This is a genomic window from Murinocardiopsis flavida, assembly GCF_003014485.1.
GTDB lineage: Bacteria > Actinomycetota > Actinomycetes > Streptosporangiales > Streptosporangiaceae > Murinocardiopsis > Murinocardiopsis flavida.
In genome coordinates this window covers 1-57,671 of the sequence record NZ_PYGA01000034.1, presented here as the reverse complement: position 1 = coordinate 57,671, position 57,671 = coordinate 1, and the positions used below count along the sequence as shown (strand labels likewise).

The 57,671-nt window shown below is 71.7% G+C and carries 47 protein-coding genes and 1 tRNA gene (1 of these 48 running past the window's edge); 40 read left to right on the top strand and 8 right to left on the bottom strand.

What is annotated here, in order from left to right; genetic code table 11:
- The 4 genes from hisF to CLV63_RS30535 form a co-directional block, all read left to right on the top strand.
- Positions 1-322: the 3' end of an imidazole glycerol phosphate synthase subunit HisF gene (hisF, locus tag CLV63_RS30550; protein ID WP_106586718.1), read on the top strand. Its footprint begins 449 nt before the window's first position; 322 of the gene's 771 nt are visible here — the last part of the coding sequence; its start codon lies beyond the left edge, outside the window; the stop codon is at positions 320-322.
- Between the two features lie 292 nt (positions 323-614).
- Positions 615-1,175, top strand: coding sequence for a peptidoglycan-binding domain-containing protein (locus CLV63_RS30545; protein ID WP_170134382.1), 561 nt, complete (start codon positions 615-617; stop codon positions 1,173-1,175).
- Positions 1,176-1,449: 274 nt separating this feature from the next.
- Entirely contained in the window at positions 1,450-3,444 is a 1,995-nt protein-coding gene (locus CLV63_RS30540; protein ID WP_106586716.1) for an ABC transporter ATP-binding protein, read from the top strand.
- The gene (locus tag CLV63_RS30535) at positions 3,441-5,273 is read left to right on the top strand and encodes an ABC transporter ATP-binding protein (protein ID WP_106586715.1); all 1,833 of its coding nucleotides are present in this window, start codon (positions 3,441-3,443) and stop codon (positions 5,271-5,273) included. Before CLV63_RS30540 ends, CLV63_RS30535 begins: the two co-directional genes overlap by 4 nt.
- A gap of 15 nt (positions 5,274-5,288) precedes the next feature.
- Here CLV63_RS30535 and CLV63_RS30530 read toward each other — a convergent pair whose 3' ends face one another.
- Positions 5,289-6,272, bottom strand: a complete 984-nt coding sequence (locus CLV63_RS30530; protein WP_106586714.1) for a sugar isomerase — start codon at positions 6,270-6,272, stop codon at positions 5,289-5,291.
- A 109-nt stretch (positions 6,273-6,381) separates the two neighbouring features.
- Here CLV63_RS30530 and hisI point away from each other — a divergent pair, with 109 nt between their 5' ends.
- The 12 genes from hisI to CLV63_RS30470 all read left to right on the top strand — a co-directional run bounded on the left by hisI (position 6,382) and on the right by CLV63_RS30470 (position 17,143).
- Positions 6,382-6,795, top strand: coding sequence for a phosphoribosyl-AMP cyclohydrolase (hisI, locus tag CLV63_RS30525; RefSeq protein ID WP_106586713.1), 414 nt, complete (start codon positions 6,382-6,384; stop codon positions 6,793-6,795).
- Positions 6,792-7,493, top strand: a complete 702-nt coding sequence (locus tag CLV63_RS30520) for a Trp biosynthesis-associated membrane protein (RefSeq protein ID WP_106586712.1) — start codon at positions 6,792-6,794, stop codon at positions 7,491-7,493. The genes hisI and CLV63_RS30520 overlap by 4 nt, the downstream gene beginning before the upstream one ends.
- Entirely contained in the window at positions 7,490-7,852 is a 363-nt protein-coding gene (locus CLV63_RS30515) for a hypothetical protein (protein WP_106586711.1), read from the top strand. Before CLV63_RS30520 ends, CLV63_RS30515 begins: the two co-directional genes overlap by 4 nt.
- A 94-nt stretch (positions 7,853-7,946) precedes the next feature.
- The gene (locus CLV63_RS30510; protein WP_106586710.1) at positions 7,947-8,384 is read left to right on the top strand and encodes a DUF2752 domain-containing protein; all 438 of its coding nucleotides are present in this window, start codon (positions 7,947-7,949) and stop codon (positions 8,382-8,384) included.
- A gap of 153 nt (positions 8,385-8,537) precedes the next feature.
- Positions 8,538-9,344 carry an indole-3-glycerol phosphate synthase TrpC gene (trpC, locus tag CLV63_RS30505; RefSeq protein WP_106586709.1) on the top strand — a complete coding sequence of 269 codons (807 nt, stop codon included), beginning with the start codon at positions 8,538-8,540 and terminating at the stop codon, positions 9,342-9,344.
- A gap of 190 nt (positions 9,345-9,534) precedes the next feature.
- A complete protein-coding gene (trpB, locus tag CLV63_RS30500; RefSeq protein WP_245929209.1) occupies positions 9,535-10,764 on the top strand; it encodes a tryptophan synthase subunit beta in 1,230 nt (409 codons plus the stop codon).
- Positions 10,765-10,831: 67 nt separating this feature from the next.
- On the top strand, positions 10,832-11,644 hold the full coding sequence (trpA, locus tag CLV63_RS30495) for a tryptophan synthase subunit alpha (protein WP_106586708.1): 813 nt from the start codon (positions 10,832-10,834) through the stop codon (positions 11,642-11,644).
- A 269-nt stretch (positions 11,645-11,913) separates the two neighbouring features.
- Complete coding sequence (locus tag CLV63_RS30490; RefSeq protein WP_106586707.1) at positions 11,914-12,456, top strand: MauE/DoxX family redox-associated membrane protein; 543 nt, start codon at positions 11,914-11,916, stop codon at positions 12,454-12,456.
- 175 nt (positions 12,457-12,631) lie between these two features.
- Positions 12,632-13,624, top strand: a complete 993-nt coding sequence (locus CLV63_RS30485; RefSeq protein ID WP_106586706.1) for a DsbA family protein — start codon at positions 12,632-12,634, stop codon at positions 13,622-13,624.
- 7 nt (positions 13,625-13,631) lie between these two features.
- Positions 13,632-14,687 carry a prolipoprotein diacylglyceryl transferase gene (lgt, locus tag CLV63_RS30480; protein WP_106586705.1) on the top strand — a complete coding sequence of 352 codons (1,056 nt, stop codon included), beginning with the start codon at positions 13,632-13,634 and terminating at the stop codon, positions 14,685-14,687.
- A 131-nt stretch (positions 14,688-14,818) separates the two neighbouring features.
- Positions 14,819-16,045: a hypothetical protein gene (locus tag CLV63_RS30475; RefSeq protein WP_106586704.1), complete on the top strand. Its 1,227-nt coding sequence runs from the start codon at positions 14,819-14,821 to the stop codon at positions 16,043-16,045.
- A gap of 201 nt (positions 16,046-16,246) precedes the next feature.
- Complete coding sequence (locus tag CLV63_RS30470; RefSeq protein WP_146165712.1) at positions 16,247-17,143, top strand: hypothetical protein; 897 nt, start codon at positions 16,247-16,249, stop codon at positions 17,141-17,143.
- A gap of 24 nt (positions 17,144-17,167) precedes the next feature.
- Here the strand turns inward: CLV63_RS30470 and CLV63_RS30465 are convergent, their stop codons facing one another.
- The gene (locus CLV63_RS30465; protein WP_106586702.1) at positions 17,168-18,793 is read right to left on the bottom strand and encodes a bis-aminopropyl spermidine synthase family protein; all 1,626 of its coding nucleotides are present in this window, start codon (positions 18,791-18,793) and stop codon (positions 17,168-17,170) included.
- 526 nt (positions 18,794-19,319) lie between these two features.
- Between CLV63_RS30465 and gltB the strand changes: the two genes are divergently transcribed.
- The 7 genes from gltB (at position 19,320) to pyk (ending at position 29,550) form a co-directional block, all read left to right on the top strand.
- On the top strand, positions 19,320-23,909 hold the full coding sequence (gene gltB, locus CLV63_RS30460) for a glutamate synthase large subunit (protein WP_106586701.1): 4,590 nt from the start codon (positions 19,320-19,322) through the stop codon (positions 23,907-23,909).
- Between the two features lie 35 nt (positions 23,910-23,944).
- Positions 23,945-25,399, top strand: a complete 1,455-nt coding sequence (locus CLV63_RS30455; RefSeq protein WP_106586700.1) for a glutamate synthase subunit beta — start codon at positions 23,945-23,947, stop codon at positions 25,397-25,399.
- Between the two features lie 106 nt (positions 25,400-25,505).
- A complete protein-coding gene (locus CLV63_RS30450; protein ID WP_106586699.1) occupies positions 25,506-25,766 on the top strand; it encodes a hypothetical protein in 261 nt (86 codons plus the stop codon).
- Positions 25,767-25,872: 106 nt separating this feature from the next.
- Positions 25,873-26,265, top strand: coding sequence for a DUF2784 domain-containing protein (locus tag CLV63_RS30445; protein WP_106586698.1), 393 nt, complete (start codon positions 25,873-25,875; stop codon positions 26,263-26,265).
- A 132-nt stretch (positions 26,266-26,397) separates the two neighbouring features.
- Entirely contained in the window at positions 26,398-27,300 is a 903-nt protein-coding gene (locus tag CLV63_RS30440) for a prenyltransferase (protein ID WP_106586697.1), read from the top strand.
- A 214-nt stretch (positions 27,301-27,514) separates the two neighbouring features.
- A complete protein-coding gene (locus tag CLV63_RS30435; RefSeq protein WP_245929207.1) occupies positions 27,515-28,060 on the top strand; it encodes a type 1 glutamine amidotransferase domain-containing protein in 546 nt (181 codons plus the stop codon).
- Between the two features lie 59 nt (positions 28,061-28,119).
- Complete coding sequence (gene pyk, locus CLV63_RS30430; RefSeq protein WP_106586727.1) at positions 28,120-29,550, top strand: pyruvate kinase; 1,431 nt, start codon at positions 28,120-28,122, stop codon at positions 29,548-29,550.
- A 248-nt stretch (positions 29,551-29,798) separates the two neighbouring features.
- Here pyk and CLV63_RS30425 read toward each other — a convergent pair whose 3' ends face one another.
- A complete protein-coding gene (locus CLV63_RS30425) occupies positions 29,799-30,746 on the bottom strand; it encodes a DUF1266 domain-containing protein (protein WP_106586695.1) in 948 nt (315 codons plus the stop codon).
- A gap of 317 nt (positions 30,747-31,063) precedes the next feature.
- Positions 31,064-31,137 (bottom strand) — tRNA-Leu (locus tag CLV63_RS30420).
- A gap of 164 nt (positions 31,138-31,301) precedes the next feature.
- On the opposite strand from CLV63_RS30420, the gene CLV63_RS30415 reads away from it, so the two are divergent.
- The 5 genes from CLV63_RS30415 to CLV63_RS30395 all read left to right on the top strand — a co-directional run bounded on the left by CLV63_RS30415 (position 31,302) and on the right by CLV63_RS30395 (position 36,445).
- On the top strand, positions 31,302-31,877 hold the full coding sequence (locus CLV63_RS30415) for an ANTAR domain-containing response regulator (RefSeq protein ID WP_106586726.1): 576 nt from the start codon (positions 31,302-31,304) through the stop codon (positions 31,875-31,877).
- A 439-nt stretch (positions 31,878-32,316) separates the two neighbouring features.
- Complete coding sequence (locus CLV63_RS30410) at positions 32,317-33,669, top strand: branched-chain amino acid ABC transporter permease (RefSeq protein ID WP_211301554.1); 1,353 nt, start codon at positions 32,317-32,319, stop codon at positions 33,667-33,669.
- Between the two features lie 10 nt (positions 33,670-33,679).
- Entirely contained in the window at positions 33,680-34,663 is a 984-nt protein-coding gene (locus CLV63_RS30405; RefSeq protein WP_106586693.1) for a branched-chain amino acid ABC transporter permease, read from the top strand.
- Positions 34,653-35,534 carry an ABC transporter ATP-binding protein gene (locus tag CLV63_RS30400; RefSeq protein ID WP_106586692.1) on the top strand — a complete coding sequence of 294 codons (882 nt, stop codon included), beginning with the start codon at positions 34,653-34,655 and terminating at the stop codon, positions 35,532-35,534. Before CLV63_RS30405 ends, CLV63_RS30400 begins: the two co-directional genes overlap by 11 nt.
- A gap of 92 nt (positions 35,535-35,626) precedes the next feature.
- A complete protein-coding gene (locus tag CLV63_RS30395) occupies positions 35,627-36,445 on the top strand; it encodes an ABC transporter ATP-binding protein (protein WP_106586725.1) in 819 nt (272 codons plus the stop codon).
- A gap of 124 nt (positions 36,446-36,569) precedes the next feature.
- Here the strand turns inward: CLV63_RS30395 and CLV63_RS30390 are convergent, their stop codons facing one another.
- The 3 genes from CLV63_RS30390 to CLV63_RS30380 form a co-directional block, all read right to left on the bottom strand.
- A complete protein-coding gene (locus CLV63_RS30390; protein ID WP_106586691.1) occupies positions 36,570-37,808 on the bottom strand; it encodes an ABC transporter substrate-binding protein in 1,239 nt (412 codons plus the stop codon).
- 404 nt (positions 37,809-38,212) lie between these two features.
- Positions 38,213-39,028 carry a DUF554 domain-containing protein gene (locus CLV63_RS30385; protein ID WP_106586690.1) on the bottom strand — a complete coding sequence of 272 codons (816 nt, stop codon included), beginning with the start codon at positions 39,026-39,028 and terminating at the stop codon, positions 38,213-38,215.
- A 175-nt stretch (positions 39,029-39,203) separates the two neighbouring features.
- Positions 39,204-39,629 carry a PaaI family thioesterase gene (locus CLV63_RS30380; RefSeq protein ID WP_106586689.1) on the bottom strand — a complete coding sequence of 142 codons (426 nt, stop codon included), beginning with the start codon at positions 39,627-39,629 and terminating at the stop codon, positions 39,204-39,206.
- 272 nt (positions 39,630-39,901) lie between these two features.
- On the opposite strand from CLV63_RS30380, the gene polA reads away from it, so the two are divergent.
- From polA to CLV63_RS30320, 12 genes are all read left to right on the top strand, one after another.
- The gene (gene polA / locus CLV63_RS30375) at positions 39,902-42,658 is read left to right on the top strand and encodes a DNA polymerase I (protein ID WP_394339821.1); all 2,757 of its coding nucleotides are present in this window, start codon (positions 39,902-39,904) and stop codon (positions 42,656-42,658) included.
- Between the two features lie 58 nt (positions 42,659-42,716).
- Positions 42,717-43,148, top strand: a complete 432-nt coding sequence (gene arfB, locus CLV63_RS30370) for an alternative ribosome rescue aminoacyl-tRNA hydrolase ArfB (protein ID WP_106586687.1) — start codon at positions 42,717-42,719, stop codon at positions 43,146-43,148.
- A 412-nt stretch (positions 43,149-43,560) separates the two neighbouring features.
- Complete coding sequence (gene rpsA, locus CLV63_RS30365) at positions 43,561-45,102, top strand: 30S ribosomal protein S1 (protein ID WP_106586686.1); 1,542 nt, start codon at positions 43,561-43,563, stop codon at positions 45,100-45,102.
- Positions 45,103-45,232: 130 nt separating this feature from the next.
- Positions 45,233-45,739 carry a GNAT family N-acetyltransferase gene (locus CLV63_RS30360; protein WP_106586685.1) on the top strand — a complete coding sequence of 169 codons (507 nt, stop codon included), beginning with the start codon at positions 45,233-45,235 and terminating at the stop codon, positions 45,737-45,739.
- A 28-nt stretch (positions 45,740-45,767) separates the two neighbouring features.
- Complete coding sequence (gene coaE / locus CLV63_RS30355) at positions 45,768-46,400, top strand: dephospho-CoA kinase (protein WP_211301553.1); 633 nt, start codon at positions 45,768-45,770, stop codon at positions 46,398-46,400.
- 96 nt (positions 46,401-46,496) lie between these two features.
- Positions 46,497-48,596 (top strand): excinuclease ABC subunit UvrB, encoded by a 2,100-nt coding sequence (uvrB, locus tag CLV63_RS30350; protein WP_106586684.1) that lies wholly within the window; start codon positions 46,497-46,499, stop codon positions 48,594-48,596.
- A 466-nt stretch (positions 48,597-49,062) separates the two neighbouring features.
- A complete protein-coding gene (locus CLV63_RS30345) occupies positions 49,063-50,058 on the top strand; it encodes a GNAT family N-acetyltransferase (protein WP_106586683.1) in 996 nt (331 codons plus the stop codon).
- Between the two features lie 97 nt (positions 50,059-50,155).
- Positions 50,156-51,958 carry a gamma-glutamyltransferase gene (gene ggt, locus CLV63_RS30340; protein WP_106586682.1) on the top strand — a complete coding sequence of 601 codons (1,803 nt, stop codon included), beginning with the start codon at positions 50,156-50,158 and terminating at the stop codon, positions 51,956-51,958.
- A 248-nt stretch (positions 51,959-52,206) separates the two neighbouring features.
- On the top strand, positions 52,207-52,908 hold the full coding sequence (locus tag CLV63_RS30335; protein WP_146165711.1) for a hypothetical protein: 702 nt from the start codon (positions 52,207-52,209) through the stop codon (positions 52,906-52,908).
- Between the two features lie 449 nt (positions 52,909-53,357).
- Complete coding sequence (locus CLV63_RS30330; protein WP_106586680.1) at positions 53,358-55,001, top strand: CTP synthase; 1,644 nt, start codon at positions 53,358-53,360, stop codon at positions 54,999-55,001.
- Entirely contained in the window at positions 54,998-55,612 is a 615-nt protein-coding gene (locus tag CLV63_RS30325) for an NUDIX domain-containing protein (protein WP_106586679.1), read from the top strand. Before CLV63_RS30330 ends, CLV63_RS30325 begins: the two co-directional genes overlap by 4 nt.
- 126 nt (positions 55,613-55,738) lie before the next feature.
- The gene (locus CLV63_RS30320; RefSeq protein ID WP_106586678.1) at positions 55,739-56,293 is read left to right on the top strand and encodes a Uma2 family endonuclease; all 555 of its coding nucleotides are present in this window, start codon (positions 55,739-55,741) and stop codon (positions 56,291-56,293) included.
- Positions 56,294-56,405: 112 nt separating this feature from the next.
- Here the strand turns inward: CLV63_RS30320 and pip are convergent, their stop codons facing one another.
- On the bottom strand, positions 56,406-57,365 hold the full coding sequence (pip, locus tag CLV63_RS30315; protein WP_106586677.1) for a prolyl aminopeptidase: 960 nt from the start codon (positions 57,363-57,365) through the stop codon (positions 56,406-56,408).
- Positions 57,366-57,671 lie beyond the last annotated feature (306 nt).

The window sequence follows — 57,671 nt, the reverse complement described above, 5'->3', positions numbered from 1 at the left end:
CGGGGGGCGGCGCGGCACCGGCATCGACGCGGTGGAGTGGGTGACCCGCGCCGCCGAACTCGGCGCCGGCGAGATCCTGCTGAACTCCATGGACGCCGACGGCACCAAGGCCGGGTTCGACCTCGACCTGATCCGGGCGGCGCGCGCCGCCGTGGACGTCCCCCTCATCGCCAGCGGGGGAGCGGGCGAGGTGGGGCACTTCGCGCCCGCCATCAACGCCGGCGCCGACGCGGTCCTCGCCGCATCGGTGTTCCACTTCGGCGAATTCGGTATTTCCGACGTGAAATCGGAATTGCGCGCACAGGGCCATCCCGTCCGCTGAAAACCGATTTTGCCCCGCCCTTTGCCGTCATTTTGCGCGTGGCGGCACAGGGCGCGGCGCGGCGCTTCCGGCGGCCTTTCAGCTCCCATGGCAACCTAAGAACGTGCAGGTGACGCGCTTGCGGGCGGCCGGTTGCCACGCGCATAGCAGATTGGCCGAATTAGGTCAGCCAGCCGATAATTACCGCCATCCCCAGAACCTCTGTTTCCGCTTCGGCGTCTCCCCAGATAGAGCGCATCCCGCGAACCGACGGGATGGCGATAATCCACAAGGGAGCAAGACAATGCCGTTCATGCGCAAAACCGCGACCGCGATCGCCGCCGGAGCCGTCGTCTTCACGGCGGGCCTCGCGGGAGCACCCATGGCGCTCGCCGACGGTCCCGACACCTCACCGCAGGTGCGCGCCGAGATCGAGGCGCTGCCGTGGCCCTCGTACAGCCAGGGCGACACCAGCCCCGACATCGCCTCGGCCAAGTACCTGCTCAAGGCGGAGGGCTACTACAAGGGCGACGTCGAAACCGACCCGGAGTCCTTCGACGCCGAACTGGTGCAGGCCGTGGCGGCCTTCGACAAGGCCAACGACCTGCCGGCCGACTCCAGCCTCGACAGCGAGACGTGGAACACCCTGCGCGGCGCCGTGTTCGGCGAATACGGGCCGGGCACCAGCGGGGCCGTCGTCTGCGGCATCCAGTACCTGCTGATCCACGACTACGGCAAGAAGCTCGACCTCGACTGCCAGTACGGCCCCGCCACCACCAAGGCCGTCAAGGAGGTCCAGGGGCAGTTCGACATCGACGCCGACGGCATCACCGGGCCTATCACCTACCGCGCGCTCGTCGCCGGCGGCGCCTGACCGCGGCACGGCAAGGAGGGCCAGGGAGGGCCGGGCGCGCGGGAGCAGCCCGGCCCTCCCGCATGCCGTGCCCCGGGAGAGGCCCGTGCCCCGGGAGAGGCGCGCGCCGGAACCGGCCGGTTCCGGCGCGCGCCGGGCGGAATAGTGCGGGCCGGCCCGGCGCTGAACAAATCGTTACGCACCTGTCGGTACCCCGCGTTAGGTTGGCATTCGCGGCCGCGGGCGCACGCGATCCCGCCGCCGACCCCCCTGATCACAAGGAGCCCCGATACGTATGCCCAAGGCAGCCGGCGACGCCCCCGAAGACCCCCGCATCTTCCGGCGCGGTATCGGCGTGCTGTGGCTGGCGCTGCGCACCGAGTGGCGCATGTCGCTGCTCGCCGTCGCGGGCGCCACCGTGTTCGGCGCGGTGGCCGTCCTCACCTCCAACGTCATCGGCTACCTCACCGACCACGTGATCCTCCCGGCGTTTCGCGCGGACGAGACCACCGCCGCCGCCATGTGGCTCGTCTTCGCCCTGGTCATGGGCACCGGCCTCCTCAAGGCGGTCGGGCTGGGCGCGCGCCGCTACTTCGCCGGGCTCGTCCAGTTCCGCATGCAGGCCCGGTACCGCAGGGCCGTCGCACGCAAATACCTCCAGCTCCCGCTGTCGTGGCACCACCGCCACCCCACCGGGCAGCTCCTCTCCAACGCCAACGCCGACGTCGAGGCGTCCTGGGCGCCCCTCGCCCCGCTGCCCATGGCCATCGGCAGCGCGTTCATGCTGGTCTTCGCGGCCGTCGCCATGCTGGTCACCGACACCGTGGTCGCGCTCGTCGGGTTCGTCGTGTTCCCCCTGCTCGCCGTCGTCAACGTCATGTTCCAGCGCCTGGTCTCGCCCGTCGCCACCCGCGCCCAGGCCCTGCGCGCCCAGGTCAGCGAGGTCGCCCACGAGTCGTTCGACGGCGCGCTGGTCGTCAAGTCGCTGGGCCGCGAGGACACCGAGACCGAGCGGTTCACCGTCGCCGCGCACCGGCTGCGCGACGCCCAGATCCAGGTGGGGCGGCTGCGCGGGCTGTTCGACCCCCTCATGGAGACCCTGCCCAACCTCGGCATCCTCGCCGTCCTGCTCGTCGGGGCATGGCGGCTGTCCACCGGCGCCATCGAGGCCGGCGAACTCGTCCAGATCGCGTACCTGTTCACCCTGCTCGCCATGCCCATCCGCTCCTTCGGCTGGCTGCTCGGCGACCTCCCCCGCACCGTCGTGGGCTGGAACCGGGTCCAGGCGGTGCTCCGCTCCGACGGGGTCATGGACTACGGCACCGGGACCCTCGACGGCAGCGGCGGCGTCCGGCTGAGCGCGAGCGGGGTGTCGTTCTCCTACGCCGACAGCCACCGCGAGGACGACCCTGCCGACTCCGCCGACCCCGCCGACCCCGGCGCCGCGGCGGTCGCCGACGCCGGATCAGGGCGCGACCTCGCCGACCGCGACGACTCCGCCGAACTGCGCCGCAACGTCGTCCTGCGCGACATCGGGTTCGACCTGGAGCCGGGGCGCACCGTGGCCCTCGTCGGCCCCACGGGCTCCGGCAAGTCCACCCTGACCACCCTGCTCATGCGCTTGGTCGACCCCGAGACCGGCACCGTCCGCTACGACGGCACCGACCTCCGCGAACTCGGCCACGCCGCCATCGCGAACGCCGCGGCGCTGGTCCCGCAGGGCACCTTCGTATTCGAGGACACCGTCCGCGACAACGTAGCCCTCGGCGCCGACATCGGCGACGACCAGGTCTGGGCCGCGCTGCGGCTGGCCCGCGCCGACTCCTTCATCGCGGCCCTGCCCGACGCACTCGACACCCGGCTGGGGGAGCGCGGCACCACCCTGTCGGGCGGCCAGCGCCAGCGCCTCGCCCTCGCGCGCGCCATCGTGCGCCGGCCGCGGCTGCTCATCCTCGACGACGCCACCTCAGCGGTCGACCCCCAGGTCGAGGCGCAGATCCTGGCCGGCCTGCGCGAGACCGACCTCGCGGCGACCGTCGTCGTCGTCGCCTACCGCCGGGCCACCATCGAACTCGCCGACGAAGTGCTCTACCTGGAGAACGGGGTCATCAGCGACCGCGGCACCCACCTCGAACTGCTGGCGCGCTCCCCCGGCTACGAACGGCTGGTCACCGCATACGAGAAGGCGGCGGAGGAACGCGCGGCCCGCGGCGACCGCCTGCCGGGCGACGACCTCGACCCCGCCGACGACACCGGCATCGACGACACGATCCAGGAGGCCCGGCGATGACCGCCCCCGCGCCCGCCCGCGACACCGCGAAGGTCCGCCGCACATCCGAGGACGCCGCACCGGCGCTGCACCGCACCGACGACTCCGCCATCACCACCATCAAACGCGGCTTCGCGCTCTCCCCGGAGTTCGCCAAGGGCCTGTGGCTGACCCTGCTGCTCGCCGTCGCCGCCACCGGCGGCAAGATCGTCGTCCCCATGGCGGTGCAGCAGATCATCGACAACGGCATCACCACCGGCGGCCGCCCCGACATGGGCTTCATCGGCTCGGCGGTCGCACTGTGCGCGGTCCTGCTCGCCGTCACCACACTGTGCTCGTTCCTGATGAACGTCCGCCTGTACCGCGCCACCGAGTCCGGCCTGGCCACCCTGCGCCGCAAGGCGTTCCGGCACGTCCACGACCTGTCGGTGCTCACGCAGAACAGCGAGCGCAAGGGCGCCCTGGTGTCCCGCGTCACCGCCGACGTCGACCAGATCTCCACGTTCATGCAGTGGGGCGGCCTGCTGCTCATCGTCGCCGGCGGGCAGCTCGCCCTCTCCACCGTGCTGATGGCCGTGTACTCCTGGCAGCTCACCATCGTCGTGTGGCTGTGCTTCATCCCGCTGCTGTTCGGCGTCCGCTGGTTGCAGAAGCTCCTCTCCCGCGCCTACCTCAAGGTGCGCGAGAACACCGGCGACATGCTCGGCGCCATCGGCGAGACCGTGATGGGCGCCGCCGTCATCCGCGCCCACGCCACCGAGGAGCGCACCGCGCGCCGCATCGACACCACCGTGCTGGCCACCCGCGCCGCGCAGGTCAAGGCGCAGCGGCTGTCCATCGCCGTCTCACCGGTCTCCGAGGTCGTCGCCGCGCTCGCCACCGCGGCCGTCATCATCATCGGCGTGCTGCTGGGCGTCGCCGGCGAGATCACCCCGGGCCGGCTCGTCGCCTTCCTGTTCCTCGTCACACTGTTCATCGGGCCCATGATGATGGCGACCGAGATCTTCAACGAGGCGCAGAACGCCATCGCCGGCTGGCGCCGCGTCCTCAGCGTCCTCGACACCGTGCCCGACATCGCCGACCCCGGCGAGGCAGGCCGCGACCTGCCCCGCGGCCCCGTCTCGGTGCGCTTCGACGGTGTCGGCTACGCCTACCCCGGCGGGCCGCCCGTCCTCAGCGGTATCTCCGAGGAGATCGCGCCCGGCAGCAACGTCGCCGTGGTCGGCGAGACCGGCTCCGGCAAGACCACCTTCGTCAAGCTGCTCACCCGCCTCATGGACCCCACCGAGGGGCGCGTCCTGCTCGACGGCGTCGACCTCCGCGAGGTCGCGTTCTCCTCACTGCGCACCCGCGTCGTCATGGTGCCCCAGGAGGGCTTCCTGTTCGACAGCTCCCTCGGCGACAACATCCGCTTCGCCCGCCCCGAGGCGTCCGACCCCGAACTGTGGCAGGCGGTCACCGAACTCGGCCTGGGCGACTGGCTGAACGGCCTCGCGCACGGCCTCGACACCCCCGTCGGCCAGCGGGGCGAGTCGCTGTCGGCGGGCGAGCGGCAGCTCGTCGCGCTGGTGCGCGCCTACGTCGCAGACCCCGACCTGCTCGTCCTCGACGAAGCCACCTCGGCCGTCGACCCCGCGACAGAGGTCCGCATCCAGCGGGCGCTCGACCACCTCACCCGCGGCCGCACCTCGGTCACCATCGCGCACCGGCTCTCCACCGCCGAGGCGGCCGACGAAGTGCTGGTGTTCGACGACGGCAGGGTGGCCCAGCGCGGCACCCACGCCGCCCTCGTCGCGGTCCCGGGGGTCTACGCCGACCTGCACTCCTCCTGGGTGCGCAGCTCGGCGTGACCCGCGCCGCGGCCCTCAGCCGCCCCCGGCCGCCCACCACCGCGCCGCCAGCAACTCGGCGATCAGCGGCTCGGTGAGCAGGGCGACGTCGGGGTCGCCGTCGCCCAGGTAGCGGATGACCGCCGCGGCGCCCTCGACCTCGCCGCCGACCGCGACGAACCTGCCCTGCAACTCCGTGAGCTGCGCCGCGAACCGGTCGTCGTAGTGCGAACCGGTGAACAGCAGCGCGTTGTAGTCCTCGATGGCGGCGAGGTAGCGGTCGGTGTGCGCCCACTCGCCGGTCTCCACGGCGTACGCGGCCCGCACCGGGCCCTGGCGGACCGCGAGCGCCGCCTGGCGCGCCGACGCCAGCCGCTCGGCCGGCGCCACGGCGTGCACACTGCCCGACCCCAGCAGCTCGGCGGTCTCGGGCAGCCACACCGGGCACCGCTCCAGCAGGTCGGCGCAGGCGTTGGCGGCCCGGCGCAGGGTCGCCACCAGGTTGGGGCCCGTGGCGGTCCGCGGCGCGCCGAGCCAGTCGGCGAGCAGCAGCAGCAGCGCCAGGGCGTGCTGGTAGCCGCGGCAGGCCAGGCCGCTGTGCTCCGGCCCGGCGCGCAGCGGCACGAGGACGTCGGCGTAGCGCGCCGCCGGCGCGTCGGGGTCCTCGGCGAGCACGATGATGGCCGACCGCTCCACGTAGTGGTCCAGCGCCGTGCACAGCTCCCGCTGCCCCGCGCCCACCGCGACGGCGACGACCAGGGTGTCGGGCCCGGCCGGGACCGAGTCGGCGGCCGAGGCGTACTCGGCGACCGCCCCGATGCCGGCCAGCCGCAGCCGCGACGCCGCGGCCTCGCACGCGTAGCGCGCCGCCGCCGTGCCCAGCAGCAGCACCGCGGCGGGCTCGTCGTCGACGAGCGCCGGCAGCGCGGCGTAGGGGTCGCGGCGGGCGAGCCCGTCGGCGAGCCGGGTCAGCGCTTCGGGTTTCGCGGCCAGCTCATCGGCGAGGTGTTGCGCGGTCAAAGGACTCGAAACTCCTGGAGGACGGGTCGGGGCACCGCTCGGGGGAGGGTGCTGCGGGTCACGGGCGCCCCGGCGCGCCGGGCCGGGGCACCCGCCATAGGCTTGGAACATGAGCGTACGTCCCCCTGGCGGCGGCAGCCCCGCCAGGCAGCCCGGGCCGCCCGGGTCACCACTCGACCCGTCGGTCGCGGCCCGCCTCTCCCGCACCGCCGACGGCCTGCTCCCCGCCATCGTCCAGCAGCACGGCACCGGCGAGGTGCTCATGCTGGCCTGGATGGACGACACCGCGCTGCACCGCACCCTCACCACCGGGTCCGCCACCTACTGGTCGCGCAGCCGCGGCGAGTACTGGGTCAAGGGCGCCACCTCCGGCAACGTCCAGCGGGTCGTGTCGGTCGCACTCGACTGCGACGGCGACACACTGCTCCTCAAGGTCGACCAGACCGGCGCCGCCTGCCACACCGGCGACCGCACCTGCTTCGACGCCGGGCCCATCCCCCTCACACCCGGGGCCGGGCCGTGAGCCCCGGTAGGGAGTACGCCGCCGCTGCCGCCGCCACCCTGGCCGGCGCCGCGGCGCTCCTCGCCGCGACCAACCAGACCTGGGCCACCGGAGCCGTCGAGGACCCCGGCCCGCTGGAGCCCGCACCCGTCGCGCTGACCGCCGCGGCCGTCAGCCCCACCGCCGCGGCCCTGGGCTGGGCGTCCCTCGCGGCGCTCGCCGCGATGTTCGCCACCAAGGGGATCCCGCGGCGCGCCGTCGGCCTGCTCCTCGCGGTGTTCGGCGGCGCCGCGGCGGCCGACGTGTGGCGCGGCACCCGCCCCGGCGCGCTCGCCGAAGCGGCGGCGGCGCAGGCCACCGCCGACGGCCGGCTGACCATGGCGGCCGGCGTGTCCGGGTGGGTGTGGGCCGCCCTCGCCGGAGGGCTGCTGCTCGCGGCGGCGGGCGTGCTCACACTGCTGCGGGGGGGATCCTGGCCCGGCATGGGCAGCAGGTACGATCGGCCTGGCACGCGGTCGGCCGCCCGCAGCGACGACCCCGTCGACCTCTGGCGCGCGCTCGACAGCGGCGCCGACCCCACCCTGGCAGCCGGGGCCGAGAGCCCCGCGCACCCCGAGCAGGCACCCGCCGGCCCCGCCCCGGCCCGTTCCGCGCGTAGCGGGCGACCGCAGGACCAGCCGCAGGACCAGTCCGACGCCGATTCCAAGGAGACCCGATGACCGACGCACACCACGACGACCACGAAGACCACGGCCACACCTTCGCCGCCTGGTTCCTGACCGTCTCCTGGTGCGTCGTGTGGACGATCGCGGGCACCATCATCATCCTCGGCGAGAGCGGCGCCCTGGCCTGGACCGACGGCGACGTCGTGCTGTGGACCTCGCTCGGCCTGGGCGTCAGCGTCGTGCTCGCCGTCGTCGCCGGCGGTCTGAAGGCCGCCGGACTTGGCCGCAAGACCCTGCGCCCGACCCCGCCGACCCGCGAGGAGTGGCTGGCGGCCCGCAGCGCCGCCGAGCCCGCCCCGGCGCCCGCCGGCCCCGCCGCCGCCCCGGCGCCCGCCGTCGCGGCGGCGGAGTAACCCCGCCCCGAACCGCCCGCACCGCACCGCCCGCCCCTCGCCCGGGCGAGGGGCCGGGGGCGCGACGGCAGGGCGACGGCATAGCCTGGAGCCCATGGACCCCGAACCTTCGGCCGCCGCGCCGCGGCGGCGGCTGCCGGCGGTCGCCGGGCCGCTGGCCGTCGGCGCCATCGGGCTCGCGGCGGCGGCACTCGTCCACGTCGTCGACCCCAACGAGGCCGGGAACTATCCCACGTGCCCCTGGCTGATGGTCACCGGTACGTACTGCCCCGGGTGCGGCACCATGCGGGCCGTCAGCGCGCTCACCAACGGCGACCTGGCGGGCGCGTTCGCCATGAACCCGCTGACCATGGTGCTGCTGCCGATCCTCGCCGTGGGGTGGGCCCGGTGGCTCTACGCGTCGCTGCGGCCGGGCCCCGACCCGTTCGACAGCGTGCGCCCCGTCTGGCTGTGGCTGCTCCTCGGGGTCGTCCTGGCCTTCTGGCTCGTGCGCAACCTGCCCTTCGGCGCGTTCCTCGCACCCGGAAGCTGATCGGGCCGGTTCGGGAGTCGGTGACACCCCGGCGCACCCGGGTCGATACGATCAGGACACGGACGCGCGCCCGGTCGCAGCCCGGTCGCGGCGGCTTCCCGCCGCCCGAATCCGAACACCTTCGCTTTTCTCGCATGGAGGGGGCAGTTCCTCGTGAGCGTGCTCGACGAGATCCTCGACGGAGTACGCGCAGATCTCTCCGATCGCCAGGCCGCGACACCGCTGGAGCAACTCAAGTCCGCGGCAGCCGCCGTCGCATGGCCCAAGGACGTCGCGGCCGCGCTGCGCGCCCCGGGTGTCCAGGTCATCGCCGAGGTCAAGCGCTCCAGCCCGTCCAAGGGCGCGCTCGCCGCCATCGCCGACCCCGCGTCGCTCGCCGTCGACTACGCGGCGGGCGGCGCCTGCCTCATCAGCGTCCTGACCGAGCAGCGCCGGTTCGGCGGGAGCCTCGCCGACCTCGCCGCCGTGCGCGCCGCCGTGGCGACCCCGCTGCTGCGCAAGGACTTCGTCGTCAGCGCCTACCAGCTGTGGGAGGCGCGCGTCCACGGCGCCGACGCCGTCCTGCTGATCGTCGCGGCGCTCGAACAGCCCGCGCTGATCTCGCTGGTGGAGCGCGCCGAGTCGCTGGGGCTCACCCCCATCGTCGAGGTGCACACCGAGGAGGAGGTCGAGCGGGCCCTCGACGCCGGGGCGGCCGTCATCGGCGTCAACGCCCGCGACCTCGGCACGCTCGACGTCGACCGCGGCACCTTCGCCCGCCTCGCCCCGCTCATCCCCGAGGACCGGGTGCGCATCGCCGAATCCGGTGTCCGCGGGCCGCACGACCTGCTGGCCTACGCCGGTGCCGGGGCCGACGCCGTCCTGGTGGGGGAGAGCCTGGTGGTCGGGCGCAACCCGCGCGACGCGGTGGCCGACCTGGTGACCGCCGGCGCCCACCCGGCGCTGCGCGACCGGCGCTGAGGGAGGCGCGGATGCCCGGGCACCGATGGTCGTAGGGGGACTCCGCGCACGCGTGCGCCGCGCTCCCCCCGTACTCCTCGTGCCCGTCCCCGTGCGCCCGTGCCCGGTGCGCGGCACCACCCGTACCAGACATCCGACCACCGACCCCGGCCGCGCCCGAGTTCCCGGGCCGGCCGCTAGGAGTCCCATCGTGACCTCGACACCAGTCGATCCCACGCGGATCGGCGCCGACGGCCGCTTCGGCCGGTTCGGCGGCCGGTTCAGCCCCGAAGCCCTGGTCGCGGCGCTCGACGAAGTGGGGGCGGCCTGGGCCGCCGCCAAGGAGGACCCCGCGTTCCAGACGGAGCTGCGGGACCTGCTCACCGACTACACCGGGCGGCCGAGCCCGCTCACCGACGCCCGCAACTTCGCCGCCGAGTGCGGGGGCGCCCGGATCCTGCTCAAGCGCGAGGACCTGAACCACACCGGCTCGCACAAGATCAACAACGTGCTGGGCCAGGCGCTGCTCACCCGCCGCATGGGCAAGACCCGCGTCATCGCCGAGACCGGCGCCGGCCAGCACGGTGTCGCGACGGCGACCGCGTGCGCGCTGATGGGCCTCGAATGCGTCATCTACATGGGCGAGGAGGACACCCGGCGGCAGGCGCTCAACGTCGCCCGCATGGAGCTGCTCGGCGCCAGGGTCGTCCCCGTCACCATCGGCAGCCGCACCCTCAAGGACGCGGTGAACGAGGCGTTCCGCGACTGGGTCGCCAACGTCGACAGCACCCACTACCTGTTCGGCACCGCGGCGGGGCCGCACCCCTTCCCCGGCCTGGTGCGCGACCTGCACTTCATCATCGGGGAGGAGGCGCGCGCCCAGACGCTGGAGCGCGTCGGCCGCCTGCCCGACGCGGTCGCCGCGTGCGTCGGCGGCGGCTCCAACGCCATCGGCGCGTTCTCCGCGTTCATCCCCGACGAGAGCGTCCGGCTGTACGGCTTCGAGGCCGGCGGCGACGGGGTCGACTCCGGCCGGCACGCCGCGTCGATCACCGGCGGATCACCCGGCGTCTTCCAGGGCATGCGCACCTTCGTGCTCCAGGACGAGTACGGCCAGACCGTGCCCAGCCACTCCATCTCCGCCGGGCTCGACTACCCCGCTGTGGGACCCGAGCACGCCTGGCTCGCCGAGACCGGGCGGGCCACCTACACGCCCATCACCGACGCCGCGGCGATGGAGGCGTTCCGCCTGCTGTGCCGCACCGAAGGCATCATCCCGGCGATCGAGAGCGCGCACGCACTGGCGGGCGCGCGGCTGATCGGCGCCGAACTGGGCCCCGACGCGGTGATCCTGGTGAGCCTGTCCGGGCGCGGCGACAAGGACGTCGACACCGCCGCGGCGTACTTCGGCCTCACCGGCGCCCCTCAGGAGCAGGAATGAGCACCGCGGGCCGGGCGCGGCGCGCGGCGGTACGGGGAGCAGAGCGGACGAGGAGTGGTGAGGGCGTATGAGCACCCTGGTGACAAAGCTGGATCAGGCCGCCGGCGAGGGCAGGGCCGCGCTGATCGGCTACCTGCCGGCCGGGTTCCCCGACGTCGACTCCTCCATCGAGGTGATCCGCGCGATGGTCGCGGGCGGCTGCGACATCGTCGAGGTCGGCCTGCCCTACTCCGACCCCGCGATGGACGGCCCCACCATCCAGCGGGCCGCCGACATGGCGCTCGACGCCGGCACCACCCCGGCCGACGTCATGCGCGTGGTCGCCGCCACGGCGCAGACCGGCGCGGCGGCGCTCGTGATGTCGTACTACAACCCCATCGACCGCTACGGCGTGCGCCGGTTCGCCGACGACCTCGCCGCTGCGGGCGGCGCCGGGATCATCACTCCCGACCTGCTGCCCGAGGAGGCGGGGGAGTGGATCGAGGCGAGCGACGCCGCGGGTCTCGACCGCATCTTCCTCGTCGCGCCCTCCTCCACCGACGAGCGCCTGGCCCTGACCACCCGCGCGAGCCGCGGGTTCGTCTACGCCGCGTCGCTGATGGGCGTCACCGGCGCCCGAACCGAGGTCGCCGCCACAGCGGAGAAGCTCGTCACCCGCACGCGCGCCCACACCGCCGACAGCGGGCTGCGCGTCTGCGTCGGGCTCGGCATCTCCAACGGCGCGCAGGCCGCCGAGGTCGCCGGCTACGCCGACGGGGTGATCGTGGGGGCCGGGTTCTGCCAGCGGGTGCTCGACGCGCCCGACCTGGAGACCGGGCTGGGCGCGGTGCGCGCCTTCGCCGAGGAGCTCGCCCAGGGGGTCCGCTCCGCGCGCGGGTGAGTCCGCCGGAGCGGTCCGCCGGATCACCCCGGGCTCCGGGCACGCTCCGAGCGGGCCAGCGCCCAGCCGGGCACGGTAAGAATCGGGTGTGAGAGCCCCGCGGCCGACCGCAGGCCGGCCGCGGGGTCCCGGGCGGGAACGCTACAGTTCAGCGGACGGCGGCGGGCCGTCGGCACCCGCGTGCGCCGAACTCCGCGTCGCCGTACCGCAACTCCCAGTAGTCTTGCGTTGTCGCAGCCGCCACACAGCCGCAGGGAAGCGCCTCCTCCATGGACACCGTCGACCAGCCGAGCCAGCCGAGCCAGGACGCACCCGCCACCGCCTCGCGGTGGCAGGCCGTCCAGCCGTGGGCGACCCTGCTGTCCCGCCTCGTGCTCGTCGGGGTCATGGGCTACGCGGGCCTCAGCAAGATCAGCGCCCCGTCGCTGTCGGTGCAGTCGGTCGCCGCCTACGAGCTGTTCGGCGACGGCCTGAACCAGCTCATCGGGTACACCCTGCCGTTCTTCGAGATCGCCCTCGCCGTGCTGCTGCTGGTCGGACTCGCCACCCGCTACGTCGGCGCGGTCGTCGGCCTGGTGATGCTCGTGTTCATCGCGGGCATCGCCTCGGCCTGGGCGCGCGGGCTCACGATCGACTGCGGGTGCTTCGGCACCGGCGGGCAGGTCGCGGCGGGCGACACCGAGTACGGCGTCGACATCGCACGCGACGCCGCCTTCGTACTCCTGGCGGGTATCGTCATGATCTGGCCCAGGTCGCCCTTCGCGCTCGACCGCGTGCTCGGCCTGTACCCCGAACCGAAAGCGGGCGCGTGACCCCGCCCTCCGCGCGCGGGCGCACCGGCACGGCGCACCGCGCCGCCGGAACACCGCCGCGCCGGGGCTCCGCCGGCGGCGGAGCGGCGGCACCGACCCGTCGACCCCGTCAACGACAGCCATGACAAACGACAGCCAATGACAACGGACATCCACGAGGAATGGTGATCGGCCGATGAGTAAGGCGGCGCGGCGAGCGTCCCGGGAGCGGCTCAAGCAGGAGCGGCTGCGCCAGCAGCAGCGTGAGAAGCGCAACAGGCTCCTCGCCATCCTCGGTGCGGCGGTCGTGGTGGTCGCGCTCATCGTGGGCGGCGGCTACCTCTACATGACCACGGCCGGCAAGCAGGCCGAAGGGTACACCGGCGCCCTCGCGCCGCAGACCCGCCAGGACGACGGCAGCGTCGTCATGGCCAAGGAGGGCGCCAAGGCCCCCGTTGTCGAGGTCTACGCCGACTACCAGTGCCCGGCGTGCATGCAGTTCGAGGCCACCAACTCCGACACCCTGAAGAAGCTCGCCGCCGACGGCGACGCCATCGTGCACCTCCGCCCGGTGAGCATCTTCGCCAAGCAGGCGGCCCCGCTGAACGCCAACTCGCTGCGCGCCGGCGCCGCGGCCCGCGCGGCGGCCGACTACGGCAAGTTCGTCGAGTACAACGACATCCTGTTCGAGAACCAGCCGGCCGAAGGCAGCGAAGGCTTCCCCGCCGACGACCTCAAGGCGTGGGGCGAAGAGGCCGGCATCAAGGACCCCGGCTTCGCCAAGCGGGTCGACGCCGAGAGCAAGGTCGTCGACACCTACACGGACCTGTACGGCAAGGCCGTCGCGAAGGCGGGCGAGGAGCAGGTGGCCGCCATGACTCCCGCGAAGATCATCGCCGCGGGCGGCGGCAGCGCCGCCGACTTCGACGGCACCTACGTCCAGGAGGTGTTCGACGCCACGGACGGGGTGAACGCCCGCTACGGCCCCGACAGCGGCGACAACGCGTTCACCGGCACCCCGGCGGTCTACATCAACGGCGCGCTCCAGGGCCAGGACGTCTTCCGGGTCGACGCGCTGACCGAGGCCGTGAAGTCCGCGAAGCCCGGCGAGGTCGACACCAAGCCCGCCGAGCCCCAGCCGAGCGGTTCGCCGTCGGCGTCCCCATCCGAATCCCCCGTCGAAAAGTAGCCTTTCCATGATGAATCCGCTCACCACCGCCATCGGCGCCGACACCGGCGCCGCCGCGGGGCGCGCCCTCGCGGCGATCCCCAGCCCCGAGACCAACTCGGTGTCCCTCGGGCCGCTCACCCTGCACTTCTACGCGCTGTGCATCCTCGCGGGCGTCATCGCCGCGGTGTTCTGGAGCGAGCGCCGGTGGCACGCCATGGGCGGGGAGAAGGGCACCATCATGGATCTCGCGGTCCCCGCGGTGATCCTCGGCCTCATCGGCGGGCGCCTCTACCACGTCATCAGCGACTACCAGCTGTACTTCGCCGAGGGCCGCGACCCCTGGCAGGCGTTCGCCATCTGGAACGGCGGGCTCGGCATCTGGGGCGCCGTCCCGCTGGGCGCGCTGGGCGTGTGGTGGGTGGCGCGCAAGCGCGGCCTGTCGATGTCGCAGCTGTCCTTCGCCATCGCGCCCACCATCCCGCTCGCCCAGGCGTTCGGCCGGTGGGGCAACTACTTCAACCAGGAGCTCTTCGGCGCCCCCACCGACCTGCCGTGGGCGTTGGAGATCACACCGTTCGACGCGATGGGCCGGCCGCGCGCCGGCTACATCGAGGGCGAATCCCTGTATCACCCGACGTTCCTGTACGAATCGCTGTGGTGCCTGGCGCTCGCCGTACTGCTCGTCTGGGCCGGGCGGCGCTTCGATATGCGCGGCGGGCGGCTTTTCGCCCTGTACGTGATGGGTTACTGTGTGGGACGGTTCTGGATCGAGTACCTCCGGGTCGACCCCGCGAACGACTTCTTCGGTCTCCGGCTGAACAACTACACCGCCGTCCTGGTGTTCCTCGGCGCCCTCGCCTACTTCCTGTGGGCCGGGCGGCGGCTGGACTCCTTCTCCACCCGCGTGGTCCCGGTGGGCCACGACGCAGGGACCCAGATGATCGAGGACGACACCCCGGGCAGCAGCGGCGGGGCCGCCGCGGAGGCACCCGCGTCCGGCGGCACCGACCCCGGCGGCACGGTCCCGCCCGACGGTCCCGCCGACCAGGCCGCCGAGGACGGCCCGGCGCGCCAGGACTAGGGGGCGCCTTCCCGCGAGGAGCCACGAACCGGTGAGTGTGCTGCGGGTGCTGTTCGAGCCCGGAACGGTCCGCAGCACACGACCCGGGGCAGAACCGTCCCGTGCCTGTCCACCCGACGATTGAGTACCAGGTGAGGAAATCCGATTCCGCAGGACGCGCCGGCGCGCGCCGCTCCCGGCGATCCCGCTCCGGCGATCCTGAGCAGCGGAGCCGACCTGGCCGCAGGGCCGGGGGCGAGCCGCGCCGCGGGCGCGGCCAGCGCGCCGCCGAGCCCTACCCCGGCGAGCGCGCCGAGGACTCCTACGACGACACCTACGGCGACGACCGCTACCCGGACGACCGGTACGACGGCTCCCGTCACGACACCACCCACCCCGATTACGATCCCGATTACGACGCCCCCGGCGACCACGGCGGCCCGGCCGACGACTGGGACGACCCCGACGGCGCCGACCCGCGCGAGACCCGGAGCGAGGCGCGCGGCGGCAGCCGCCGCGCGCGCAAGGCCGTGCAGTCCGACCCGCTGTCGCGGTTCTCGGCGTCGGCGCTGAAGCGCGTCAGCGTCCTCGGCGACCGGCCGAACCAGATCGTGTACTCGCTCGCCGGCCAGAGCCGCGGCCGCTCCGGCACGGTCGTGCTGGCGGGGCTGCTCGGCCTCACCGGCCTGGCGATGGTCGTCCTGCTGGCGGTCCTCGTCTACCTGCTGCTGTCCGGTTCGACGGCGGGTTCGAGCGCCAACAACGCCGCGCCCATCATCGACCCGCCCGACGGCCACTCCACGCTCCAGCCCGAGCTCTACCACGAGCAGCCCGACCAGGAGATCTTCGCGCCCATCGCCGAGCGTCCGAAGGACGCCAAGCCCATGACCGAGAAGCAGGTCTTCGGCGACACCGGGTCGCTCGAACTCGACAGCACCAAGCTGTCGCTGGGCGAATCCCAGGTCACCGAGAAGTGCACCTCGGCCGTCTGGGGCAAGGAACTCGCCGAGTCGCTCGCCGACGGCGGGTGCAACTCGGCGGCGCAGGGCGTCTACCACGACTCCGACAAGGAGTTCGTCGCGCAGTTCGTGCTGTTCGACGTCGCCGACTCCGACGCGTCGGCCGCGGTCGCCGAGCAGCTCACGCCCAAGGGCACGCCCGGGTTCCTGCTGCCGCTCGACTCCGACCTCAAGGGCCTGCACGAGGGCTACAGCCAGGCCACCACCCAGGTGATGGGCCACTACGTCGCCGTGTTCTGGGTGGCGCGCGCCGACGGCGGCGAACCCAAGAACGACGACTCGATGGCGACCCTCAACGTGGTGACCATGGACGCAGCGGTGTCGGTGTACGAGCAGGTGCACGCGGCCGAAGGCGACTGAAACCGGCGCCCCGCACGGGCGCCGAGTACTGGCGCCCGGCACGGGCGACCGGGATCGGGCCCGGTGCCGGGCCCGATCCCGGTGCGGGGGTCCGCCGCGTCGGTGCGTCCACTAATCTGTTTCCGCCCGCTCCCTCTGTCCCCCGAGGCGGGCGGCAGGGGTGCGCCTCCGCCGCCCCGCATGATCCACCGAGAGGTTCTGGTGTCGCCAACTGAGTCGTCCGCGTCCGGTACCGCCGGACGGCGGCGCAAATCCGCGGACGCCGATTCCGCCGAAGCCATCGAAGGCCTGGTCGCGCCTGCCCCGGGCAGCCGGCGCCGGCGCAGGTCCAAGGGCGGTGGCCGCGCGGCCAAGCCCGGCGGCCGGCTGCTGCCCTGGCTGCTGGGCGCGCTCGGCCTGGCCGTGGTCGCGCTGGGCGTGGTCGTGGTCATGGAGTACACCGGGGGCGGTGAGGCGGCCGAGAACGGCCGCGCGACCGATTACACGGTCTACCCCAACGAGGGCAACACCGAACTGCTGGCCTCCACGAAGGTCGACAGCCGCGCCCTCAGCGCGCCCGAGGTGTTCGAGCGCAACAACGCGAAGATCGAGAGCCAGGACATCACGTTCACGCTCGGCGCCCGGTCCCTCACCAAGGACTGCGGCGACGCGGTCTGGGGCGGCTCGGTCGCCAAGGCCCTGTCCGACGCGGGGTGCAGCCAGGCGGCGAGCGGCGCCTACACCTCCGACGGCTACGAGGGCGTCGCCACCATCTTCAACCTGCGCAGCACCAAGGCCGCCACGGCCGTCGCCGACGAACTGACCCCGCCCGACGACCCCAAGGCGAAGGCGCCCGGGTTCCTGGTGGCGCCGGACAAGGACGGCAAGACCGTGGCCATGGGCACCGGCTACAGCGCGGCCGAGGCCGACATCAACGGCCACTACCTCCTCGTCACCTGGGTGCAGCAGACCGGCGCCAAGGACCCCGCGAAGAAGGTGGACCTCAGCTCGCCGCTCATCGCGCTGGGCAACTTCGACGACCCGCTGTACCGCCGCGCGGTCGAGATGGAGCGGATCCAGCAGAACACCCAGGAGCAGCAGCCCGGCGCCGCCCAGTAGCGCGCGGCGCGCGCCGTGGCGGGCTCACAGCCCGGCGGCCAGCTCAGCGGCCGCTGCGGTGAACTCCGCCACGCGGCGCGCGGGGAGGTCCAGCAGGGTGTACCCGGCCAGCCCGGGGAGCGCGGCGGCGACCGCGGTGCGGGCCCGCTTCTTGTTGATCGGGCGGCCCAGGTCGGCGGCCGTGCGGACCAGCCCTTCGCGCAGGACGGCCGCCAGCGCGCCGTGCGCGCGGTCGTGGCAGTAGCGGAGGAGGCGCGCCTCGGGGGCCGCGTCGGCGCCGAGCGGGTCGCGGCGGGCCACCACCACGGCGTGGCGGTCGTCGGGGACCCCGCGCAGGAACCGCACGCCGATGTCGGGCCCGAGGAGGCCGCGGAGCGCGTTCTGGCCCGCTTCGTCGCGGACCTCGGGCGCAGTGGTGCCGACCAGCACGTGGGTCTCCGCCGCCGCCGACGCGAGCAGCACCCGGCCGAGGAGCGCCGACCAGCCGCCCGTGAGGTCGACCGCCGTGCACCCGCGGCCGTGGTCGGGCACCGGCGCCCCCAGCAGGGATGCGAGGCCGATGCGGCGGATCCCCTCGTCGGGTCCGGCGCCGTGCGCCGGGTCGGCGACGACGGTGTCGGCGCCGGCGCGCGCCACGACCCGGTGCAGGGCGTCGGTCTCCGCCGCCGCAGCGGCGGCCTCCTTCGCGTTGGCGCCCCTGCTGTAGATGCGGGCGGCCTCCTGCGCCGCGCGGCCGCCGTCGGGGGTGCGCGCGGTGGGGCGCAGGACGTACAGGTCGCTGGCCGCGCCGATGGCCTCGGCGCCGAGGTAGCGGTTGAAGTCGGGCCAGACGGCCTCCGACACCAGGTTCAGCCGGGACAGCCGCGCCTGCGCCTTGGCGGTGAGGCCCGGTGTGGTCTCGCTCGCGCCGTAGGCGAGGAGGACCCGCCCCGCGGTGGGCGCCGCCAGGCCCTCGACGGCGCGGGCCGTGAAGAGCGCCACCCCGTCGGGCGTGTAGGGCGGGTCGGTGAAGGCGAGGTCGGCGCCGCCGCGCACCGACGGGGGCAGGCCCAGGCGCAGATCGGCGAAGTGGCAGCGCACGGGCAGGCCGAGGCGCCGCGCCGCCGTGTCGATGTAGTCGAGCATGCGCTCGTCGATGTCGACGACGACCGCCTCGGTCTCGGCGTTGACGAGCGTGGCGGCGAGGGAGGTCAGGTCGTGGTCGCCCACGCACAGCAGCCGCCGGCCGGCGAGCGCGAACCGGGTGTCGAGGAAGAGGGCGCGGCGCAGGGCGGTCATGGGGGTCGCCGCGACGTGGTCGAGGTCGACCCGCGGCCGCGGCGCCTCGGCGACCAGCCGTTCGAGCTCCGCGAGGACGCCGGGGTGCGCGTCGAGCAGGTGCCCCACCGGGTCGGCCGGCTCGGGCCGGGCGAACGCGGTGTAGGGCCCGGGGTCGGTGAGGCCGACCCGCTCGCCGTCGCGCTTCAGTTCGGTGCCCAGCGCGGTCAGCACGGCGTAGACCGTGCGGTGGGCGACGGCGGTGGAGCGGACCAGGGCGCGCGGCGTCCACCACCGGCCGTCCGAGAGGGCGGCGAGGACGCGGTGCGGCCGGGTGGCGTCGACGCCGTGCTCGTGGAGGAGGCGGTGCAGGTCCGGGGGTAGTTCGCTCATCGCTTGCATCGTAGGCCCCGCGGTGCGCGCGCCCGGCCGCTTTCGGGCGGGGGCGCCGCCCGGTGGACCCCGGGGTGCGCGAGGGCCGGGGCCGCGGGATATCCTGCACCGTGCCGGTTTCGCCGTGATTTCGCCGGTTTTGCGAATAATCACGGCGTTTGCAGGCGGTAGTGGCGGGGAAGCATGCCTGAAACGTGAGGGTAACCCCCGTCATGTTCACGCAGTGGTTCCGTCGTATCCTGGCACCCGGCAGGGTAGGAATCCCTTCGCCGCACTGTGGCGGCGGTTGGTCTAGACCTCCGACGCACGTCGGGGAGAACGACCGCTACAGTGGTAACCGACCCGCGATCCACCGCGGTAACCTGGGCAAACACCGTATTCACGAGGATGTGCGCGCACACGGCGAAGCCGTCGGCGCATACGGTGCCCGCACCGCCCGGTGGTCACGGGCAGCACCGCAGCAGGGCCAATGTCGTCCCGAATGCGCTTTTTCGCGAAAGCCAGACGAAAGACGACAGGAGGGTAGATGCCCGCTGGCCAGGTGCAGCGTTCGTCGGTCCGAACGAACGCCCAGTCCACTCCTGAGGGCCTGTACAACAGCTCCTTCGAGCACGACGCCTGCGGTGTCGGACTCGTAGCCGACCTCTCCGGCCGCCGCAGCCACGAGACCGTCGAAAAGGCGCTCACCGTGCTGCGCAACCTCGACCACCGGGGCGCCTCCGGCGCCGACCCCGACGACGGCGACGGCGCGGGGATCCTCACCCAGCTCCCCGACGCGCTCTACCGCGAGGTCTGCGGCTTCGCCCTGCCCGAACCCGGCGCCTACGCCGCCGGAATCGGCTTCCTCCCCACGGACGCCGCCGAACGCACCGCCGCCATGGCCGCCGTCGAGGCGATCGTCGCCGACGAGGGCCTCACCCTGCTCGGCTGGCGCGACCTCCCCTTCGAGCCCCGCTACTGCGGCCCGGCCGCCCGCGAGGTCATGCCGTTCTTCGGCCAGCTGTTCCTCGCCGCGCGCGCCGACGGCACTGATGACACCGGCGGCACTGACAGCACCGGCGGCCACCTCACCGGCATCGCGCTGGAGCGCCGCACCTACTGCGTGCGCAAGCGCGTCGAGCACGAGGTCGGCGTCTACTTCCCCAGCCTGTCGCCCCGCACCATCACCTACAAGGGGATGCTCACCACCCCCCAGCTCGAACCGTTCTTCCCCGACCTGTCCGACCGCCGCTACACCACCGGCCTCGCGCTGGTCCACTCCCGGTTCTCCACCAACACCTTCCCGTCGTGGCCGCTCGCCCACCCGTTCCGCTACATCGCGCACAACGGCGAGATCAACACCGTCAAGGGCAACCGCAACATGATGCGGGCCCGCGAGGCCACGATGAGCAGCGACCTGTTCACCGGCGACATGGCGCGGCTGTTCCCCATCATCGACCCCGACGACTCCGACACCGCGTCCTTCGACGACGCACTGGAACTGCTGCACCTGGCCGGGCGCTCGCTGCCCCACTCGGTGCTGATGATGATCCCGGAACCCTGGGAGAACCACACCGAGATGGACCCGGCGGTGCGCGCCTTCTACGAGTTCCACTCGATGCTCATGGAGCCCTGGGACGGGCCCGCGTCGGTCACGTTCACCGACGGCACCCTCGTCGGCGCCGTACTCGACCGCAACGGCCTGCGCCCCGGCCGCTACTGGGTGACGGAGGACGGCTTCGTCGTCCTCGCCAGCGAGGCCGGCGTCCTCGACTTCGACCCGGCCACCGTCGTGCGCAAGGGCCGCCTGCAACCGGGCCGCATCTTCGTCGTCGACACCGAGCAGGGCCGCATCATCGAGGACGAGGAGATCAAGGCGGGGCTCGCCGCCGAGCACCCCTACGCCGAATGGCTGGAGCGCGGCGTCGTGCCGCTCGCCGACCTCGCCCCCGCCGAGGCCGCCCCGGTCACCGAGCTCGTCCGCGCCCAGCAGGTCTTCGGCTACACCGAAGAGGAGCTGCGGATCATCCTCACCCCCATGGCCCGCACCGGCGCCGAACCGATCGGCTCCATGGGCACCGACACCCCCGTCGCGGCCCTGTCCACCCGCTCCCGGCTGCTGTTCGACTACTTCTCCCAAGGGTTCGCCCAGGTCACCAACCCGCCACTGGACGCGATCCGCGAGGAGCTCGTCACCAGCCTGCGCACGGCGCTGGGCGCCGAGGAGAACGTCCTCTCGCCCGACCCCGAGGACTGCCGCCGCATCGTCCTGCCGACACCCGTCCTCGACGACGCCGGCCTCGCCGCCGTCGTCGCCGCGGGCGGACCGGACGGCGACCCGGCGTTCCGCACCCACGTCGCCAACGGCACCTACCCGGTCGGCGGCGGCGGCGCGGCGCTGTCGCAGCGGCTCGCGGAGATCTGCGACGAGGTGTCGGCCGCCATCGCCGGCGGCGCGCACATCATCGTGCTCAGCGACCGCGGCGCCGGACCCGACCGCGCCCCCATCCCGTCGCTGCTGCTCACCGGCGCCGTCCACCACCACCTGGTGCGGGAGAAGACCCGCACCGAGGTGGGCCTGGTCGTGCAGGCCGGCGACGTCCGCGAATGCCACCACGTGGCGCTGCTCGTCGGCTACGGCGCCTCGGCGGTCAACCCCTACCTGGCCCTGGCCACCGTGCGCGACCTCGTCACCCGGGCCGTCATCAGCGACGTCGACGCCGAGACCGCCGTCGCCAACACCGTCAAGGCGTTCGGCAAGGGCGTCCTGAAGATCATGTCGAAGATGGGCGTGTCCACGGTCGGCTCATACATGGGCGCGCAGATCTTCGAGGCGCTCGGCCTCGGCGCCGACGTCGTCGACCGCTGCTTCACCGGGACCACCTCGCGCCTGGGCGGCATCGGCTTCGACGTCATCGCCGACGAGGTCGGCATGCGCCACGGGGTGTCCTACGCCGCCAACCCCGCCGACCACCGGCGCCTCGCCGTCGGCGGCGAGTACCAGTGGCGGCGCGAGGGCGAACCCCACCTGTTCAACCCCGAGACCGTGTTCAAACTCCAGCACTCCACGAAGACCCGCAGCTACGAGATCTTCAAGGAGTACACGAACGGCATCGACGACCAGGCGCGGCACCTCATGACGCTGCGCGGGCTGCTGAAGCTCAAGGAGGGCGTCCGCGAACCCGTCCCCATCGACGAGGTCGAACCGGTCGCCTCCATCGTCACCCGGTTCTCCACCGGCGCCATGTCCTACGGCTCCATCTCCGCCGAGGCGCACGAGACCCTCGCCATCGCCATGAACCGGCTCGGCGGCAAGTCCAACACCGGCGAAGGCGGCGAGGACGCCGGGCGGTTCACCCCCGACGCAAACGGCGACCTGCGGCGCAGCGCCATCAAGCAGGTGGCCTCCGGCCGGTTCGGGGTGACCTCGCACTACCTCAGCAACGCCGACGACATCCAGATCAAGATGGCGCAGGGCGCCAAGCCCGGCGAGGGCGGGCAGCTCCCCGGCCACAAGGTGTACCCGTGGATCGGCGACACCCGGCACTCCACGCCCGGTGTCGGGCTCATCTCCCCGCCGCCGCACCACGACATCTACTCCATCGAGGACCTCGCCCAGCTCATCCACGACCTGAAGAACGCCAACCCGGGCGCGCGCGTCCACGTCAAACTCGTCTCCGAGGCCGGTGTCGGCACCGTCGCGGCGGGCGTGTCCAAGGCGCACGCCGACGTGGTGCTCATCTCCGGCCACGACGGCGGCACCGGCGCGTCCCCGCTCACCTCCCTCAAGCACGCCGGCACGCCGTGGGAGCTCGGCCTCGCCGAAACCCAGCAGACCCTGCTGAAGAACGGGCTGCGCGACCGCATCGTCGTGCAGGCCGACGGCCAGCTCAAGACCGGGCGCGACGTCATCGTCGCCGCGCTCCTCGGCGCCGAGGAGTTCGGCTTCGCCACCGCACCGCTCGTGGTGTCGGGCTGCGTCATGATGCGCGTCTGCCACCTCGACACCTGCCCCGTGGGCGTCGCCACCCAGAACCCGGAGCTGCGCGCCCGCTACGCCGGCCAGGCCGAGCACGTCGTGAACTTCTTCGAGTTCATCGCCGAGGAGGTCAGGGAGTACCTCGCTGCACTCGGCTTCCGCAGCCTCGACGACGCCATCGGCGCCGTCGAACTCCTCGACACCGCGGGCGCGCGCGACCACTGGAAGGCGCAAGGGCTGGACCTCGGCCCCATCCTGCACGCCGAGCAGCCCTGGGGCAGCGACCACCGCCACCGGGTGCGGGCCCAGGACCACGGCCTGGAGAAGGCGCTCGACAACACCCTGATCCAGCTCTCCGAAGGCGCGCTGGAGTTCGGCGAGCCCCTGACACTGGACCTGCCCGTGCGCAACGTCAACCGCACCGTGGGCACCATGCTCGGCCACGAGGTCACCCGGCGCCACGGCGCCGACGGCCTGCCCCACGACACCATCGACATCACCTTCACCGGGTCCGCCGGGCAGTCCTTCGGGGCGTTCGTCCCCAAGGGCGTCACCCTGCGCCTCGTCGGCGACGCCAACGACTACGTCGGCAAGGGCCTGTCCGGCGGGCGCATCAGCGTCCGGCCGCCCGAGAACGCGCCCTTCGCCGCCGAAGAGCAGATCATCGCCGGCAACGTCATCGCCTACGGCGCCACCTCCGGCGAGGTGTTCCTGCGCGGCGTCGTCGGCGAGCGGTTCTGCGTGCGCAACTCCGGCGCCCTGGCCGTCGTCGAAGGCGTCGGCGACCACGGCTGCGAGTACATGACCGGCGGGCGCGCCGTGATCCTCGGCCGCACCGGGCGCAACTTCGCGGCCGGGATGTCGGGCGGCGTCGCCTACGTCCTCGACCTCGACGAAGGCCGCGTCAACACCGAGATGGTCGACCTCGACCCGCTCGACGAGGACGACAGCGCGTTCCTCACCGACGTCCTCGCCCGGCACCACGCCCACACCGGCTCCGCCGTCGCCGCCCGCCTCATGGCAGACCCCGGCCTGGCACTCGGGCGGTTCACCAAGGTCATGCCGCGCGACTACAAGCGGGTGCTGAACGCGCGCGCCGAAGCCGAACGCGACGGCCGCGACATCGACCAGGCCATCATGGCCGCCGCCCAGTCCTAGCCGCAGAGCCGGCATCGGAAAGGAGGGACATCCCTATGGCTGACCCGAAGGGTTTTCTGAAGATCACCGAGCGCGAGACGCCGCGGCACCGCCCGGTGGACGTCCGCATCCAGGACTGGCGCGAGGTCTACGCCGACTTCGACCGCGCCACCGTCGCCAAGCAGGCGTCGCGCTGCATGGACTGCGGAATCCCGTTCTGCCACAACGGCTGCCCGCTCGGCAACCTCATCCCCGAGTGGAACGACCTCGTCTACCGGCACGACTGGGGCGAGGCGATCGAACGCCTGCACGCCACCAACAACTTCCCGGAGTTCACCGGGCGGCTGTGCCCGGCGCCCTGCGAGTCGGCGTGCGTCCTCGGCATCAACCAGCCTGCGGTGACCATCAAGAACGTCGAGGTCTCCATCATCGACCGCGCGTGGGAGGAGGGCTGGGTGCGGCCCATGCCGCCCGCCGCGCGCACCGGGCGCAGCGTCGCCGTGGTCGGGTCCGGGCCCGCCGGGCTGGCTGCCGCCCAGCAGCTCACCCGCGCCGGGCACGACGTCACCGTCTACGAGCGGGACGACCGCATCGGCGGGCTGCTCCGCTACGGCATCCCCGAGTTCAAGATGGAGAAGCGGCACATCGAGCGCCGCATCGCCCAGATGCGGGCCGAGGGCACCGACTTCCGCACCGGGGTGAACGTCGGCGCCGACATCACCGTCGACGACCTGCGCGCCGGGCACGACGCCGTGGTCCTCGCGGGCGGCGCCACCGCGTGGCGCGACCTCCCCGCCAAGGGGCGCGAACTCGACGGCATCCACCAGGCCATGGAGTACCTGCCGCTGTCCAACCGGGTGCAGGAGGGCGACACCGAGAGCCCCGCCATCAGCGCCGAAGGCAAGCACGTCGTCGTCATCGGCGGCGGCGACACCGGAGCCGACTGCGTGGGCACAGCGCACCGCCAGGGCGCCGCATCGGTCACCCAGTTGGAGATCATGCCCAAGCCGCCGGTGGAGCGGCCCGAAGGCCAGCCATGGCCGACCTACCCCATGGTGTACAAGGTGACCAGCGCCCACGAGGAGGGCGGCAAGCGCCTCTACTCGGTGAACACCCTGGAGTTCGTCGGCGGCGACGACGGCAGGGTCACCGCCCTCCGGCTGGTCGACGTCCGGCGCACCGCCAACGGCTTCGAACCCGTGGCCGGCACCGAACGGGAGATCCCGGCCGAACTGGTCACCCTCGCCATGGGCTTCGTCGGCCCGCAGAAGGAGGGCCTGCTCACCGACCTCGGCGTCGACCTCGACGGGCGCGGCAACGTCGTCCGCGACAACGACTACGCCACCACCGTCGACGGCGTGTTCTGCGCCGGCGACATGGGCCGCGGCCAGTCGCTGATCGTGTGGGCCATCGCCGAAGGCCGCAGCGCCGCCGCCGCGGTGGACCGCCACCTCACCGAGCGGACCGACCTGCCGGTGGCGATCCCGCCGACCGAGCGCCCACTGGTGTAGCCGCCGGGTGCCGCGCCGGCCCGCGGGCCGGCGCGGCACCCGCACCCGCGTTTCCGGAGAGGAATCACTCCCCGCCCACCGGCTCTGCGGCCGTATCGTTGCGGCCATGGCACAGAGCAGCGCGCCCGGCGGCGCGGCGTCCCACACCGTCGAACTCACCGTCGACGAGCTCATCGTGCTCGACCACTGGCTGCACGCACTCGACGCGCGCGCCGACTTCGAGGAGCTGGCCCCCACCCGCGCCGAACGCACGGTGCTGTGGTCGCTGCTCGCCCAGACCGAGCGGCAGAACCCCGCCGTGTTCGCCGCCGACTACGACCGCGCCGTCGCCGCGGCGCGCGCCCGGCTCGACCCGGGCGCGGTGTAGGCCGGGCGGCGGGCAGGTGACGGGGGAGTGGCCGGTGCGGATACTCAGTCCGAATAGAGCACCGATACGGATGGTCTACGCGCGCGCGGACATCTAGCGTCGAAGTATGGGCTACCAGATCATCGGCGACACCGCCATGCTTCTCCACTTCGGCTTCCTCGCCTACGTGATGTTCGGCGGGTTCCTCGGCTGGAAATGGCCCAAGGCGTTCTGGCCGCACCTGATCATCGCGGCGTACGGGCTCGGCATCGTGCTGATCGACTGGCCGTGCCTGCTGACGGAGATCGAGGAATGGGCCAGGGTCAGCAACGGCGGCGCACCCATGCCGAACGGGTTCATCGACCACTACCTCACGGGGGTCATCTACCCCCGCGAGCACCTGCTGACATCGCGGATCGTGATCGGCGCCGTCGTCGCCGTGTCGTGGGCCGGCACGGCGTGGCGCGCTGCGCACCGCGGCGGCGCGGCCCCGGTCGCCGCGCCCGTTAAAAAACCGTGAGTATTCACCGGTATGCGGTGCGTTCCCGCGGCGCTTTCGGCCCGGTGCCCAGGGCCGATCCCGGTGCGCCGCGATTCGTCCCGACTTGTCCGGGGCTTTTCGCGGGCCGCTGACCGGCGTACTTTCGAGAACATGACCATGATGGAACTGGGAACCCTGACCACGGCCGAACACTTCATCATGCGCAACGCGCGCCTGCTCGACCGGCACCGCTACGCCTACCACTTCCTCGGCGGCCCGGCCGAACCGATCCGCCAGGTCCTCGACGCCTACCGCAACCCCGACGGCGGCTACGGCAACGCGTTGGACCCCGACCTGCGCGGGCACCGCAGCCAGCCGGTCGCCGTCGAAGCCGCCCTGCGCATCCTGGACGAACTCGGCCCCATCCCCCGGCCCATCGCACTCGACGCCTGCCGCTACCTCACCGGCGTCACCCTCGACGACGGCGGGGTGCCCCCGGTGACCCGCAGCGTCCGCGTCAGCGACGCCGCGCCGTGGTGGCGCGAACGCACCGACTTCGGCGCCCGGCTCGCCCCCACGGCCGCCATCGCGGGGCTGCTGCACAAGCACCACGTCTGCCACCCGTGGCGCGACCGCGCCACCGCGTTCTGCTGGAAGCGCATCGGCTCCCTGCACTGGACCGACCCCGTCGAGGCGTTCGCCGTCTGCACCTTCCTCGCCCACGCCGCCGACCGCGAGCGCGCCGCCGCCGAACTGGCGCGGCTGCGGCCCATGATCCGCGCCGTCACCCAGCTCACCCCCGACACCGAGGGCAGGGCGCACACGCCCCTCGACATCGTGACCAGCCCCGACGGCACCGCCGGCGCACTGTTCAGCAGCGCCGAGATCGACCGCGACCTCGACGCCCTCCAGGCCCGCCAGGAATCCGACGGCGGGTGGGGGCACCCGGGCGAGTCCTGGTGCGCCACCGCCGACAGCGACTGGCGCGGCCTCGTCACCGTCCAGCGGCTCGTCACCCTGCGCGCGTTCGGCTGCCTCACCGAGGGCACGGCGATCTACCCGCGCACGGCCTGAGACGCCGGGCCGGATCAATCCGGCCGAATCCGCCGGGCCGAATCCGCCCGGCCCGCCCGGGGACGGCGGCGGGCGGATCCCCGTGCGTAACACCGCCCACTCCCGGGCAGGGGGAGCGCTGGGCCGTCCCATAGGCGGCCGGACCGCGCACGGCGACACGCACGACCAAAGGGGGACCCAGCACGCCATGGCCTTCGAACGCACACTCTCCGGCATGACCATCGCCTTCCTCACCGCACCCGAAGGCGTCGAGCAGATCGAGCTCACCGACCCCTGGGAGTACCTCGAGGCCCGCGGGGCGACGCCCCGGCTGGTCTCCACCGGCAGCGGCACCGTCCAAGGGTTCGACCACCTCGACCGGGCCGACACCTTCACCGTCGACACGACGGTCGACCAGGCCGCGGCGGCCGACTTCGGCGCCCTGGTCCTGCCCGGCGGGGTCGCCAACCCCGACTACCTGCGCACCCAGGCCGGCGCCGTGGCGTTCGTCCGCGCGTTCTTCGACGCCGGGCTGCCCGTCGCCGCCATCTGCCACGCGCCGTGGACCCTGATCGAGGCCGGTGTGGTGGCGAACCGCACGCTGACCTCCTACCCGAGCCTGCGCACCGACATCGTCAACGCGGGCGGCACCTGGGTGGACGAGGCGGTCTGCGTCGACGACAAGGGTCCCAACACCCTCGTCACCAGCCGCAACCCCAACGATTTGCCCCAGTTCGATGCGGCGGCGGTCACTGCGTTCGCCAATTCGCCAGCTCAATGACGCCCATCGGCTACTTGGTTTAGACCAGTGCACTGTGAGGACGCTCTAAAGTGGTCACTGTGACACGACGAGCAAAAATCGTCGCGACCCTCGGTCCGGCAACATCGAGCCTGGAGTCCATCCGCGCGCTCGTGGCCGCCGGACTCGACGTGGCGCGACTCAACCTCAGCCACGGTTCGTACGAGGACCACCGCGCCAGCTACGACAACGTCCGCACCGCATCGGCGGAGAGCGGGCGCAGCGTCGGCATCCTCGCCGACCTCCAGGGCCCCAAGATCCGGCTCGGCCGCTTCGCCGACGGTCCGCACGAACTCCACCCCGGTGACGAGTTCACCATCACCGTCGACGACATCCAGGGCGACCGGCACCGGGTGTCCACCACCTACAAGGGGCTGCCCGGCGACGTCCGGCCCGGCGACCGCGTCCTCATCGACGACGGCCGGGTGGTGCTCGAATGCGTCAAGACCACGAGCACCGACGTCCACACGCGCTGCATCATCGGCGGGAAGGTGTCCAACAACAAGGGCCTCAACCTGCCGGGGGTGTCGGTCAGCGTGCCGGCCCTCACCGAGAAGGACGAGGAGGACCTCCGCTGGGCGCTGCGCCAGGGCGTCGACATGGTCGCGCTGTCCTTCGTGCGCAGCCCCTCTGACGCGGAGGAGGTGCACCGCATCATGGACGAGATCGGCGTGCGGCTGCCCCTCATCGCCAAGATCGAGAAGCCGCAGGCCGTCGAGCGGCTCCAGGACATCATCGAGGTGTTCGACGGTGTCATGGTCGCCCGCGGCGACCTCGGCGTCGAACTCCCCCTGGAGAACGTCCCGATGGTGCAGAAGCGCGCCATCGAGCGGTGCCGCAACAAGGCGAAGCCGGTCATCGTCGCCACGCAGATGCTGGAATCAATGATCAGCTCGCCCCGGCCCACCCGCGCCGAGGCGTCCGACGTCGCCAACGCCGTCCTCGACGGCGCCGACGCCGTCATGCTGTCCGGCGAGACCAGCGTCGGCGAGTTCCCCGTCGAGACCGTCGAGACCATGAGCCGCATCGTCGCCGCGGCCGAGGAGGAGTCCCTCCGCGCCTCGCACGTCCTCAACCGGGTGCCCGAGACCACCGGCGGCGCCATCGCGCGCGCCGCGGCCGAGGTCGGCGCCACGGTGGGCGCGCGTGCGCTGGTGGCGTTCACCCAGAGCGGCGAGACCGCGCGCCGGCTCGCCCGCTACCGGTCGCCCATCCCGCTCATCGCGTTCACCACCGTCGACAGCACCCGCAACCAGCTGTCGCTCACCTGGGGCGCCGAGACCCACTGCGTCCCGTGGGTGTCCCACACCGACGAGATGGTGCGCCAGGTCGAGAGCGACCTGCTGGAGATGGGCCGCTACCAGAAGGGCGACAAGGTCGTCGTCGTGGCGGGCAGCCCGCCCGGCACGGCCGGATCCACCAACTCGCTGCGCGTCCACCGCCTCGGCGACGCCATCGCGCACGGGAAGTGAACCGCCGACCCGCTCCCCGGCCCGGGGAGCGGCGGACGGTATAGGGACAGGCCCCGCACCGGCACGGTGCGGGGCCTCTTCCGTGCTCTGAACCGCACTTTCTGGCCGGGCTTCTGCCCGCACTTCTGGCCGCGCTTCCGACCGCGCCTCGTCCCTCGCACTGTGCGCATTCAGTCCGCATCCAGTGCACACTCAGTCCGCTCTCAGTGCGCACCCGGTCCGCACCCTGCCCGGTCGCCGCGGGCGGCCTACTGCGTCTGGGTCTGGACGGGGTGGCCCTCCTGCGGGACCGTGCGCTCCAGCGGCATGTCCCACGGCAGCAGCTTCCACGGGCTCTCCGGGTCGGCGGTGAGCAGGCCGAGCGCGGTCCACACCCGGTCGGACCCGGCGTCCTCGGGGCCGGTGCCGTTCCACAGCAGGTACCCGCCGTGGAACGCCTCGGCGAGCTGCTGCCAGCTCGCGTAGCGCCGCTGGAGGTCGACCGCCACCCGCCGCAGCAGGCCCTGGGTGTCGACCGGGCTGAGCCAGTCGAGGCTCGCCCCGCCCAGCGCGAGCCGGATGACGTGCGCCGACTTCCACCACTCGAACGCGCCGATGACGACGGTCTCGGCGGCCTCGTCGGCGCCGGTGACCTCGCGCAGCCGCTGGACCTGCGCCGGAGTGAGGCTGATTGTGCGGTCGGGGCGCACCCCCGACGGGTCGGCGCACAGGGCCGTGCCGGCGGTGAGGTCGACGATCATGTCGGCGGTGTGGCCCTCGTGCAGCTCCGACCACAGGCGGTCGACCGTCGCCAGCAGCGACGTGCGGTCGACGATGCCCCACTCGAACTCGAAGACCTTGCGGTAGCGCCGCCGCAGCTGCGGGCGGGCCACGACGTCCCACGGCTCCGCCAGCGCCACCCGGAACGGGGCCGCGACGGCGGCGGCCCACCGTTCGGTGCTCAACGGGGCGTCGGGGTACTTGGTGCGAAGCGTGGGCGCCTCGCGCGCGCCGACGACCAGCTCGGCGAACGACCCAGCCACCAGGGCGGCGATGGGCAGCAGCGCCCAGCCGGGGAGCCCCAGGACCAGCAGGAGCACGGTGAGGAGGGGGAGTGGCGCCATGAGCCAAGGCTGGCGCCGCTTCGAGGCCCAGGAGATGACCACCCAGGCGGCGACGGCCACGCCGCCGAGGACACCGGCCACCGCGGTGAACACCAGCCGCTCCCTTCACACCCCCGGCGCGGCGGCTGCGGACACGGCCGCCCTGCACGGGGATCCACCAGACTCTGCATCCAGGATCACCGACCGCCGCCGGAGAATGGGGCGCGACCGACGGGTTGTGCCCAGGTTGTAGCCGCGATGTGACCCTCTATGACGGCTGCGACGGCCGGGCCGCGGGCGGCGGCGGCCGCAGCGGCGGGGAACGCGGGTGCGACCGGCGCCGGACGTATCACCGGTACCGACTGTGTCACCGGTACCGGCTGTGACCGGTGCCTACTGTGCGACCGATGCCGACTGAACCCGCGAAAAGGTGCCCCGAGTGGGATTCGAACCCACACTTGAATGAGTTTGAGTCATTTTCCTCTGCCGATTGGGATATCGGGGCCGAATTCGCATCGCTGCGGAATCCGGGAAAAGCGCATCGGCGTCGCGGAATTCAATTGTCGACCGGGCTGCCGAGGTCACGACTGTATGCCGGACCGGCCGCCGGTGCAGACCATGCTAGCGGATCTCGGTACGCTCGTGTACGTGACTGAGACGCAGAGCCGCGTGGTCATCGCGGAAGACGAGGCCCTGATCCGCCTGGACCTCAAGGAGATGCTTGAGGAGGACGGCTACGCCGTCATCGGCGAGGCGGGCGACGGCGAGACCGCCATCGCCCTCGCGACCGAGCTGAAACCCGATCTCGTCATCCTCGACATCAAGATGCCGGTACTCGACGGCATATCGGCGGCCGAGCGCATCGCGGGGGAGCGCATCGCCCCCGTCGTCATTCTCACCGCGTTCTCCCAGCGCGAGCTGGTCGAGCGCGCACGCGACGCGGGGGCGATGGCCTACCTGGTCAAGCCGTTCACCAAGAAGGACCTCGTGCCGGCCGTCGAGATGGCCGTGAGCCGCTACGCCGAACTGTCGGCGCTGGAGGCCGAGGTGTCCGGCCTCCAGGAGCGGCTCGAGACCCGCAAGCTCGTCGAGCGCGCCAAGGGCCTGTTGCAGAGCCGGCACGGGCTCAGCGAACCCGAGGCGTTCCGGTGGATCCAGAAGAACTCCATGGACCGCCGCCTCACCATGCGCAAGGTCGCCGAGACCGTCATCGAGACGCTTTCCGAGCAGAAGTCCGAGGGATAGCGGGCGGCTCCGAGACAGGGCTGCTCCGAGACAGGGGAGAAGAGAGGGCGTACCGCACCCCCACACCACCGCACCGCCCGCCGAACGCGGGGGAGCAGCGCCTTCCCGCCCGCACAAGTACACACAAGCGGAAGCATTCGGGCGCCCGGATGTGCGCGATCCCCGGCGTCCCGCACTCCCAGCCACGCCCCGTCACGGGCGGTGCAGCCGTCGCTACACCGCCCGTGACGTGTATCGCGACCCCGCCGCCCGATCGGACCCCGCCCGCGCGCCCACGCCGGGTCACGGATGCGCACGAAGTCATGACGTTTGCATCACGTGGCTTTAGCAATGCTGAAGAACTCGCCTAAACCGGGCTAAACTCGCGCCACTACCCGTGTGATCCCCCGGCGCCGGGCCCACAGCCCGGAGCTCCACCCCGAATGCGCTAGGAGCGCGCGTGCGCAGACGCCTCGTCACTGTGCTGCTCGCCGTGGTCGCCGCCATCCTGGCGTCCACGGCCCCAGCGGTGGCAGACGACCAGGGCGGTGTGAACGTCAACGGCCAGATCCGTCAGCCCGAAGAAGTCGAAGGAATCGACATCACGGTCTTCAAGGGCGACGAAGAGATCGGCAAGGCGACCACCGACCCCGCAGGAAAATGGGACGTGGAGTTGCCCGAACCCGGCGACTACCGCGTTGTACTGGACCAGAAGTCCGTCCCCAAGGAGTTCGTGGTGGACGATCCACCAGGCCACGAACTCGAGGTGAAGGTGCGCGAGGGCCAGCAGCGGACCGTCGTGTTCCGGCTCGCCCCACCGGGCGAACAGGAATCCGAGGCGTCCCCCAGCGAGTCGAAGGACGACGAGGCGTCGCCCGACGACGAAGGCGACGCCGCCGGCGGCATCGACTCCAGCACCCCGTTCAGCTCCCAAGTCGTCCAGGCGACCATCGCCGGCATCGTGTTCGGGCTGATCATCGCGGTCTCCTCGATCGGCCTGTCACTGATCTTCGGCACGACCAAGATGATCAACTTCGCCCACGGCGACATGGTGACCTTCGGCGCCATGATGGCGCTGATGTTCAGCACCAGCGCCACGTTCGGCGCGATGTCGCTCGTCCCCGCCGCCCTCCTCGCCGTCATCCTCGGCGGCCTGCTCGGCCTGGGGCTGGAACGGTTCGTCTGGCGCCCGCTGCGCAAACGCAACGTCGCGCTGATCCAGATGTTCATCGTCTCCATCGGCGCGTCCCTGCTGCTGCGGCACGTGCTGCTGATCTCCTTCGGGGCGCAGCGCAACAAGTACGCCGACTTCCGCATCCAGGAGCTGCTGACGCTCGGCCCCGTGAGCATCAGCCCGCGCAACCTCTCGATCGCGCTCCTCGCCATCGCCGTCCTCGTCGCCGTCGGACTGATGTTGCAGTTCACCCGCATCGGCAAGGCCATGCGCGCCGTCGCCGACAACCGCGACCTCTCCGAGTCCTCGGGGATCGACGTCGACCGGGTCACCCTCTACGTGTGGGGCATGGGCGGCGCGCTCGCCGCACTGGGCGGGGTCTTCTACGGCCTCTACGAGAGCGTCCACTGGCAGATGGGCTTCCACCTGCTGCTGCTGATGTTCGCCGGCGTCATCCTCGGCGGCCTCGGCACGGCGTACGGCGCAATGGCCGGCGGCGTGGTGATCGGGCTGGTCGCCACCCTGTCCACGCTCTGGTTCCCGGCGCAACTGATGGTCGCGTTCGCGCTCGCGATCATGATCATCGTGCTGCTGGTGCGGCCGCAGGGCATCATGGGCCGCCGCGAGCGGGTCGGATAGGGGACCGTCGATGGACTTTCTGAGTATCTTCTCCGCTGCCCTCGGGTCGGCGATCGGACCGATCGCCGCGATCTACGCACTCGCGGCGATCGGCCTGAACATGCACTTCGGCTACACCGGGCTGCTGAACTTCGGCCAGGTCGGCTTCATGCTGGTCGGCGCCTACGGCGTGGCCGTCAGCGTGCTCACCTTCGGCCTGCCCATCTGGGCGGGCTTCCTCGCGTCGATCGCCTGCGCCATCGTGCTGGCGCTGCTGCTGGGCATCCCCACACTGCGCCTGCGCGCCGACTACCTCGCCATCTGCACCATCGGCGTGGCCGAGGTCGTGCGGCTCATCTACCGCGCGCCCGTGGCCCGCGACCTCACCGGCGGCGTCTACGGCCGGCAGGGCTTCGCCGACGGCTTCGACGACGCCAACCCCTTCACCGACGGCCTCGACCTCGGCATCGTCAGCTTCCGCGCCAGCGACCTCTGGGTCATGGTGTGGGCCTGGGGCCTGGTCGGCCTCGCCACCCTCGTCATGTGGCTGCTGATGCACAGCCCGTGGGGCCGCGTCATCAAGGGCATCCGCGAAGACGAGGAGGCCGTGCGCAGCCTCGGCAAGAACGTCTTCCTCTACAAGATGCAGAGCCTGGTGCTCGGCGGCGTGTTCGGCGCGCTCGCGGGCGCGCTCATCGGCCTCAACCAGCAGACCGTCACGCCCGACCAGTTCATGCCGCAGGTGACCTTCTACCTGTGGGCCATGCTGCTGCTGGGCGGCGCCGGCCGCACCCTGGGCCCCATCATCGGGTCCATGGCCATGTGGTTCCTGCTCACCCTCTTCGACGAGATCCTGCGCGGCCTCGACAGCATCGACATGCTGCCGTTCTTCGGCGGCCCCGAGGTCGGCGCCATGCGGCACGCGATCGTCGGGCTGGTACTCGTCCTGCTGATCATCTACCGGCCGCAGGGCATCGTCGGCGACCGTAAGGAGATGCTGGTCAATGTCAAGTGACCCGACCGACGCCGCGGCGCCGGACCGGCCGGTCCCCGACCGCTCGGCGGGCATCGAACCCGTCCCCGGCGTCGCGAAGCCCGACCCCATCCTCCGCGCCGACGGCATCCGCCGGTCCTTCGGCGGCCTCACCGCCGTCGACGTCGACCACCTTGAGGTGCAGCGGGGCACGATCACGGCGCTGATCGGCCCCAACGGCGCCGGCAAGTCCACCCTGTTCAACCTGCTGACCGGCTTCGACCGGGTCGACAGCGGGCAATGGACCTACGAGGGCCGGAGCCTGCAAGGGCTGGCCGGCCACCAGGTCGCCCGCCGCGGCATGGTGCGCACCTTCCAGCTCACCAAGGCGCTGACCCGCATGACCGTCATGGACAACATGCTCCTCGCGGCGCAGGGCCAGGTCGGCGAGAAGATGCTGGGCGGCCTGCTGCGGCTGTGGACCACCCAGGAGGCCGCCAACCGCAAGCGCGCCATCGAACTGCTGGAGCGGTTCAAACTCGACACCAAGCGCGACGAGATGGCGGGCAGCCTCTCGGGCGGGCAGCGCAAGCTACTGGAGATGGCGCGGGCGCTGATGGTGCAGCCCGGCATGGTGATGCTCGACGAACCCATGGCCGGCGTGAACCCCGCGCTCGTGCAGTCGCTGCTGGGGCACATCACCGCCCTGCGCGACGACGGCATGACCGTGCTGTTCGTCGAACACGACATGGACGTGATCATGGGCATCAGCGACTGGATCGTCGTGCTGGCCGAGGGCAAGATCATCGCCGAGGGGTGCCCGGACGACATCCGGTCAAACACCCAGGTGATCGACGCCTACCTCGGCGCCAGCCACGACGACCCCGCCGCGGCAACCGGGGAGGACCGTTGAGCACGAACCCTGAGAACTCCGAATCCGAGAAGACCGGTTCCGAGAACGCGGGTACTGGGCCCGCCGGATCCGGGTACGCGGTTCCGGCGGACCTGGTGCCGGAGTCGGCGGGCGAGACCGTCGCGCAGCAGCAGGCGCGCGAAGCCGCGCTCCAGAACGCCGCCGCCGCGGAAATCGGCGACCCCGCCGACCACCTGCTGGTCGCCCACGAGGTGAAATCGGGCTACATCCCCGAGGTCAACATCCTCAACGGCTGCACACTGACCCTCTCCGAAGGCGAAGTGGTCGGCATCATCGGCCCCAACGGCGCCGGCAAGTCGACCCTCATCAAGACCATCTTCGGGCTCATCCCGGTGCGGGACGGCACCATCACGCTGCGCGGCGCCAGCATCGCCAACCGCACGGCGCACGAACTGGTGTCCCGCGGCGTCGGCTACGTCCCGCAGACCCAGAACGTGTTCCCCTCGCTCACGGTCGAGGAGAACCTCCAGATGGGCGTGTACCTGCGCCCCAAGACGTTCGCGCCGCGATTCGCCGTCGTCGCCGAACTGTTCCCGCTGCTCGCCGACCGGCGCAGGCAGAAGACCGGGGCGCTGTCGGGCGGCGAGCGCCAGATGGTCGCCATGGGCCGCGCGCTGATGATGGAACCGTCGGTGCTGCTCCTCGACGAGCCCACCGCGGGCCTGTCGCCGATCTACCAGGACGAGGTGTTCGAGCGCGTCAAGCAGATCAACTCGGCCGGCGTCTCCGTCGTCATGGTGGAGCAGAACGCCCGCCGCTGCCTCCAGATCTGCGACCGCGGCTACGTCCTGGACCAGGGCCGCAACGCCTACACCGGGCCGGGCACCGAGCTCCTGAACGACCCCAACGTGATCGAGTGCTACCTGGGCACCCTCGCCCAGGCGGGCTGACCCCGGCGGCCCCGCACACGGCCGCGGCAACGCAGACGCAAGGCAGAAGGCCCCCGGACCCGCAAGGGTCCGGGGGCCTTCTGCCGCCTACCGGCCGCCCATCGCGGGCGGCCGGGGCGTGCGATCAGGACTCGGGCTTGGTCTCCACGTAGTCGACCCAGTCGAGCTTGCCCTTGTCGCCGAACTCGTAGATGCCGATCGACGCGGCGGCGACGTCGCCGTTCTCGTCGAAGTCGATGGGACCGGAGGCGCCGGTGTAGTCGACGTCCTTACCGTCCTTGATGAGGTCCCGGCACTGCTCGAAGCCGGTGCACTCCTCGCCGTCCTTCGTGACCTTCGGCAGTTCCTTGACGAACACTGCCGGGTCGGTGCTCTCGGCGGCCTCGGCCGCGAGCGCGATGGAGATGGCGCAGTCGTAGACCTGCGGCGCGTACTGGAAGACCTCCAGCTTGTCGTCGTAGGCGGTGAGGTCCTCCTGGAACTTCTTGTTGTCGACCGCGGGAGCGGTGCCGCTGAAGCCCTTCAGGGTCTCCGGCTTGTCCTTGTCGACCTTCCCGGCGAGGGTCTCGTCGCTCAGGCCGTCGGTCGCGTACATGGTGTCGGTCTTCACACCGGCCTCGATGAGCCCCGTGATGATCTGAACGCCCTCCTCGAAGGAGACCATGACCACGGCCTCGGCCTTGGCGTCCTTGACGGCGTCGACCACCGACCCGAAGTTCGGCGAGTTGGGGTCGTAGCTCTCGGTGGCCTTGACCTCGATGCCGGCGTCTTCCAGGCCGGTCTTGGTCGCCTCGGCGAGGCCGTCGCCGTAGTCGTCGGCGCGGTGCACGATGGCGACGCTCTGGTGGCCGTCGGCCGCGACCGTGTCGGCGAGGACCGGGCCCTGGAGGAGGTCGCTGGGCGCCGTGCGGAAGTAGAACCCGCCGTCGTCGTAGTCGGTGAGGTCCGGCGCCGTGTTGGAGCCGGAGCACTGCACGACCTTCTCCTTGGTGATCTTGTCGATGATCGCCATGGTCATGCCGGAGGCCGCGGCGCCGAGAACGGCGTCGACGTCCTTGTCGAGGAGGCCGTCGGCCGCCTCGACCGCCTGCGCGGCGTCGTTGGCCTCGTCGCCGGTGAGGACGCCGGGAAGCTCCTTGCCGAGCACACCGCCGGCCTTGTTGATCTCGCTGTGCGCGTACTTGGCGGCGCTGATCTGCGGCGGGCCGAGGTGGGACAGGTCGCCGGTCTCAGGGAAGATGTATCCGAACTGGAGCGGTTCCTGATCGCCGCCGCCTTCTCCACCGCCCCCGCCGCACGCGGCGAGGCCGAGAGTGAGGGCGGTCGCCGCCGCAGCGAGTCCGAGGGCCTTTGTCCTAGGCATTCAGGTCTCTCCGTCTTCAACTAGGCGTGTGGTTTACCACTGGCGCCCATTTGGTCGTGTGCTGCGGAGCATTCCGGACTCGCGTCCACCGGGCCGCTCGCGGGCCCCGGCTGCGGCCGCGCCGCGGCGCAGCAGGTATCCGAAAGCACCCACAGAACACTCCCTTAACCGGGGGCGTTAGCGGAGCTTAATCCGAGTCGTCCGGTTTTCGGAAGATCAGGCGGGGTGTCGGTGCCGAGTCGGGTTCATGCTGTTATTCACCCGTAGTCATTGCCGGGGCCGACTCCACTGCGGCCGCCGATGCGCCCGCCTGTCGGCGATTTCGCAGCGTGCGGCCGATACCGGCGGCGGTTCGATCGAGCCCCACGGCGAGGATTCACGCACGCAGAGTGACCATTCTGCGGTCAGAACGCGGCGACCGCCGCGGTGAGAATCGGCGCGACGAGCAGCGCCGGAAGCAGATCGGCGACCGGAACCGAGCCGATGCGCAGCAGCCGCAGCGCGACCCCCGCGAGCAGCAGCCCGCCCGTGGCCGTGAGAGCGGCGATGTGCGCATCGGGCAGGTAGCCGCCGAGGACGACCCCGAGCACGGTGAACGCGCCCTGGTAGAGCAGCACGGGCCCGGCCGAGGCCATGACACCGGCGCCCATGGCCGCGGCGAACGCGATGGACGCGAAGCCGTCGAGCGCCGACTTCAGGGCGAGCTGGTCGATGCCGTTGCCGAGCCCGTCGCTGATCGCACCGAGCACGGCGAGCGGGCCGACGAGGAACACCAGCGACGACGTGACGAAGCCCTCCACGAACCGCTCCGTGCGCGCATCGGCGGCCCCGGTGCCGGCTGTGTTCTCTGCGGCCGCGGCGCCGGGGGCCGGTGCCGCCGCGGCACCGGCCCGCACGGGCGCGGCGCGCGTGAGGCCGCGGCGCAGCGCCCCGCCGAGATCGGCCAACCGGTCCTCCAACCGCAGGAGCGACCCCGCGATGCCGCCGATGAGCAGCGAACCCAGCACGATCAGCGCGGGCGCCGACGAGCCGACAGCCGCTTCGAGGTCGGGGGAGAGGACCTCGGCGGCGCTCATCGCGGCGAGGAGCAGGGTCACCAGGCCGAGCCCGCTGGTGACGACGTCGCGGGTGCGCTGGGGCAGCCACTGGCCCAGGCCGAGTCCGATCGCCGCCCCGGCGACGATCGCCGCGACGTTGATGAGTGTGCCGAGGCCGGGCATCGTCTTGCTGGCCTTCCTTTCCTGGTGCTACTGGTCCTGGTACTACTGGCGGGCCCTTGTGCGCTGATGTGTACTGACGAGCCCGTGTGCAATCGCGAGCCCTTGCGTAGCGGCGGGCCCTCGTGCGGTGGCGGGCGTGCCCGCGGGACGGGCGGGGGAGCGGTGCGGGTCCCGCTCAGCCGGCCGGGAGGTCGCGCAGCATGCAGGTCAGCCGCGACGTGCACACGCGCTTGCCGTTGTCATCGATGATCTCGATGTCCCAGGTGGCGAGGGTCCGCCCGAGGTGGACGGGGGTCGCGGTCCCGGTGATGTGGCCGCTGCTCGCGCCGCGGTGGTGCGTCGCGTTGATCTCGATGCCCATCGCGATGCGCGTCTCACCCGCGTGGATCGCGGACCCGACCGACCCGAGCGTCTCGGCGAGGACGCACGACGCGCCGCCGTGCAGCAGCCCGTAGGGCTGCGTGTTGCCCTCGACCGGCATCCGGCCGACGACCCGCTTCGCGGACGCCTCGATGATCTCCAGTCCCAAGCGGGAACCCAGATCCCCGCCGGGGTCGGTGCTGCCCATGATCCTGGCGAGGTCCACGTCGTCCGAAGCCATGCCCGGCCTTCTCTCTGTCTGTCGGTGTCTGTCTGTCGGTGTCTGTGTATCGGTCTGTGGGTCGGTGCCTGCGTCTGCAACCGCGTCCGTGACCGCGTGTGCGTCTGCGACTGCGTGTGGGTCTGCGTCGGCTGCCCGCTGTCCGCCTGTTCCCGGCCGCCCCTTCTGGCCGCCCCTTCTGGCCGCCCTTTCCGGCCGTGTGGTGCCGGTGATCGGGGCGACCTGCGCCGAGGGACGCGAAACTGTCCGCACCGCATCCTAGGATTCATGGTGTGGCGAACACTCAGCAGACCCCTGGTCCACAGCCCGCCCCACGCACCGGCGAGGGAGGTCCCCGGCCGCGGCTGCTCCTGCTCGACGGCCATTCCATGGCGTTCCGCGCATTCTTCGCGCTGCCCGTGGAGAAGTTCGGCACCAGCACCGGGCAGTCGACCAACGCCGTGTACGGCTTCACGTCGATGCTGATCAAGCTACTGCGCGACGAACAGCCCACCCACATCGCCGTCACCTGGGACCTCTCCGGTCCGACCTTCCGGCACGACGAATACGCCGAGTACAAGGCCGGCCGCTCCGACACCCCGCCGGAGCTCCCCAGCCAGGTCGGGCTCATCCAGGACCTCATGGGTCTCATGGGGTTCCCGTGCGTGTCCGTCACCGGGTTCGAGGCCGACGACGTCATCGCCACCCTCGCCGCGCGGGCGGGCGAGACCGGCATGGAGGTCCTCATCGCCTCCGGCGACCGCGACGCCTTCCAGCTCGTCACCGGGTCCTGCACGGTGCTGTACCCCGGCAAGAGCCTCTCCGACCTCACCCGCATGACCCCCGAGGCGGTCGAGGCGAAGTACGGGGTCACGCCCGAGCGCTACCGCGACCTCGCCGCCCTGGTCGGCGAGAAGGCCGACAACCTCCCCGGCGTCCCCGGCGTGGGGCCCAAGACCGCTGCCAAGTGGATCACCAAGTACGGCTCGCTCGACGAACTCGTCGCCCACGCCGACGAAGCGCCGGGCAAGGCCGGCCAGAGCTTCCGCGACCACCTCGACGACGTCCTGCGCAACCAGCGGCTCAACCGGCTCGCCACCGACATCGAGACCGGCGTCACCGTCGACGGCCTCGTCCCGGCCGAGGCCGACCGCCCCGCCATCAACACCCTGTTCGACTCCCTGGAGTTCGCCAATTCCCTGCGCGACCGCCTCTTCGCCGTCCTCGGCGACGACTCCGACGCCACTGCCGACGCGCCCGACCCCGGCGAAGGGTTCGGTGTCGAGCTGACCACGCCGGCCCCCGGCGCGCTGGCCGACTGGCTCGCCGCGCACGTCGTCACCGGCGAGCGCGCCGGGCTCGCCGTCGAATGCACGTGGGGCCGCGGCACCGGCGAGGTCACCGGCCTCGCCATCGCGGTCGGCTCGGGCGCAGCCGTCTACATCGACCCCGCCGCGCTCGGCCCCGCCGACGACTCCGCACTGGCGGCCTTCCTCGCCGACCCCGCCGCGCCCAAGGCGCTGCACGACGTCAAGGGCCCGCTGCTCGCGTTCCCCGCGCGCGGCTGGACCATCGACGGCATCACCAGCGACACCGCCATCGCCGCCTACCTCGCGGTGCCCGGCCAGCGCAAGATCGACCTCGTGGACCTCTGCCGCCAGTACCTCGGCAAGGAGCTGCGCGAGGAGTCCGGCGGCGACCAGCTCGCACTCGACCTCGACGGCGGCGACTCCGACACCGCCGCACAGGGCGACCTCGCCGTGCGCGCAAAGGCCACCCACGACCTCGCCGACGTCCTCGACGCCGACCTCGACAAGCGCGGCGCCACCCGCCTCATGCACGAGATCGAGCTGCCGCTCGCGCGGGTCCTCGCCGCAATGGAGGCCAACGGCATCGCCGCCGACCGCGCCTACCTCGACGGCCTCGAAGGCGAGTTCGCCGCGGCGCAGCGCCAGGCCGTGGACGAGGCGCACCGGGCGGTGGGCCACGAGTTCAACCTGGGGTCGCCCAAGCAGCTCCAGCAGATCCTGTTCACCGAGCTCGACCTCCCCAAGACCAAGAAGATCAAGACCGGCTACACCACCGACGCCGACGCCCTCGCGTGGCTCGCGCAGCGCACCGAGAACGAACTCCCGGTCATCCTGCTGCGGCACCGCGACCAGACCCGGTTGCGCACCACCGTCGAGGGCCTGATCAAGACCATCGCCGACGACGGCCGCATCCACACCACCTTCCACCAGACCATCGCCGCCACCGGCCGGCTCAGCTCCACCGACCCCAACCTCCAGAACATCCCCGTGCGCACCGACGCCGGCCGCCGCATCCGGCGCGCGTTCATGGTCGGTGACGGCTACGACGTCCTCTTCACCGCCGACTACAGCCAGATCGAGCTGCGCATCATGGCGCACCTGTCCGAGGACGCCGCGCTCATCGACGCCTTCAACAGCGGCTACGACTTCCACGCCGAGATCGCCGCGCGGGTGTTCGGCACGCCGGCCGCCGAGGTCGACGCCGAGGAGCGGGCCCGCATCAAGGCCATGAACTACGGCCTCGCCTACGGCCTGAGCGACTACGGCCTCTCCCAGCAGCTCGGCATCACGCCCAAGGAGGCCCGCGGCCTCATGGACGACTACTTCGCCCAGTTCGGCGGGGTCCGCGACTACCTCCACGAGGTCGTCGAACGCGCACGGCGCGAGGGCTACACCGAGACCATGCTGGGCCGCCGCCGCTACCTCCCCGACCTCACCAGCGACAACCGGCAGCGCCGCGAGATGGCCGAGCGCATGGCGCTCAACGCACCCATCCAGGGCTCCGCCGCCGACATCATCAAGGTCGCCATGCTGCGGGTACAGGAGGCGCTGACCCGCGAAGGACTGGCGTCGCGGCTGCTCCTCCAGGTCCACGACGAACTCGTCCTGGAGGTCGCCGAGGGCGAGTTGGACGCCGTGCGCGCGCTGGTTTCGCAGAACATGGCGGACGCCTATGATCTGCGGGTGCCGCTGGCCGTGTCCGCGGGTGTGGGACGCACCTGGCACGACGCCGCGCACTGAGCCGCGGCCGCCCCGCCACCGGTGGGGGCCCGGTAGTCAGGTGGACAAGGAGGGGACCATGGCGCAGCCCGACCGCGGTCGGCCCCCGCTCGCGCTGCCCGAGGACGAACTCGTGTGGCGGTTCAGCCGGTCCAGCGGGCCCGGCGGCCAGCACGTCAACACGTCCGACACCCGGGTGTCGCTGTCGCTCGACCTCTCCACCACCTCGATGCTCGGCGCCGACCAGCGGGCCCGCGCGCTGGAGGGGCTCGCCGGCCGCCTGGTCGGCGGCGTCCTCACGGTCACGGTGCAGCAGCACCGCTCCCAGGCGCGCAACCGCGAACTCGCGCGCGAGCGGCTGCGCGCTCTCGTGGCCGGGGCGGCGGCGCCGCCCGGTCCCAAGCGCAAGGCCACCCGGCCGAGCCGGGGCGCCAAGGAGCGCAGGATCGCCGCCAAGAAGCACCGGTCCCGCGCCAAACGGCTGCGTTCGGGACCCAGCGAAGACGCCTGAACACGCCCTGTGCACACCTGGGTGGAGTTCGGCGGCCGGGCGTCGTAGCATCCGAATCGGAGTGCCGGTGAACCCCCTGTGGACACTGGGCTCCGATTGACCGCAGCGCTCCCGTCTCATATCCTGGCCGGAGCGTTGTGGATTCGTATGCGCGGAATCGCTCCACTTGGATCGAAGTCGCGGGCCTCGTCCCATGCTCGCCGCACCGGCGGGCACGGTTTCTGATGTCCCGGCCCCCGATCCCGGTGGTCGGGGCTGCGCAGCGGTGGCCCGGTCATACCGTGGCCCTTGAGGTTCGGCCGTTTCGGCGTCTACTCCTCGGTGGTCTGCACAATCCGGGGATCGTGTGTCCTCCGTCCGGATCTACGGCGTCCCTTTTCTGTCAATGTCCGTATCCGGAGTCCACCCACACATGACGAGCAGCACCGAGGCCACCTCGACACCCCAGGTAGCGGTCAACGACATCGGGTCCGAGGAAGCCTTCCTCGCAGCGATCGACGAGACCATCAAGTACTTCAACGACGGTGACATTGTCGAGGGCACCATCGTGAAGGTCGATCGAGACGAGGTCTTGCTCGACATCGGTTACAAGACCGAGGGTGTGATCCCCTCGCGTGAGCTGTCGATCAAGCACGACGTCGACCCCGGCGAGGTCGTCACGGTCGGCGACCACGTCGAGGCCCTGGTCCTCCAGAAGGAGGACAAGGAAGGTCGGCTGATCCTGTCCAAGAAGCGCGCGCAGTACGAGCGCGCCTGGGGCACGATCGAGAAGATCAAGGAAGAGGACGGCGTCGTCACCGGCACCGTCATCGAGGTCGTCAAGGGTGGTCTCATCCTCGACATCGGCCTCCGCGGCTTCCTGCCCGCGTCCCTGGTCGAGATGCGCCGCGTGCGCGACCTCCAGCCCTACGTCGGCCGCGAGCTCGAAGCCAAGATCATCGAGCTCGACAAGAACCGCAACAACGTGGTCCTGTCGCGCCGCGCCTGGCTGGAGCAGACGCAGTCCGAGGTGCGCCAGACGTTCCTCAACACCTTGCAGAAGGGCCAGATCCGCAAGGGCGTCGTGTCGTCCATCGTCAACTTCGGTGCGTTCGTCGACCTCGGCGGCGTCGACGGCCTCGTGCACGTCTCCGAGCTGTCCTGGAAGCACATCGACCACCCCAGCGAGGTCGTCGAGGTGGGCCAGGAGGTCACGGTCGAGGTGCTCGACGTCGACATGGAGCGCGAGCGCGTCTCCCTGTCGCTGAAGGCCACCCAGGAAGACCCGTGGCAGCAGTTCGCCCGCACGCACCAGATCGGCCAGGTCGTTCCCGGCAAGGTCACGAAGCTGGTTCCGTTCGGTGCGTTCGTGCGGGTCGAAGAGGGCATCGAGGGCCTGGTGCACATCTCCGAGCTGGCCGAGCGCCACGTGGAGATCCCCGAGCAGGTCGTGCAGGTCGGCACCGAGATCTTCGTCAAGATCATCGACATCGACCTCGACCGCCGCCGCATCAGCCTCTCGCTGAAGCAGGCCAACGAGAGCGTCACGCCCGACCAGGTCGAGTTCGACCCGACCCTGTACGGCATGGCCGCCGACTACGACGAGCAGGGGAACTACAAGTACCCCGAGGGCTTCGACCCCGACAGCGGCGAATGGCTCGAAGGCTTCGAGTCGCAGCGCGACGAGTGGGAGGGCCAGTACGCGCTCGCCCAGTCCCGCTTCGAGGCGCACCGCAAGCAGGTCGAAGAGGCCCAGGCCGCCGAGGCCGAGGCCGAGGCGACCGCCGAGGCCGCACCGTTCGAGGGCGGCGAGACCCCGGCTCCGGCCGCGCCCAGCTCCAGCAGCAACGGGGCGTCGAGCGGCGGGGGCAGCAGCTCCAGCACCGGCGGCTCGGCCGGCGGTGGCGGCGCACTCGCCTCCGACGAGGCGCTGGCAGCGCTCCGCGAGAAGCTCGCGGGCGGCGGGGACAACTAGTCCCGGTCGTCCCGGCACGCCGGTGACTCCGGCGCGTCCAGGCGCGAATCGCTGAGGGCCGCTCCCCGCATGGGGGGCGGCCCTTCGCTATGGTCGAGCGACGCTGCCGCTCCACGACGCAGGAGGCGCCATGCCCGAGCCCGGGTTCCGCATCGAGACCGCCGTCCCCGGCGACGTCGGCGAGATCTGGACCGTGCAGCTCGCGGCCTACGTCACCGAAGCCCAGGCGTACGGCGACCCGTTCATCCTGCCGCTCACCGAGAACGCCACCCAGATCGGCGCGGCGCTCGACAGGGGTGTGCTGCTGCTCAAGGCGGTCGAGGGGACCCGCATCGTCGGCTCCGTGCGGGGCACGGCCCAGGGCGGGACGTTCCTGGTGAACCGGTTGACCGTCGCACCCGACCGGCGGCGCAAGGGGATCGCCCGCGCGCTGATGACCGCACTGGAGGAGCGCGCGCGGGCCGAGTACCCGGAGGTGGCGACCTTCGCCCTGTTCACCGGGCACATGAGCGACGGGAACCTGCGGCTGTACCGGTCGCTCGGCTACCACGAGGTCTCCCGCGACCGCTCGCAGGACCACGTGACGATGGTCCACCTCCGCAAGGCCGCCGCACACCGGCAGACCGCGGACCAATAGGCTCGTTCCCGTACCGAAAGTGGGGCCCATGCTGAAAGTGGGGTTGACCGGCGGCATCGGTTCCGGCAAGAGCGCCGTGGCCCGCCGCCTCGCCGAACACGGGGCCGTGGTCATCGACGCCGACAAGCTCGCGCGGGAAGTGGTCGAGCCGGGCACGCCCGCACTGGCGGAGATCGTCGCCGAGTTCGGCGCCGAGGTCCTCGCCGCCGACGGCAGCCTCGACCGGCCCCGGCTCGGCGCCGTCGTGTTCGCCGACGACGAGCGGCTCGCCGCGCTGAACGCCATCGTGCACCCGCGGGTCGCCGGGCGCACCGAGAAACTGATGGCGGCGGCGCCCGAGGGCGCCGTTGTGGTCTACGACGTCCCGCTGCTGGTCGAGAACGGCCTCGGGAAGTTCTACGACGTGGTCGTTGTTGTCGATGTGGATGCGGAGACGCAGGTGCGGCGGGTCACCGCCAACCGCGCCATGAGCGAGTCCGACGTCAGGAGCCGCATCGCCGCTCAGGCCGACCGGGAGCGGCGCCGCGCGGTCGCCGACATCGTCGTCGACAACACGGGTACAGAGGCCGACCTCGACGAACGTGTCGATCAGGTGTGGCGCGAACTCATCGCGCGCAGGGACGAAATCGGCGCGGCCGGGGCACGGCCCGGCACCGGCTGAGCGGTCGCCCCGAAACGTCGCAGGGCGGCGTTACGGTGAATGCGTCCGCGGGAAGGTGAATGCGTCCGCGGGAAATCGAAGGGGAGTTGAGGCGACGTGCGTCCGGTGACCGGTATTGAGCGCTCGGTGGCGCCGTTCGAGGTGGTCTCGGAGATGACCCCGGCCGGCGATCAGCCGGCCGCCATCGCCGAACTGACCAGGCGGATCCAGGCCGGCGACCGCGACAACGTCCTCCTCGGCGCCACGGGTACCGGCAAGACCGCCACCGTCGCGTGGCTGGCCGAGCAGGTGCAGCGGCCCATGCTGGTCATGCAGCCCAACAAGACCCTCGCCGCGCAGTTCGCCAACGAGTTGCGCGAGATGCTGCCCAACAACGCCATCGAGTACTTCGTCTCCTACTACGACTACTACCAGCCCGAGGCGTACGTCCCGCAGACCGACACCTACATCGAGAAGGACTCCTCGATCAACGACGAGGTCGAGCGGTTGCGGCACTCCGCGACGAACTCGCTCCTCACCCGGCGCGACACCATCGTGGTGTCGTCGGTTTCGTGCATCTACGGCCTGGGCACCCCGCAGGAGTACGTCGACCGCATGGCGACCCTCGAAGTCGGCATGGACGTCGACCGCGACGACCTCTTGCGCAAGCTCGTCGGCATGCAGTATTCCCGCAACGACATGGCGTTCACCCGCGGCACGTTCCGGGTGCGCGGCGACACCATCGAGATCATCCCGGTCTACGAGGAACTCGCCATCCGCATCGAGATGTTCGGTGATGAAGTCGAGCGGCTGCTCACCCTGCACCCGCTCACCGGCGAGGTGCTCGGCGAGGACGACCAGGTCTACATCTTCCCCGCGTCCCACTACGTCGCCGGCCCCGAACGCATGGACCGCGCCATCGGCGCCATCGAGGCCGAGCTCGCCGAGCGGCTCGGCGAGATGGAGGGCCAGGGCAAGCTGCTCGAGGCGCAGCGGCTGCGCATGCGCACCACCTACGACCTGGAGATGATGCGGCAAGTGGGGTCCTGCTCCGGCATCGAGAACTACTCCAGGCACTTCGACGACCGCGAGGGCGGCAGCGCGCCCAACACCCTCCTCGACTACTTCCCCGAGGACTTCGTGCTCGTCGTCGACGAGTCGCACGTCACGGTCCCGCAGATCGGCGGCATGTACGAGGGAGACGCTTCCCGAAAGCGCACACTGGTCGACCACGGTTTCCGGCTGCCCTCCGCGCTCGACAACCGCCCGCTGAAGTGGGAGGAGTTCCTCACCCGCATCGGTCAGACCGTGTACCTGTCGGCCACCCCGGGCACCTACGAGCTGCGCCAGAGCGGCGGCGACGTCGTGGAGCAGATCATCCGCCCCACCGGCCTGGTCGACCCCGAGGTGGTGGTCAAGCCCACCCAGGGTCAGATCGACGACCTCGTCCACGAGATCCGGCTGCGCACCGAGGCGCAGCAGCGGGTGCTCGTCACCACCCTGACCAAGAAGATGTCGGAAGACCTCACCGACTACCTCTCCGACCTCGGTATCCGCGTGCAGTACCTGCACAGCGAGGTCGACACCCTGCGCCGGGTGGAGCTGCTGCGCGAACTCCGGGTCGGCGAGTTCGACGTCCTGGTCGGCATCAACCTGCTGCGCGAGGGCCTGGACCTCCCCGAGGTGTCGCTGGTCGCCATCCTCGACGCCGACAAGGAAGGGTTCCTGCGCTCGGGCACCTCCCTGATCCAGACCATCGGGCGCGCGGCGCGCAACGTCAACGGCCAGGTGCACATGTACGCCGACCGGGTCACCGACTCCATGCGCAGCGCACTCGACGAAACCGACCGCCGCCGCGCCAAGCAGAAGGCGTACAACGAGGAGCACGGCATCGACCCGCAGCCGCTGCGGAAGAAGATCGCCGACATCCTCGACTCCCTGGCGCGCGAGGACATCGACACCGAGGAGCTCATCAGCGGCGGGTACCGCCAGGAGCGCCGCCCCAAGGCGCCGGTCCCCGGGCTGGGCGCTGGAGAGCGGTCCAAGGACATCTCCTCGATGCCGCGCGCCGAGCTCGCCGACCTCATCGAGCAGCTCAACCAGCAGATGCACCAGGCGGCGACCGACCTCCAGTTCGAGCTCGCCGCGCGGCTGCGCGACGAAGTCAAGGAGCTCAAGCGCGAACTGCGGGGCATGGACGCCGCCGGGGTGTCCTGACCCCCGGCGGTGCCCCGCCCGGATCGAATGCGCGTTCGGCGCGCCCGGCGGGTGCGGGGGTGCGGGGGTGCGGCCATGGCAGGGTCCGTCGGATCCGTCCAGATTCGCCCGGGCCAGCCCAAGTCTGCCCGGGTCGCCCCCGCACGCCGCCGGTCCCGCCCCGATCCCGCCATGCCCATCCCCGTGCCGCGCCCGGCCGCCGTGGCGCGTCTTGGCCACGCCCTGGGAGCGACCGCAGGCCCTGCGTGGGTTACGGTTGAGGTCCGGACGCATTATTCGGCCATGGCCGCACCTGCGGTCGCTCGTCCTGATTCTCCGGAACTTCCGGAGTTCACCCCGCGATTTCCGTGGTGAGGCGCTACGGTCGAGAAGTAGTCGAGATGCGACGGTACGTCGTCGCCCGCGGCGGCCGGCCTCAGGGGAGGCGAGGCCCCCAGGTTGTGAGCCGGTGGTTGTGGAGGGATGGATGGCTGGTTACGTCGCACGGGTGCGGCATGACGATCCGCCCGGTGGGGCGCCCGAGTTCAAGCTGCTCGTCAACTCTGTTGCGCGCCGGTGGTCAGAGCTCGATCCTCTGCTGCCCGATCCTTCGCACCCCCGGCAGAGCAGCTACCCGCTGCTGACCGTCACCGACCCCCGGGGCAAGCCCGCCGCAACCGGCACCATGCACTACTCCTGGTACCAGCCGGGCGAGGTCGGACGCACCTGGGGCGTCCCCGACCAGCACTGGCTCACCCCCGTCGTAGGCGGCCCCGATCCCGAGGGCGCGCTCGACTCCCTGCTCAGCAGCTGGCGCGAGCAGCTGGAGCAGCTGCCCACCGGCACCGGTTCGGAGTCCGCAGCGCTGCTCACCTGGCCCTCGCGCGACATCTCCGGCATCCGCCCCATGCAGCGCCACGGCCTCCAGCCCTTCACGGTGCTGGCGGCGCGCAGGCAGCGCCGCGGGGTGCCGCCGTCGCTCCCGCCGCGCGACGTCACCATCCGGCTCTCGGAGCCGCAGGACATCGCCGCCGTCGTCGGCCTGGTCATGGAGGAGCACCGCTACGAAGAGCACTTCGGCGGGGTGTTCATCCAGAGCGACACCGCCGAGCAGACTCGGCGGGTGGTGGCGCGGGCGCTGGTGCGCCGCCCGTCCTGGATCTGGCTGGCCGAGCGCCGCGGCCGCCCCGTGGGCCTGGTGTGGGTGTCGCCGCCCTCACGCGCCAGGTGGGTGGGCCCGCTGGTGCGCACCGGCCCCGCCGCGTACATCGGCTACGCCATCGTCGCCGACGAAATGCGCGGCCAGGGCATCGGCACCGCCCTCATCAACGAAGCCCACCAGGCCATGGACTCCCAGGGCATCGCCGTCACACTGCTGAACTACGCGGTGCTCAACCCGGTATCCGGCCCTTTCTGGCACCGCATGGGGTACCGGCCGCTGTGGACCACCTGGGAGACCCGGCCGGCACTCGCGCTGCGCTGATTTTGGGCCTGGCGCTCTCGGCGCCCCCGCGCTACTGTCGGCACCCTCGCGACCCCGGAGTGTGCGCCGTGTCGGCGCCGGCGGAAAGGGATCCCCCATGGTGCCGTGGAAGTCGACGGTGCGCTGCGGCGTCGCCGCAGCAGCGCTGGTCCTGACGGCCGGAGCGGCCGTCCCCGCGGCCGCCGACTCCGGCGGCCCCCACCGCGATCCCGTTGCTGTGGGCAGCGGCGGCGCCGTGTCCACGGTCGACCCCGACGCCACCCGGGCCGGCATGGAGGTGCTGCGGTCCGGCGGCAACGCCGTCGACGCCGCGGTCGCAGCCGCGGCGGCGCTCGGCGTCACCGAGCCCTACTCCTCGGGGTTCGGCGGGGGCGGCTACTTCGTCTACTACGACGCCGAGTCGGGGCGGGTGCGCACGCTCGACGGCCGCGAGACCGCGCCGGCCGCCATGGGCGAGGACGCGTTCCTCGAGGACGGCGAGCCCATCCCGTTCGACGAGGCCGTCACCTCCGGGCTGTCCGTCGGGGCCCCGGGCACCCCCGCCACCTGGGAGACCGCGGTCCGCACGTGGGGGACCACCCCGCTCTCCGAGGTCATGCGCCCCGCGGCGCGGCTCGCCGACCGGGGCTTCCGGGTCGACCGCACGTTCCGCGAGCAGACCGCCGCCAACGCCGACCGCTTCGCCGACTTCCCCGCGACGGCAGAGCTCTACCTGCCCGGCGGCGCGCCGCCCGAGGTCGGCAGCCGCCTGCGCAACCCCGACCTCGCCGCGACCTACCGCGCATTCGGAAAACGCGGCACGCGCGTCCTCGACGGCGCCATCGGCGGCGACATCGCACGCACCGCTGCCGAGCCCCCTGTGGCGCCCGGCTCGGAGCGCACCGTCCGCCCCGGGCTGCTCACCCCCGACGACGTCGCCGGCTACACCGCTGTCGAACGCGAACCGGCCAAGGTCGGCTACCGGGGGGTGGACGTCTACGGCATGGCGCCCTCGTCCTCGGGCGGCTCCACCGTGGGCGAGGCGCTGAACATCATGGAGGAGGCGGCGCCCGGAACCGACGGCGGCCTCCGCGGCGCGGAGCTGCGGCACACCGCCCTCGAAGCGGGCAAGCTCGCCTTCGCCGACCGCAACGCCTACGTCGGCGACCCCGCGTTCTCCGACGTCCCCCTCGACACCCTGCTCTCCCCGGCGTTCGCCGCCCAGCGGGCCTGCGAGTTCGCCGCCGACTCCGTGCTGCCCGCCCCGGTCGGGCCGGGCGACCTCGACGCGGGCGGCGAGTGCGCGGAGCCCGGCGCCGCGGCGGCACCGGCGCGCGAAGGGCTGTCGACCACCCACCTGGTCGCCGCCGACCGCTGGGGCAACGTGGTCTCCTACACGCTGTCGATCGAGCAGACCGGCGGCAGTGGCAGCACCGTCCCCGGGCGCGGATTCCTGCTGAACAACGAACTCACCGACTTCGACTTCCAGGTCTCCGACACCGGCGCGGGGGCGGCGAACCTGCCGGCGTCCGGCAAACGCCCCCGCTCCAGCATGGCGCCCACCATCGTGCTGCGCGACGGCGAGCCGTGGCTGGCCGTCGGCAGTCCCGGCGGCGCCACCATCATCACCACGGTCCTCCAGGTACTCACGGAGCGGGTCGACGCAGGCGCCTCGCTGCCCGACGCGGTGGCGTCGCCCCGGACCTCCCAGCGCAACACCGAGGCAACCGAAGCCGAACCGGACTACCTCGGCGGCAGCGAGGAGAAGGAGCTGACCGCGCTCGGGCACAGCTTCACCGAGGTCCAGAGCGGCGAGATCGGTGCCGTGACGGCGTTGGAGCTGCTGGGCCGCAGCCGGATCCAGGCGGTGGCCGAGCCCGAACGGCGCGGCGGCGGCCACGCGGCCGTCCTCCGCAGGTGAGTCTGCCGGCGGCAGCCCCGACGCGGCTGCCGCCGGAGGGCGCAGAGGCGGGCGGCCGCCTCCGCCATGAGGCCACGGCCCCGAATCCGCGCCGCGGGGTACCCGGCGAGCGGGGAGCGGCGCGAAGGTGCGGGCCGCGCCCTCCGGGGGGTACGGCCGGAACCGGTCGTCTGGCCGCGACACCGCCGTGCGGGGGCATTGATATGGGACGCTGAAACCGGCCATCCCCCCATCGCGAGGAGACTCCGATGCAGCCACCTCTGCCGCCCATGCCCAAACCGGGTACGGTCACGGCCGTTCAAGTCCTCTTCTTCATCGTCTGCGGCCTGGTGTTCGCCCGTTCCGCGGTCGACATCTTCGTCGGGGTCGCGCTCGACGACTTCGAGCTGGTCGGGCGCGCCTCGGCCCGCTCGTTCTTCGCGGTGTTCCCGCTGATCGCGGCGCTTCTACTGGGACGCGGCGGCACGAGCATCCGGTCCTACGCCATCATCATCGGGTCGCTGACGATCTTCGCCGGGCTGAGCGCCATCGGCAATACCAACCCGGCGGGCCTGCTCTTCCTGCTGGTGGGGATCACCAATGTGGTCCTGCTGTCGCTGCCGCGCAGCGGACGGTTCTTCCGCGGCGTTCCCGCCGGGCATCCGTACGGCCCGTACAGTCCGTACGGCCCTTATGGACCGTACGACCCGAACGGCCCCCAGTACCCGCCGCCGCAGCCGTACGGCGAACCTCCGTACGGCGAAACCCCATACGCCCAGCCCCTGTACGGCCGGCCCTCGAACACCCAACCCCCATCCATCCAACCCCCACACGCCCACCCCCCACACGCCCAGCCCCCGTACGGCGAGCCCCACCACGGCGGGCCGCAGTATCCGGGCGGCACGGGACCCTGGCCCGGCGGTGAGCAGCAGCCCGGACCTTACGGTCCGCCGCCGCAGCAGGGTTGGTGACCCGGACTGGTGATCTGTGCTGGCGATGTGTGCACGCGACCTGTGCCGGTGATCCCCGTCGCATCCGCGTCGAATCCGCATCGAATTCCCTTCGTACCCCCGTCCCGTCGGCGCCTTTGGGCGCTCGCCGCGGCGCGGCCCGCATCCGGGCCGCCCGCCGCGGTTCCCGTGCTGCTGCGTTGGTCTGTGTTGGTCTTGCGGGTAGGTCTTGCGGTGGACTGCGCTGATCCGGCGGTGGTCTGCGGGAGACCGCCGGGGCCCGTGCGGCGCGTCCGAGCGCAGGTGCGCGGCTCGGCGTTCCCGTAGGGGTGCTCGACACTGTTAACCTGGTGGCCCGTGGCGTCCGCGCTCGTTCCGGGCCGTTTGCACGGCCCCGCCGCTACCGGACACCGCACGACCGCCTGCCGCGTTCGGGCGATCCGTAGCCAACCGACCACGGGAGCATCACCTTGGCATCCGCCGCGAGTACCAAACACCTGTTCGTTACCGGCGGGGTCGCCTCAAGTCTCGGTAAGGGACTCACCGCCTCCAGCATCGGCCGACTGCTGAAGTCGCGCGGACTGCGGGTCACCATGCAGAAGCTCGACCCTTACCTCAACGTCGACCCCGGCACGATGAACCCGTTCCAGCACGGCGAGGTGTTCGTCACCGACGACGGGGCAGAGACCGACCTCGACATCGGCCACTACGAGCGCTTCCTCGACACCGAACTGTCGGCGTCGGCGAACGTCACCACCGGCCAGATCTACTCCAGTGTCATCGCCAAAGAGCGCCAGGGCGCCTACCTCGGCGACACCGTGCAGGTCATCCCGCACATCACCAATGAGATCAAGTCGCGCATCTTCGCCATGGACGCCGCAGACGTCGACCTCGTCATCACCGAGATCGGCGGCACGGTCGGCGACATCGAGTCGCAGCCGTTCCTGGAGGCCGCCCGGCAGATCCGGCATGAGATCGGCCGCGAGAACTGCTTCTTCCTGCACATCTCGCTGCTGCCCTACCTGGGCCCCTCCGGGGAGCTGAAGACCAAGCCCACCCAGCACTCCGTCGCGGCGCTGCGCAGTATCGGCATCCAGCCCGACGCCATCGTGTGCCGCTCCGACCGCCCCATCCCGCAGAGCCTGAAGGCCAAGATCAGCCTCATGTGCGATGTCGACGAAGGCGGCGTGGTCTCCACCCCCGACGCGCCGTCCATCTACGACATCCCCAAGGTGCTGCACCGCGAGGGACTCGACGCCTACGTCGTGCGCCGCCTCGGCCTCGCGTTCCGCGACGTCGACTGGACCGAGTGGGACGACCTCCTGCGCCGCGTGCACCAACCCGCGCACGAGGTGACGATCGCCCTGGTCGGCAAGTACATCGACCTCCCCGACGCCTACCTCTCGATCACCGAGGCGCTGCGCGCCGGCGGGTTCGGCACCGACACCCGCGTCAACATCCGCTGGGTCGCCAGCGACACCTGTGCCACCCCCGAGGACGCCGCCCGGGTCCTCGCCGACATCGACGGAATCCTCATCCCCGGCGGGTTCGGTGTGCGCGGCATCGAAGGCAAGGTCGGCGCCATCCGGCACGCACGCGAGAACAACATCCCGCTGCTCGGCATCTGCCTCGGCCTCCAGTGCATGGTCATCGAGTACGCCCGCGACGTCGCCGGGCTCCCCGGCGCCAACAGCGCCGAGTTCGACGACAAGGTCGAGAGCCCCGTCATCGCGACCATGGCCGACCAGACCGACGTCGTCTCCGGCGAACGCGACATGGGCGGCACGATGCGCCTCGGCCTGTACCCGGCCGAACTCGCCGAGGACTCGATCGTGCGCGAGTTGTACGGCGCCGCGCGCGCCTCGGAGCGGCACCGTCACCGCTACGAGGTCAACAACTCCTTCCGGCCGAAGCTGGAGGCGGCCGGCCTGCGGTTCTCCGGGCTGTCGCCCGACGGCTCCCTCGTGGAGTACGTGGAGCTGGAGCGCGGGGAGCACCCGTTCTTCGTCGGCACCCAGGCGCACCCCGAACTGCGGTCCCGGCCCACCCGCCCGCACCCGCTGTTCGCCGGCCTGGTCGCCGCGGCACTGGCGTACACGGGAGCCAAGCGATGAGCGGCGAGATCGCCGACAGCCCGGAGTCCTGGCCGGTCGAGAAGACGGTCGAGCACTACCGCGGCAGCAAGGTCGCCATGGTGTCGGACTGGGTGGAGATGCCCGGTGCCGACGGCCCGGAGATCGTCCAGCGCGACCGCTTCGAACACCCCGGCGCGGTGGCGGCGCTCGCGCTCGACGACGACGGCAGGGTGCTGCTGCTGAACCAGTACCGGCACGTCGTGGGGCACCGGCTGTGGGAGCTCCCCGCCGGGATCCGCGACGAAGTCGGCGAGCCGCCGGTGCGCACCGCCCAGCGCGAACTGCTGGAGGAGGCCGGGTTCACCGCGGAGCGGTGGTTCGCGCTGGCCGACTACTTCTCGTCGCCCGGGTTCTGCACGGAGCGCATCCAGGTGTTCCTCGCTCGCGGCATCACCGAGGTCGCCGAGTCGGACATCGACTTCGAGCGGATCCACGAGGAGGCGGACATGCCGACGGTGTGGCTGCCGCTGGAGGAGGCCGTCGAGGCTGCGGCGCAGGGGCGTTTCCGCAATTCGGCCACCGTCATCGGGCTCCTCGCGGCGTCGCGCGCCGCGGCAGACGGCTTCGCGTCCCTCCCCAAGGCCGAGTAGGGGCGCGTCCGGCCGATCGCCCGGGCCTGCCGCTCCCCGACTCCCGCCGGAGCCCTCGCTCGCCGAGCGCAGGTACACCGAACTGCCTATAATGCACGCAGGCGTGGTGAGTTAGGAGATCATCGAATGGCGATGCCCATGTCACAGGCGGAGCATGATCTCGCAGCGGTCGCCGAACACTTGAGCCCTCCAGAGGGTTACCGGGTTGAGATCATCGAAGGGAACCTGGTCGTGTCTCCGACTCCGGTTGGCCCGCACATCAAGATCGCCTCCCGGCTGCACTACGCGTTGCGCGGTCTGCTGCCGCCCGAACTTGAGATCGCCCAGACGGCCACCCTTCTGGTTCCGGCGACGGGGGAACGCTATGTGCCCGATCTTGTGGTGATCCCCGATGTGCTGTTGGACGAACGGATCTGGAAGTTCCCGGCGACCGAGGTTTTGCTTACGGTCGAGATCACCTCTCCGGGCAACGCTGATGCCGACCGGGTCAAGAAGCCCCGGGGGTACGCGCTGGGCGACGTCCCGTCGTACCTGCTGATCGATACCGAGCATGACCGGTGGACTCTGTTCGAGGAGCCGGAGAACGGCGTCTATCGGCGGCAGACTCAGGTGAACACCGGCACCAAGCTCGCGTTGCCGCATCCCTTCACCGGACCGCTCGACACCGGCGGTATCGCCTGAACGACGCGGTCGTGTGTCGGCACCTGTGTTGTCCATCGCCTCTTTCCGGATGAACGTTCGCGCCGATCCGCGAGGAGTGCGGCCCGGCGCCGTTGACGTTGTGGTCCGGCGATCAGGTGCGTGCGAAGGCGTCGAGGGCGTTGAGGAGTTCGTCGCGCATGGTGTCGCTCCCGGTGTGGCCGGAGTCCGCCACGACGACGAGGCGCGCGTCGGGCCAGGCGCGGGCGAGTTCCCAGGCGGTCCCCAGCGGGCTGCCCATGTCGAGGCGGCCGTGGATCAGCACACCCGGGATTCCCGCGAGGTGCCCGGCGTCGCGCAGGAGGACGCCTTCGTCGAGCCAGGCGCCGCGGGAGAAGTAGTGCGTGCAGATGCGCACGAAGGCGAGCGTCGCGGCGGGCGGGCGCGCGCTGTACGCCTGGGGGATCCCGTTGGGCTCCTGCGAGATCACCGCGTCCTCCCACGCCATCCACTCGGCGGCGGCCGCGGCGTGGACCTCGGGGTCGGGGTCCGCCATCAGCCGGGCGTAGGCGGCGACGAGGTCGCCGTCGCGTTCGGGCTCGGGGACCGCGGCGCGGAACCGGGACCACTCTTCGGGGAAGAACCGGCCGACACCCCTGTACAGCCAGTCGATCTCCGCGCGTCGGGTCGTGGTGACGCTGGGGATCACGATCTCCGTGACCCGCTGCGGGTACCGCTCGGCATAGGCGAGGACCAGGGTCGACCCCCATGACCCGCCCAACAGCAGCCACCGTTCGATCCCCAGGTGTTCGCGCAGGCGTTCCATGTCGGCGATGAGGTGGTGTGTGGTGTTCGCGGACAGGTCGGTGGCAGGGTCGGCCGCGTGGGGTGTGCTGCGCCCGCAGCCCCGCTGGTCGAAGAGCACGATCCGGTAGCGGTCGGGGTCGAAGCTGCGTCGGCTGCCGGTGGAGCACCCCGAACCGGGGCCGCCGTGGACGACCAGCGCGGGCTTGCCGCGGGGGTTGCCGCAGACCTCCCAGTACACGTGATTGCCGGCGCCGACGTCGAGCATCCCCTGGTCGTAGGGTTCGATCGGCGGGTACGGCGTTGCCATGCCGGAGTTCCCTTCTGACGGGAGCGGGGGTGGGGGCGGGGATGCGACGCTAACAGGCGACCGCGGGTTCGGAAGCGGCGGTCAACGGATGTGCCGCGGGCGGCAAGGCCGCGACCTGCGACGATGTTGATTCGTCGGAGACATTGCCTAAAGACTTCCGTTCCGATTGCCGAATGCCATGGCCGAATGGCAACGGAAACACACGCGAATCAGCCGAACCAAACATTGTCATCGCAGGTCAGACACAATAAAATGAAGATATGAACGACAAACCAGCGGCATCCCACCCCACCCCGGGACCCCTGC

What these genes read in the sequence shown, in the direction of transcription:
- CLV63_RS30545 (WP_170134382.1), top strand. Translation starts at nt 615, where the DNA reads ATGCGCAAAACCGCGACCGCGATCGCCGCCGGAGCCGTCGTCTTCACG.
- CLV63_RS30540 (WP_106586716.1), top strand. Translation starts at nt 1,450, where the DNA reads ATGCCCAAGGCAGCCGGCGACGCCCCCGAAGACCCCCGCATCTTCCGG.
- CLV63_RS30535 (WP_106586715.1), top strand. Translation starts at nt 3,441, where the DNA reads ATGACCGCCCCCGCGCCCGCCCGCGACACCGCGAAGGTCCGCCGCACA.
- hisI (WP_106586713.1), top strand. Translation starts at nt 6,382, where the DNA reads ATGAGCGTACGTCCCCCTGGCGGCGGCAGCCCCGCCAGGCAGCCCGGG.
- CLV63_RS30515 (WP_106586711.1), top strand. Translation starts at nt 7,490, where the DNA reads ATGACCGACGCACACCACGACGACCACGAAGACCACGGCCACACCTTC.
- CLV63_RS30510 (WP_106586710.1), top strand. Translation starts at nt 7,947, where the DNA reads ATGGACCCCGAACCTTCGGCCGCCGCGCCGCGGCGGCGGCTGCCGGCG.
- trpA (WP_106586708.1), top strand. Translation starts at nt 10,832, where the DNA reads ATGAGCACCCTGGTGACAAAGCTGGATCAGGCCGCCGGCGAGGGCAGG.
- CLV63_RS30490 (WP_106586707.1), top strand. Translation starts at nt 11,914, where the DNA reads ATGGACACCGTCGACCAGCCGAGCCAGCCGAGCCAGGACGCACCCGCC.
- CLV63_RS30485 (WP_106586706.1), top strand. Translation starts at nt 12,632, where the DNA reads ATGAGTAAGGCGGCGCGGCGAGCGTCCCGGGAGCGGCTCAAGCAGGAG.
- lgt (WP_106586705.1), top strand. Translation starts at nt 13,632, where the DNA reads ATGATGAATCCGCTCACCACCGCCATCGGCGCCGACACCGGCGCCGCC.
- CLV63_RS30465 (WP_106586702.1), bottom strand. Translation starts at nt 18,793, where the DNA reads ATGAGCGAACTACCCCCGGACCTGCACCGCCTCCTCCACGAGCACGGC.
- gltB (WP_106586701.1), top strand. Translation starts at nt 19,320, where the DNA reads ATGCCCGCTGGCCAGGTGCAGCGTTCGTCGGTCCGAACGAACGCCCAG.
- CLV63_RS30455 (WP_106586700.1), top strand. Translation starts at nt 23,945, where the DNA reads ATGGCTGACCCGAAGGGTTTTCTGAAGATCACCGAGCGCGAGACGCCG.
- CLV63_RS30450 (WP_106586699.1), top strand. Translation starts at nt 25,506, where the DNA reads ATGGCACAGAGCAGCGCGCCCGGCGGCGCGGCGTCCCACACCGTCGAA.
- CLV63_RS30445 (WP_106586698.1), top strand. Translation starts at nt 25,873, where the DNA reads ATGGGCTACCAGATCATCGGCGACACCGCCATGCTTCTCCACTTCGGC.
- CLV63_RS30440 (WP_106586697.1), top strand. Translation starts at nt 26,398, where the DNA reads ATGACCATGATGGAACTGGGAACCCTGACCACGGCCGAACACTTCATC.
- CLV63_RS30435 (WP_245929207.1), top strand. Translation starts at nt 27,515, where the DNA reads ATGACCATCGCCTTCCTCACCGCACCCGAAGGCGTCGAGCAGATCGAG.
- CLV63_RS30405 (WP_106586693.1), top strand. Translation starts at nt 33,680, where the DNA reads ATGGACTTTCTGAGTATCTTCTCCGCTGCCCTCGGGTCGGCGATCGGA.
- CLV63_RS30400 (WP_106586692.1), top strand. Translation starts at nt 34,653, where the DNA reads ATGTCAAGTGACCCGACCGACGCCGCGGCGCCGGACCGGCCGGTCCCC.
- CLV63_RS30390 (WP_106586691.1), bottom strand. Translation starts at nt 37,808, where the DNA reads ATGCCTAGGACAAAGGCCCTCGGACTCGCTGCGGCGGCGACCGCCCTC.
- CLV63_RS30385 (WP_106586690.1), bottom strand. Translation starts at nt 39,028, where the DNA reads ATGCCCGGCCTCGGCACACTCATCAACGTCGCGGCGATCGTCGCCGGG.
- CLV63_RS30380 (WP_106586689.1), bottom strand. Translation starts at nt 39,629, where the DNA reads ATGGCTTCGGACGACGTGGACCTCGCCAGGATCATGGGCAGCACCGAC.
- arfB (WP_106586687.1), top strand. Translation starts at nt 42,717, where the DNA reads ATGGCGCAGCCCGACCGCGGTCGGCCCCCGCTCGCGCTGCCCGAGGAC.
- rpsA (WP_106586686.1), top strand. Translation starts at nt 43,561, where the DNA reads ATGACGAGCAGCACCGAGGCCACCTCGACACCCCAGGTAGCGGTCAAC.
- CLV63_RS30360 (WP_106586685.1), top strand. Translation starts at nt 45,233, where the DNA reads ATGCCCGAGCCCGGGTTCCGCATCGAGACCGCCGTCCCCGGCGACGTC.
- coaE (WP_211301553.1), top strand. Translation starts at nt 45,768, where the DNA reads ATGCTGAAAGTGGGGTTGACCGGCGGCATCGGTTCCGGCAAGAGCGCC.
- CLV63_RS30345 (WP_106586683.1), top strand. Translation starts at nt 49,063, where the DNA reads ATGGCTGGTTACGTCGCACGGGTGCGGCATGACGATCCGCCCGGTGGG.
- ggt (WP_106586682.1), top strand. Translation starts at nt 50,156, where the DNA reads ATGGTGCCGTGGAAGTCGACGGTGCGCTGCGGCGTCGCCGCAGCAGCG.
- CLV63_RS30335 (WP_146165711.1), top strand. Translation starts at nt 52,207, where the DNA reads ATGCAGCCACCTCTGCCGCCCATGCCCAAACCGGGTACGGTCACGGCC.
- CLV63_RS30325 (WP_106586679.1), top strand. Translation starts at nt 54,998, where the DNA reads ATGAGCGGCGAGATCGCCGACAGCCCGGAGTCCTGGCCGGTCGAGAAG.
- CLV63_RS30320 (WP_106586678.1), top strand. Translation starts at nt 55,739, where the DNA reads ATGGCGATGCCCATGTCACAGGCGGAGCATGATCTCGCAGCGGTCGCC.
- pip (WP_106586677.1), bottom strand. Translation starts at nt 57,365, where the DNA reads ATGGCAACGCCGTACCCGCCGATCGAACCCTACGACCAGGGGATGCTC.